Source organism: Lacinutrix algicola (assembly GCF_001418085.1).
GTDB classification, from domain to species: Bacteria; Bacteroidota; Bacteroidia; order Flavobacteriales; family Flavobacteriaceae; genus Lacinutrix; species Lacinutrix algicola.
On sequence record NZ_LIQH01000033.1, the window covers coordinates 1 to 53,927 of the forward strand.

The window sequence follows — 53,927 nt, forward strand, 5'->3', positions numbered from 1 at the left end:
CTTTTTTTATTCTGTTTAATTTCAATAACTTAATTGTTATCAGCAACAGAAGCTTTTACTTTCCATTCGCTAACACTTGCAATAGCATTATTGTTATAATCTACTTCTTTTAAAGTGGCATCTTTCCAGATTAACCACTTGCCGACTTTTTTACCATTATCATAATTTGCAGAAACTTGTTTCTTGCCTTGTGCGCTATAACTAAGCCACTCTCCTTGTAATTTACCATCTGCAGTATAAGCGCCTGTTTGGCTTACAACTCCATTGTCATGATAATAAACAACTTCAATTAAGTTTGTGTCTTTGTTAAGTTTTAAATCTCGCTTATCTTGAGCGAAAGCTACCGCAGCAATTAAAAAGGCAATTGAAAATAAAATTGATTTCTTCATAATTATGGGTTTTAATATTATATCCCAAAGATAAGTAACACATAACATTAAAACAACAATTACGTAACATTAATTTAACATTGAGTTATTAAACTCTTGATAAACAGTCTTTTATTATTTAAATTTAACATTAAAAAGCTTAATAATTACTTAATATTAGCTTTACACTAACTTTAACTAAGGTTAGCATCTTTGCTATGTCTTAAGACAAATCAATTAGTTTTTCATATAATCTATTTAGTTTTTGTCGACTACATTATTATGATTTCTAATGAGGCTGTCTTGGCCAAGGCAGCCTTTTTTTACTTATATTTATACTGAAAGTTAATCATTTAGAAACATTTAGTTAACATTAGAATCGGTTATTTGCATCGACAAAAAACTAAAGATTATAATGAAAATTAAATTTATCCTTACGGCACTATTGGTGTGCGCGTTATTCTCATTGAATGCACAAGAAATTAGCGACACAAAATTTGGTAAAGGTTTAATAAATTTTACAGCTAAAGACAGTTCTTTTAGCATAAAGTTTGCACCACGCTTTCAGTTTCGATCAACATCTTCTTGGGATTATGATGGAAACCAATACGAAAGCCCAGACCATAATTTTATTATACGTCGTGCACGTTTAAAATTTAATGGTTTTGCATATTCTACTAAATTAAAATATAAAATAGAACTAGGCTTATCTAACAGAGATATTTCTGGAGCAAACGATTTTAACAGAAATACACCACGTATTATTCTTGATGCAGTTATTATGTGGAACTTTGCCGAAAACTTTGAACTTTGGGCAGGTCAAACAAAATTACCAGGTAATATAGATCGTGTAGTTTCTTCATCAAACCTGCAATTAATAGATCGTTCTTTATTAAATAGTAGTTTTAATCTTGACCGTGATGTTGGTGTTCAATTACGTCATAAATTAAACTTAGGTAGTCGTTTTTTAATGCGTGAAAAAATTGCTATTTCTCAAGGAGAAGGACGTAATGTTAGTGAAGGTAATATTGGAGGTTTACAATACACTGGTCGTTTAGAGTTTTTACCTTTTGGTGAATTTCAGTCTAAAGGAGATTATATTCAAGCAGCTATAAAAAGAGAAGAAACGCCTAAATTAATGATAGGTGCAACCTATAACTATAATCAAGATGCGGTTAGAGAACGTAGTGGATTAGGTGATTATATGTTTAGAAGCGACGACTCTTTATACGAAACAGATATTACAACAGTATTTGTAGACGCCATGTTTAAATACCAAGGCTTCTCCTTTATGGGAGAATATGCTTCACGAAGTGCTGAAAATGCTATTGCTATAGACTTAGATGGTACACCAACTGGAGATATTGTTTTAACAGGAAATGCAGTAAATTTACAAGCTGGATATATGTTTAAAAGTAATTACGAGATTGCTGCGCGTTTTACTACTTTAGATTTTGATACTGTAACAGGAACCGATCCTCAAGAACAATACACATTAGGTGCATCAAGATATATTGTTGGTCATAAATTAAAAGTACAAAGTGATTTAAGTTACACAACTTTAAATGGAACCGAAGATAACATCACTTTTAGAATTGGATTCGATATTCACTTTTAAACACGAATTAATAACATTGAGGTAACATTGCACTCGATAACACTAAAGATATTTGCAAACTTATTTTAATTAAAAATTATGGATAATATTTATTTATTTATGTTGATTGCCATTACGGTTTTAGCTGTAGCTGATATTGTAGTTGGTGTTAGTAATGACGCTATTAATTTCTTAAACTCAGCAATTGGCTCTAAAGCCATTTCTATGCGAACTATTATGATAGTCGCTAGTTTAGGTATTTTTATTGGAGCAGTATTTTCTAGCGGAATGATGGAAGTCGCTCGTAAAGGTATTTTTGTACCTAGTATGTTTAGTTTCGAAGAGATTATGTACATTTTTATGGCTGTAATGATTACAGACATTTTATTATTAGATTTCTTTAACACTTTAGGTTTACCAACCTCTACAACAGTATCTATTGTATTTAATTTATTAGGAGCTGCAGTAGTAATGTCTCTAATAAAAATTAACGCTCCAGAGAGCACACAGACTTTAGCAGATATTGGTAGTTATATTAACACTAAAAAAGCCGTCGAGATTATTCGCGGTATTGTAATGTCTGTTTTTATAGCCTTTACTGTTGGTGCATTGGTACAATGGGTCTCTCGATTAGTATTTACTTTTCAATATGAGAAAAAAATAAAAAACTTTGGAGCCTTTTTTGGTGCTTTCTGTTTAACAGCTATTACTTACTTTATCTTTTTAAAGGGATTAAAAGGGTCTCCATATTATAATGAGTTAAAAGGTTTTATTGAAGGTAAAGAAATCTTTATTATCCTTGGTAGTTTTTTACTATGGACAGGTGTTTCGTTTGCATTTCAAGCTGCAACAAAAAAATCAATCTTATTAGTAGTAATTGCAGTAGGTACTTTTGGTTTAGCATTAGCATTCTCTGGTAACGATTTAGTAAATTTTATTGGTGTACCAATGGCAGCTTTTCATTCTTACGAAGCATGGATTGCTGGAGGTATGGATAGCACAATGTCTATGTCTATATTAAGTAAAAAAATGCCTGCAGAGCCTTTTCTATTATTTATAGCTGGTGCAATAATGGTATTAACATTATGGTTTTCTAAAAAAGCAAAAACAGTTGCTGAAACAGAATTAAGCCTATCTCGCCAAGGTGATACACACGAAAAGTTTGAGCCAAACATGTTATCTAGAGGTGTTGTAAAAGGAACCTCTTGGTTATCTAACGCTATAAGCTCTGTTGTACCTAAGTCTCTTCAAGAAAGCATGGATAAAAGTTTTCAAAAACCTGAAGCGGCTTTAACTAAAGATCAAAGTATTGATGCTCCGGCTTTCGATATGATTAGAGCTTCGGTAAACCTAATGGTTGCTGGTGTATTAATTGCTATCGCAACCTCTATGAAATTACCTTTATCTACAACTTACGTAACATTTATGGTTGCAATGGGAACCTCTTTTGCAGATCGTGCTTGGGGAAGAGAAAGTGCTGTTTATAGAGTTGCTGGTGTCTTAAATGTTATTGGAGGCTGGTTTGGTACTGCTTTTGGTGCTTTTGTAGCAGCTGGTATTGTAGTATTCTTAATAAACTGGAATCCACAAGTAATGACTCCTATTTTATTATTAATAACAGGATTCTTATTAGTTAGAAACTACTTGTCTCACAAAAAATCTTCAAACAAAACAATTGATGAAGATAGCTTAAAGGAAACAGGAAGTAGTTCTGTACAAGGTGTAATACATGAAAGTGCTAGTAATATTGCTAGTGTTGTAAAGCGTGGAAACACTATTTATAGTAATGCGATTAGAGGTCTTGCAAAGCAGGATACTTCATTACTTAAAAAGAATAAAAAACAAGTGACTAAATTATCAGATGAGGTTGATAGTTTAAGAGATAACATCTTCTACTTTATTAAAAATTTAGACGAAACTAGTTTAAGAGCTAGTAGTTTTTATATTAATATTTTAGGGTACTTACAAGACATGACACAGTCTTTAGAATACATCTCTAAAGCAAGTCATAAACATATTAATAACAATCACAAAAATCTTAAATTTAGTCAAATTAAAGAATTAAAAGAAGTTAATGATGCATTAGAAATTTTATTTAATGATACTAAAAACGCTTTCGACTCTAGGTCTTTTGAGCAAATTGGAGATATTATTGGACGTAAAGAAGATTTATTAGATTTAGTAACTTCAAAAATTGTAAAGCAAGTTGCTCGTACAAGAACTGAAGAGTCTAGCCCAAAAAACACAACGTTATACTTTAGTTTATTATTAGAAACTAAAGATTTATTATCTGCAACAATGAACCTATTAGAAGAGTATTATGGTTCTCATGATAGTTCTGTAGAAATAGCAACTATTCCAGATTCAGAAGAATAGAACACACGCTTTAAACGTTAAAAAAGCCATCATTATATAATGATGGCTTTTTTGTTTTAAAAATTATATAAATTTAATTAGAATATAGCCGAATAAAGATCCCATTATAATAATCCAAATAGGACTTACTTTCGTTTTAAAAACTAAAATTGCAGCAATTAAAGCTATCACTATTCCTCTCCAATCTAACAATGTTTCTTTAGTCATCACAATTAATACAGATAACATAACAGCAACTGCCGCAACATTTACCGCATCTAAAAAATAACGTAGCATTTTAGAGTTTCTCATTTTTGGTATAAAAGGATTGAGAATTAAAACAAACAAAAAAGAAGGTAAAAACATTCCTGCTGTTGCTGCTAAAGCACCTGTAAATCCAGAAAGTTGGTAACCAATAAAAGTAGATGTAGATAATACTGGTCCAGGTGTAAATTGCCCTACAGCAATAGCATCTATTAACTCTGTTCTAGTTAACCAACCTCTTGTAACCAACTCTGCATCTAAATAAGCAAAGAGAACATAGCCACTTCCGTATAAAATTGCTCCTACTTTTAAAAACACTAAGAACACTTTTAAAGTAGATAGTTTTGTTAAAGCAAAACCTAGACTAGAAGAGAAAAGCATTGGCGAAAAACTATTTAAGGTTGAAATCCTTTTCTCTTTAATATAAAAATAAAGCGTTCCTAAAATTCCTGCGCTTAAAAGTGCTACAATTTCATTTACACCAAATAGTGTAACAATTAATACTAACACTCCTAAAACAGTTAATTCTGTTGTTTTAACAGCTTTCTTACCTAGCTTTAACACAGCAGAAGCTATAATTGCTAATACAGCAGGTTTAATACCAAATATAAATGGTGCGACTTCTGGTAACTCACCATACTTAACATATAAGTAAGCCAATAAAGCTGTTATAACTATTGCTGGAAAAATAAAAGATATACCAGCTACAAAAAGTCCTTTCTTTCCTGCACGTTCGTAACCACAATGCATAGTCATTTCTGTAGAGTTTGGTCCTGGAATTAAATTAGTGGTCCCAATAAGATCTAAAAAAGAATCACGAGTTAACCATTTTCGTTTTTCTACAACCTCATCTTCCATCATTGCAATATGAGCTGCTGGTCCGCCAAATGCAAAACAACCTAATTTAAAAAATACTAAAGCGACCTCTTTAAGCTTATTATTCATCGTTTCTTTTATAGCTTTAAAAATAGGAATAAATTAATCTAACACTAAACTAAAGAGTCTCCTATTTGTTAAAGTTTTTTTAAAATTAGTTTTAACGAAGTCTACAAATACAAATTCCACGTAACTATACTAAATTCTAAAACTTAATTATGACTATTAAAAAAACAGCAATCTCAGTATTCGCATTTATTATTTTAGCAAGTTGTGTTTCAAAAAAGAAATACGTTGCATTAGAACAAGAAAAAGGAGAGGTAGTTAGTGAACTAACTAAGACTAAAGTTGAGAAAGAAGAACTAGAAGCAAAATTCGCTAAAATTGAAGCTCGTGTAAGTGATTATAATGCTAAAATTAATTCTCTAGTAGCAGATAACGAAGGTTTACAAATAGAAAACGACAGTAAACTAGATATTTCACCAGATGGTACGGTTGCTTCAAAATTAACTAAGCAGCAAATGCGTAACACATTAACCAAAGTAGATTCTTACAAATTAAGTCAGGCTAAAACTTTAAAAGATTCTATGAATCTTGCTGTAGAATACAGTTTAAATCGTGTAATTGATACAAGCTCTTTAAATGAAGATGAAGATATATCTGTAAATATTAACGAAACCGTAGTAATGATTTCTATTAGTGACAAAATGCTTTTTAACACAGGAAGCTATAGATTAAGCAATAAAGCTAATGGTATTTTACAAAAATTAGCAGATGTTATTAATTCGGAACCAAGTATAGATGTTATGGTAGAAGGACATACAGATGCAAGATCTATTAGTACTGCTAAAGTTTCCGATAACTGGGATTTAAGTGTTTTAAGAGCAACATCTGTTGTAAGAAAATTACAAAATAGCTTTGGTGTAGCACCAGAAAAATTAATAGCTTCTGGACGTAGTAGTTACCAACCTTTAACAGATAATGATTCTAGAGAAGGACGTTCTAAAAACAGACGTACAAGAATAATTTTACTACCTAATATCGATAAGTTTTTTGCTTTAATGGCATCTAACTAATAAGGTGTTTTAATAACGATTAGGCATTATTAAACAAAACATTAAAAAAGCACTATAATATCTAAGTAAGCACTTGTGGCTTTTTTGTGTTTCTTAAAATCATCTCAAGTTTTGATTTGATATTAAAAAACGTAGTATCATTAGACTATTTTAAAGAAGAAACGGTATTAGAACAATTAACCTGTGTTTTAACAAAGAAGTCGTTTATTAAACGTCTACACTCGTTTAGTTTATCTTGATTTATACTGTAATAAAGGTTTTTACCTTTTACTGTTTGTTTTAGTAAACCTGTTTTTCTTATTTCTGCTAAATGTTGAGAAATAGTAGGTTGTGCCAACCCAATAGCTTTTACTAAATTATTACAATTAGAATCTTCATTCTGACTTATATATTGAATAATAGATACTCTAGCAGGATGACCAATCATTTTAGTGAAATTAGCAATCTGGTTTTGTTGCTCATCGAAAATATGTTTTTTTGTAAAGCCCATTGTATATATTTAATTGTGATATTGCAATATCACGTTTATTGATGAAATAAAAAAAGCCAAAGGTGTAATAACACTATTGGCTTTTAGCTTTTATTTAAAACCAAGGTTTTCTTCCTACTTGGTATGTGTTGTAAAATTCTTCATCTGATTTTGTTAAATACATAATTCCTTCAATTAAAGCTACAATTGCAACTATAGTTGTAGGTATACCACAAAGAAACCATCCAAGAATACCAACAGCAGCCATTATTATACCTTCTTTTTGATACCCAAGTATAAATTTATGAACACCTAACCATCCAAATAATATTGCTAAGACACCCGCAAGTATTTTTTTATTGTCACCAGATGCACTATTAAATGCTTCTTTTGCACTATCACTAAACTCTTTGGCTGCATCTTTAGCATCATCGGCAAGTTCATCCATAGATTCTTTTGCTTCGCCAGCTAACTCACTAGCTTTGTCTGCTGCTTTTTTAGCTCCTTCTTTAGCGTCTCCTAACATATCGTCAAGGCCATCTTTTAAATTTTTTTCGTCGGACATTATTTTAATTTTTGTAGTTGATTTATTCTCTAAAAGTACTAAAAAAAGTACCGTTTACAAAAAAGCTTTATCTATTGGTTCCCAAAGCTCAATTTTATTACCATCGTTATCGAGTATCCAACCAAATTTACCATAGTCGTATTCTTCTACTTTACCTACAATGGTAACACCTTCTTCTTTTAAAGTCGCTAATAGTTCGTGTAAATTTTCTACACGATAATTAAACATAAACTCTTTTTTAGAAGGCTCGAAGTATTTTGTGTCGTCTTTAAAAGGAGACCATTGTGTAGAACAATCATTTCCTTCTTTATCTTTTGTCCAGAAAGTACAACCGTAATCGTCTGTATTAAAACCTAAATGCTTATTGTACCAATCTTTAGCTGCTTTTGGGTCTTTACTTTTAAAAAATAAGCCTCCAATACCTGTAACTCTTTTTTTCATTTTATCCTGTATTTATTTCAGGATCTCATGAATTGAATTCCTGAATACTATTAAACTAATAATTATTTCTTAATTGCACTCTCGTAAATTTCAATCCATTCTTCTACACTTATTTTGCCTAGAAGCTCTTCAATTAAATTGTAAGGAATATCGTCTATTTTTTTAAACCTAACACAACTTTTACCCATATCTAGTTTGTACTTGCAATGTTTAGGATACTCTGCTACAAACCAATTATAAAGTTCCTTTTTAGCATACATTCCTGAATGGTATAATGCTATAAAATTTTTCTGTGATGCTAAATTAATAAAAGGCAAAGGCGGAAATGGTTTACAATGGTAGCCGTTTGGGTAAATAGATTTTGGCACATAATAAGCTAGCATTCCATAACTTATTCCAGCTTCTAAACCTTTTGGCATGTGCTTTATTATAAGATTATTTAACTTAGTAATTGCTGCTTTCCTGTCTTCTGGAAGTTGCCCAATATAATCTTCGGGAGTGGTTGCTTGAGAGGTCATATTAAGTATTAATATTTGAAGCTTAAAGTTAATAAAAATTTGCCTTTACCTTATCTACTATAGTTTGCGCTAATTTCTCTTTACTTTCAATAGTCCAACCAGCTACGTGTGGTGATAACAATACGTTTTCTGATTGAATTAAATATTGAAATGCCTCTGGCATATTACCATCGCTAAATAAGTTTTCGAAAGATGCTTTTTCATATTCTAAAACATCTAAACCTGCTCCTAAAATCTTTCCTTTTTTTAATGCTGACACTAAAGCTGAAGTGTCAACACTTTTTCCTCTTGCAGTATTTATTAACCAAAAGTCTTTTTTAAAGGCATTGATAAATGCTTGATTAACCATACCAACAGTTAAATCTGTTTCTGGTGTGTGCAAGCTTAAAACATCTGCTTTTTGTTGCAATTCTTCTAAAGAGACTTGCTTTACATTATTGTCTCCTACATCCGGTTTTAGGTCGTAACAAAGCACTTTTACATCGAATCCTCTAAGTTTCTTAGCGAATGCTTTGCCCATGTTTCCGTAGCCTATAAGTCCTACTGTTTTCCCGTCTAGTTCAAGTCCTCGATTGTCTTCTCGCAACCACTGGCCTTCTCTAACTTCTCGATCTGCTTTATTTAGTTTATTAAATAAAGATAACAGCATTGCTAGGCTATGTTCGCCAACAGCGTTTCTATTACCTTCTGGAGCTGCAATTAACGTGATGCCTTTTTCTTGAGCATAATCACAGTCTATATTTTCTAATCCTGCACCTACCCGACCTATAAATTTTAAGTTTTTTGCTGAATCGATAAAATCGCGATTGATACTAAAACGACTTCGGATTATGAAACCATCGTATTCGTGAATTATTTTTTGAATGTCTTCTTTTGAATCTGAATAGTTTTCGTGATTGGTGAAACCTAAATCGTTTAATTGATCTATTAAAAGCGGATGATTTGTGTCTAAATGAAGTATTTTCATATTGAAAGTAATGCCTATTCGTTTTGTTTTTTTTGACTGAACTACTTTAAATTAAGCAGTTTTTAAAGTTACGAAGATTTGCGTTAGTGGTAGAAACGGCATCCTTTTTTTTGTTGCATATATGCAAAAAAAAGATATAGTGGATAACACGACCTTTTGCAATACTACAAAGTTTTATAAACCTTGTAGTATTGCAAAAGGTAACGCCCAAAAAATATTAAAAGCCTAAAATAAATTTAGCTATTAAAAAATAAGTTAAAATACCAAAGACATCGTTACTGGTTGTAATAAATGGTCCCGTAGCAACTGCTGGATCTATGCCTCTTTTGTCTAAAAATATTGGTACAAATGTGCCAATTAACGCAGCCATAACAATTACGGCAACTAAAGCAATAGCAATGGTTATTGAAACGTTATATGGTGTACCGAATGCGAAATGAGTGATTAACAAACCAATTATTGCAATGGCAACGCCGTTTACTAAACCTAATAAAAACTCTTTAAAAAGGCGTTTTAAAATATTGCCGTCTAGACTGTTATTTGCAAGTGCTTGCACAACAATTGCCGACGATTGTACACCTACATTTCCTGCGGTTGCTTGAATTAATGGAACGAAACTTAATAGCACTATAAAACCTCCCATACTATCGTTAAAAGATTCTATAATACTTGCTGCACCTAAACCACCAAACATACCAATTAACAACCAAGGTAATCTTGCTATTGTTAGTTTTTTAATACTATCGTCTGCTTCTACATCTCGAGATATACCGGCTGCCATTTGGTAATCTTTTTCGGCTTCTTCTTTTATTACATCTACAATATCGTCTATGGTAATACGGCCGACAAGTACTTTATTTTCATCGACTACAGGAATGGCTTCCAAATCGTATTTTTGCATTATTCTAGCTACCTCTTCTGCATCTTCATTAACATCTACAAAATCTACTTTAGGAATATAAACTGTAGAAATGTGTGCCCGTGGTGAAGCCATTAGCAAATCTTTTAGAGACAAGCGTCCTATTAACTTTTCGTCTCCGTCCACTACATAAATAGAGTGTACTCTTGTTACGTTTTCGGCTTGCGCTCGCATTTCTCTTACACACTCTGTAATGGTCCAGTTTTCGTTGACTCTTACAAGTTCTTTCGCCATTAAACCACCTGCTGTATCTTCATCGTAGGTAAGTAATTCTCGAATTTCGGCTTTGTGCTCTTCATCTTCAATGTATGCAATAACTTCCTCTTGACGCTGTTCGGAAAGTTCGGCAATCATATCTGCCGCATCATCTGTATCTAGCTCCTCAATTTCTTCGGCAATCTCCTTTGTAGATAGTGTAGCTAAGATTTTCTCTCGATCATCTTCATCCATTTCCATAAGGATTTCGGATGTAATGTCACTATCTAAAAGTCTAATAATATATGATGCCTGATCTGTACTTAGATCTTCAAGAATCTCTGCTATATCTGCGTAATGGTATTCAGTTAATAAATCTAAAATACCGTTATCATCTTTAGAATCTACTAATTGCTCTACGCCTTCAATAAGCTCATCGTTTATTGAGAATTTGATGTTTTCGTCTTGTTCTTCCACTAAAGATATGTTTTATATTTTCCAATTAAAACTGACAGGTTACTGAGCGTTTTTTGGTTAATATTTAGTGTTAATCGATTTCTTTTTCGTCGTTTTCTATTAAACTTGTTAAATCAATAAAAGCTTGAACATCTAGCTGTTCTGGACGTTTGTCAAATATAACGTTTGCTTTTAGACTATCGCTTAATTCTAATGTTTTTAAACTGTTACGTAAGGTCTTTCTTCTATGCATAAATGCTTGTTTTACTACTCTAAAAAGTAATTTCTCATCGCAAGACAGCGTGAAATTTTCTTTACGTGTTAATTTTAACACTCCAGATTCTACTTTTGGAGGCGGATTAAATACTGTTGGAGGAACGGTAAATAAATACTCGGCATGGTAAAAAGCTTGAGTTAATACAGATAGAATACCATAGGCTTTACTACCTTCTTTAGAGCAAATACGCTGAGCCACTTCTTTTTGGAACATTCCAGAAAACTCTGGTATTTGATGCCTTAATTCTAATGTTTTAAAAACAATTTGTGTTGATATATTATAAGGAAAATTACCACATATAGCAAAAGGTTCGTCTCCAAAGGTTTCGGACAAATCGTACTTTAAAAAATCTTTTTCAATAATTCTTGGTGCAAGAGTTAGATAATTGTTTTTAAGATATTCTACACTTTCTGTATCTATTTCGATGGCATAAAGCGTTATAGGTTTTTTAAGTAAAAACTTGGTTAGAACTCCCATTCCAGGACCAATTTCTAAAACTTTATCGTATCCTTTTAATGATAATGCATCACCAATTTGCTCTGCAATTGTTTCATCTTCTAAAAAATGCTGACCTAAAAACTTCTTAGCTTTTACTTGGTGTGGATTGTGAAATTTTTTTGCCATATTTTTTTGTTTTACCACGAATACACGAATTTAATTAATGTGATTTCGCTTATTAAAATGGTGTGTAATTTAATTACAAGAATTTGAAACTATATTTAAATAAAATTATTATTTAACGTCTACAGTATATTCATCTACAACTTCTAGTTCTGTTCTAAAAGCGAGCATTTTATCTGCAAATAGTTTTGCACCTTCTGCACGTAATCGGTCTGCATCTTCTTTATAATATAAATCTAATGTTTCGCGAGAATGTGCCCTATATTGTATAGAATAGGTTTGTCCTCCCATTTCTTCTTCGATTAAAACTTTAGTTAGCTTTGCTTCTTTAAACTTACCAGTTGCTAATACTTGTGGAATATGTTCTTTAATCCATTTTAACCATTGGTCGTGAGCGCTGTCGTCTATGTTTACTGTAACGTTGTAAATTACCATTTTATATTGTTTTTGCAAATAACAGAAGTTCTTGGTCATCATCAAAAGGTTTTACTTTTTTTTCGAAGTAAAAATCTAGTTTTTCTAACAGTTTTATAGAGTTCTTGTTTATTTCGAGTGTTATTGCTACTAATTTTTCTATTTTAAATTTCTCTTTTGCTAATTTAATTATGGCTAGCGAAGATTCAAACCCGAAACCAAAACCTTCATATTCTGGTAACACTGCGAAACCAAGATCTATATTATCTAATGTCTCTCTTTTTATTAAACCACAAGTTCCAATAGGTTTTAGACTGTCTTTTAAACGTAAAACATAAAAGCCAAAACCGTTATTTTTATAACTGTTTAAATGCCCGTTTGCAATACTTTCTTCAGCTTGCTTTACAATTGTAATATTTCTATCTCCTATGTATTTTAACCAATGCGGTGTATTAACTAATTCCATAAAGAAAGCAGCATCCTTAATTGTAAACTCCGAGATAATTAGTCTGTTTGTTTTAGCAACTATCATAGTTTAATGTTATTAGTTAATTTATAGAAGTTAAATGATAATGTATTGCTACTATTTAATTACATTATCAATTAATAGCATCACCACGTAAAGCGCGATATTTTTTTCTTGATTCTACAAAATAAATACTATCGGCATGCTCGAAAATAACACTTTCGTATAACGCTTTTGCTTTTTCTGGTTGGTTTAATTTATTTGCATAAATTTCGGCTAAAGCATAAATAGCATCATCTACTAATATACCGTCTTTAAAATCTAAAATTATACGCTCATAATTTTCTTTAGCTTTATCAAACCGAGCTTTTTCTTCTAGCAACTGTGCTTGTTTTAAAAGTGTTTGAGCTACAATAGCTTCGGTTTTATAATCTTTTAATATGGTACTTAAAAGAGAAATGGATTCTTCTTTTTTATTCTGAAACGCTAACAAATCTGCTTTAGCATACCTTTTTAATGCAGTTTGTAAAGAGTCTTCAGTTTTATTATCTCCTATTAGTAATTTTAAATCTAAAGCATCGTTTGCTGTAAGCTGAGATGTAGAAGCCTTTAATATTTTAAGCTGAGATTCTGCCCATTTAAAATCGCCTTTATAATAACTCGTTTTTGCAACTTTAAAACGTGCTTCTTGAGAAATAGTACTATTTTTAAGACTACGTTGTATTTGGGTATAGTAAATTAATGCTTCATTAAATTTTTCTTCTAAAACAAGAATATCTCCTAACTCCATTTTAATTGGTGCTGAACTGTAATTATCTATACCAGATTCTAAACTGTCTTTTAAAAACGAAATGGCTTCTGTTGTTTTATTAAGATAAAAGGCTAAGAAATGAGCATAAGCAATTTGAATATTTAGAGTACGCCCTTGTTTTCCATAGGTCTCTAATAGTTTTATATAGCTTTGATTAATAGATTTATAATCATCTTTAGTCGCTTGTTCTGTTTCTATTTTAAGAAGATTATAATGTCCATTAATTTTAATGTCTATATCCTGAGTATTATCTACAATAAATTGAAAGATCTCTTTAGCAAGCTCTGGTTGCTTTTGTGTGTATGCAATATTTGCTAATTCCTCTACACGATATAGAGATTCCATTTCTCTTTTATAGATGGCCTTTTCTTGCGTAAAAGCTTTTTTATAATCTTTTTGCTGAATAAATAACCAACTCAACATATCGTTCCATTTTAAATCTGGATCGGTTTGTATTTTTTTAAGTATAATTTTTCTTAAAATAGTATTGTTTTCATTTTCTTTATTCTCACTTATAAAACTGCTAAATTCTCTTTTTATAATGTTTATGTAAACATCATTAATTTCAGAAAAATTAATATAACTGTTAAACATTTTTTCAATATCACCTTGCTCTCCATAAATACGAGCTAATTGCATATTAAAATTCAACTCTGGTTTTGCAACCATGGCTCTTTCGTAAGTTTGTATTGCTTGTTCTAATAACGAATAAGATTCGAACGCTCGACCAATCATACCTGCATAATTAGGCCTTGCATCTAATTCTTTTAAAGCCTTGTCATAAGAAACATTAGCATTTATTGTGTCGTTTTGCAGCTTGTAATTATAGCCTAATTGCACAAGTGCTGGAGGGAAATTTACCATAGCTAGATAATTCAAAATCAAAGATTCTGCTTCCTTATATTGCTCTAATTCTTGGTGTGTTTTTACTAACTGATCTAAATAAATTTTCTTTCTTTTGTTTTTAGAGTATAATTTTTGGTAAGAAATTAAAGCCTTTTCAAACTCTCCTTTTTTAAAATATTCATTTGCAACAATATCGTCTTGCGAAAACGCATTGAAGCAAAATAAAAAACAAAAAATATAAAGTAAACGCATAAAAAGTATTTGTGTAAATATAGCAAATGTTATGCCTTAAGCGAATATAGTAAATTACAAAAAAGCATAAAAAAAATGCCTGAACTTAATCAGGCATTAGCCAATCTAAATAAATGTGCTATTAATCATTATATTTAAAATGATTCAATTACTCGACTGGAGAATTTTCTATCTAAAAATTAATTATTTGTTCGCCATTACTATACTAATTGCTTTCTCTGTTTTCAATTTGTCGAAATCCGACGAAAAGACTTTCACAGCTAAAACAATTAACGCAGCAAGTAGGAATAAGCGTTTAATGTTTTTCATTTCCAAGGTTGTTACTATTTGGGAATTTAAATATGTAACAAATATCCCTAAAAAAGAAATAAATCAACGATTTTTCGTTAAACAGCGCTTTTTGTTAACACTTTATCGATGATAAAGTGTTTTTTAGAATGATTTTGTAATAAGATTCAGATATTAGTCGATAATAGAAAAACCTGTATATGGTATTAAAGCTTCAGGAATTTCAATTCCTTTTTCTGTTTGGTAGTTTTCTAAAATTCCAGCCAAAACTCTTGGTAAAGCTAAAGAGCTTCCATTAAGCGTATGTGCTAATTCATTTTTACCCTCACTATTCTTAAAACGAAGTTTTAAACGGTTAGCTTGGTAAGTTTCAAAATTCGAAACACTAGAGATTTCTAACCAACGGTCTTGTGCTGTAGAAAATAATTCAAAATCGTAAGTCATAGCAGCAGGAAAACCAGTATCTCCACCACATAATCTTAAAATTCTAAAAGGCAACTTAAGCTCACGTAAAATATCTTTTACATGCTCAATCATACCATCAAAAGCCTTATAAGAATTGTCTGGATGTTCAACTCTAATAATTTCAACTTTATCAAATTGATGCAATCTATTTAAACCACGAACATGCGCTCCATAACTACCAGCTTCACGTCTAAAACATGGCGTGTAACCTGTAATACCAATAGGTAACTCGCTCTCATTTAATAAAACATCTCTAAAAACATTTGTTCCTGGAACTTCGGCAGTAGGAATTAAATATAAATTATCTCTAGAGTCATGATACATCTGTCCTTCTTTATCTGGTAACTGTCCAGTACCATAACAAGACGCTTCATTTACCAAATGTGGTAATTGGTATTCTGTGTAACCGGCATCAGTATTTTTATCTAAAAAATAAGCAATAAGCGCACGTTGTAACCTTGCACCTTTTCCTTTATATACTGGAAAACCAGCTCCGGCAATTTTATTACCTAATTCAAAATCTATAATGTCGTATTTCTTTGCTAACTCCCAATGTGGCTGCGCTCCATCGTACAATTCAGGAATACTTCCTTCGTTAAAAATCTCTTCATTATCTTCTTCAGATTTTCCTGCAGGAACAGAGCTGTGAGGTACATTTGGCAATTGATACAATAAACTTTGTAGTTTATCTGCGGCGGCACTTAAATCGTCAGACAATGTTTTAGAATCTTCTTTTAAGGCACTTACCTTTTCTTTTAACTGGTTTGCCTCAGCAGCTTTACCGGTTTTATACAAGTTTCCTATTTCCTTAGATAAAACGTTAGATTCAGCCAAAGTGTTATCTAGTTTTGTTTGTAAACTACGACGAGAATCGTCTAACGTAATCACCTCTTCAACTATATCCTTAGCATCAAAATTTCTTTTTGCTAAACCTGTAATTACAGTTTCTTTGTTGTCTCTAATAAATGGTACTTGTAACATATTTTTTGTTTTTGGCGTTACCTAAAGGTCGGGCTGTACACTATATCTTTTTTACGAAAAATAAAAAAGGATGCCGTTTCCATCCCTAACGCGAAATTATAACTCTTGTTTTAAAGTGGTAAAAATAGTAAGATTTTGTTAGCCAAAAAACAAGTATTGCTAATTGTTTTTTAATTTTGAAGGTAATATCCAATCGTTATGTGTAAAGTAGTTCCATTCTACATTTGCAACATCTGTTTTTGGATCTATAAGTTGTCTATAGGGCCTACTATTTACACTTACTTTAGCGTTAACAAAAACTTGTATATCCTCACCTTTATTTTTGTATTCCTTTTTTAAATATTGTGCAAATTGCCAAATACCATCTGGCTTAGAACTTACCAAACGAATTTGCTTTTTGGTAAGGTAATCACTCAATTTAATTGGAGTTTCTATTTTTGTTTTAATATTAACCACCTTAAAACTTGTGTTTCCAGATTTAGAACGCAACATCATGCGCCAAGCCATTCTGTGCCCTTCTTCGGTCCATAGAACATTATCTTCTATAAAATGATGACGAATTGGCAATAGTATTTGAATAATAAAATAGAGACTCCCAAAAGCAACTAAAACAGGCTTGTAGCTTGGTACAATAATTTCTGCTTTAGCATAATATTCTTTTCTCTTTAAAAAAAGATTTTTAATCGTTTCTGGATTAAAAAAGAATAACGAAAAAGCTAAAGACAAATACGGAAAGACACCAACCTGAAAAACAATAGAGTTAAACAAATGAAAGAAAATTGAAGCGAAAAAAGCATACTTTCTAGTTTGTTTAAATAGTAATAACGGAATTATTAATCCATCAAATAAAATACCTCCATAACCAACAAGGTATGGCATAAAATTATTTTGTAAAAAACCACCAATAATAGGATAGTTAACCTTGCCTTGCATTAATATTTTTGGCATGGTTAAATCTAACCAATCAGGATACATTTTAGCTTTAGAAGCATAAGTATAAAGTATCAATAATTGAATTACAAAAATCCATTTACACCAAGCAGGCATAGAAATACTTTTAATTTTAGGATTTAATTTTACATCTAGAGATGCATATTTATTTGCAGGCAAAAGAACCATAAATGCACTAAGCAAAACCAATAAATAATAATGATTATTATAGGATGTTTTTTGCATAAAATACACAGAACTCCACATTATAAAAAACAAAAAGGTACTCACTCTATATTTATATCCAAGCATTATAAGCAAGCCAAAACTACCCATAACAACATAATAAACATACATCCAGTCACCTGGTAATGGCTGCAACCACTCGAAACCTAAAAAAGTAAATGTAAACTTCGGTTCTACAAGTGTTCTTGTAATCCAGCCTGTAAAAATTGCTCCAACAGATTCTAAAAAACACAACAACCCAAAAATAATTCTAAAAACTATTAAGGCACTATTATCAATCTGTTTAAAAAGAAATTTATTGAGCATAATCAATTATAAATTGCAATGCGTTCGTTTTATCTTTTAATAATTGTTTTTTAAGTACATCAACCGATTCGAATTTCTTTTCATCACGAAGTCTTTCTAGTAATTCGATAGTTAATGTTTTACCGTATATTTTTTCATCAAAATTGAAAAAGTTGACTTCTATTGTTTGTGTTTTTCCGTTAACAGTTGGATTTGTACCAATATTCATCATACCAAAAACTGTGTTTTTATCTATTATAGATTTCACAATGTAAACGCCTTGCTTTGGTATTAATTTATAATTTTCACTACTATTAATATTTGCAGTTGGAAAACCTATTGTCCTCCCTAAACCTTTACCTTCTTCAACAATTCCAGAAATAATAAAAGGATATCCTAAATAACTATTAGCTGTTTTTATATCTCCATCTAATAATGCTGTTCTAATCTTTGTAGAACTTACAGCAACATCGTTTATATCTTGAGCAGTTATTTCTTCAACGTCAAAATTATACTGCTTACCAAAAGCCTTTAAGTCGTCTATGTTAGCTGTTCTGTTTCTACCAAAATGATGATCGTAGCCAATTATTACATGTTTTACTTTTAATTGCTTCACCAAAATAGACTCGACAAATTCCTTAGCTGTTAATCGAGAAAAATCTTTTGTAAATTTTTTAACCACTAAATTTTCAAGACCAAATTGTTTAAGAATCTGCTCTTTTTCACTTAAAGTATTTAATAGTTTAATGTCCGCATCTTTTTGCAAAACCATTCTTGGATGAGGAAAAAAGGTGAGAATAGTTGGTAATAAGTCTTTACCCTTACCAACTTCTATAAGCCGTTGAATAATTTTTTGATGCCCAATATGCACACCATCAAAGGTGCCAATGGTTACTACTGTATTTCTATTATCGATTAGATCTGGTTTCAACGCTTAACAATTTAATTACAAAAATAGAAAAAGCGGATTGAAATTACTTTCAATCCGCTTTTAAATATATATTGAGTAAAAATTACTCTTTAATAAACTTGATAGTTTTAGTTGCGTTTGCTGTGTTTAATTTTAAAAAGTAAACTCCTTTTGCGATTGCACTAACATTCACAGTCTCTAAGTTAGTAGTAGCCGTTAAAACTCTTTGACCTGTAACACTGTATACTTCAACACTTTCTAAAGCTACATCTATTCCTTTAATATTTAAAAGATTGTTTGTAGGATTAGGATAAACTGAAATTCCAGATAAACGAAACTCTTCAACGCTTAATGCATCTAAAATATTTAAAGAGTAATCTTCTACTTGTCCAAAGAAACCACTCTCACAAGGATCGTAACTATTATCTACATTATTTGTATTTTTCATACCTACTCTCATAGTAGTTCCTCCTAACACTGCGTCTGCAGGTACGTTTATAGATAGAGGAGATCCAGTACTTGGTTGGTTAACCATATTATTAATTGTACCTAAATCATACTCTTCTCCAGCATCATTAAAACTACAGTTTTGGTTCCAATCAATCCAAACTCTTACTACGTAAAAGAAAGCTCCATTAGTATCTAAATTAACTGTAATATCATGGTCAGTACCTCTTTCAATATCAGTGCTTATTGCAGTAAAATCTTCGTAAGGTATACTAGTAGAAGCTGCGTTTATATTATTAATAGTATTAAAAACAACACCTGTAATTCTATCTGCATCTGTTGTTTCTGGAACCGAAGCACATGGTCCTGCTGAAGCACTTAAAGTAAAGCAATTAGAATCTGAATCATTACAATTACGAGCATCTCCTGCTGCCGATACAGATACATTAAGATCATGATCACCTGTAGAAGATGTCATACTTGGTAACTGTATAATTTCAGATTCTCCATAAGCAAGAATTCCAGACCAAATATAATCTGTAGACGTTCCGTTATCTATGTCGTAACTAATTGTTGCTGTAGTTAAACCTGCAGTTCCCCAGTTAGTAATAATAACAGCTGGATTTAAATCTGTACCACAAGCAACATTCGTACTTTCAACAGCTATTTCAACATCTACAGCAACAGATGCTGGAGGAGTTCCTGCATTAGAAGAAGTTAATGAACTTCTAGCACCACCAATAACCGCTTGAATTCTATCTTTCTGCCCTTGAGTATATGTATCCATACATGAATCATCTGTATAATCCATATAGTTTTCAATCATATCTACACCTGCATCTAAAGGACAGCTATTTGTACCTGCTGGACATCCGTAATTTGGAGCAGCAGTTGCAGGAGTATCAGCAACACTATCTCCTCCGTTACAACCACCTTGGAAGGTATGAAACAATCCTAAGTAGTGTCCAACTTCATGAGTCATAGTACGACCTTTATCATAAGGTGCATTTAAAGGGAACGTTCCGTAATCCGAACTACCAAAAGTTGTATAGTTAGAAACTACACCATCAGTACTAGCAGATCCTCCTGGAAATTGAGCATAACCTAATAAACCTCCATTATTAAAACCTACCGACCACATATTCATATATTGAGAAGAATCCCAAATTGTACCTGGCTTTAAAACTTGCATTTGAGCTGTTAAATTGCTATTTATTTGATCAGTATTAGCACCTACACCTGTAAGTCCATCTTGACAAATATTAACTCTATCTATTCCATTTGTTGGACAACCGTCTGGTGTACGCTGTGCTAATACAAATTGAACCTCTGTATCAACTCCACCCATTGAACTTTGACCAGGTGTTCCAGCCATCATTCTAAAATCTTCATTCAATACAGTAATTTGAGATACTGCTTGATCGTATGAGATGTTTGGCCCTGTACCTATAGGCTCTCCATTATGGAATACGTGTATAACCACTGGTATAGTTACAACAACCATGCTATTTGAGCTAGTTCTTTTAGCCTTAGATTTAGCAATTTCTGTAGCTATTAAAGACTCAAAAGCATCACTACCCATCATATTTGGGTTAGCCTCTAGTAATTGCGCATTGTATTCATCAGATCCACATCTGTCAATCTGAGTATCATTCTTACTTTGTGCCAACGTAATAGTAGGTAAGCATAGTAATGCAAGAAGTAATAATTTGATAGTAGTTTTTTTCATATCAAAAATGGTATAAATAAATTAAAATTAAATTTTTTTTTTAAAAATAGTGAAATTTTATTAGCCAAAAAACAAGCAGTTGTTAAATGTTTCTATTTTGAAGGTATTATCTTATACTTGTGTAAAAAAAGCTCCTATTGCATCTTATCCTCATCAAATTTCAGCTCATTTATACAAAATGATTAAGATTACAAAAAAAAGCGGATTGAAATTACTTTCATCGCTTTTAATATTTTTAGTTAAAACTACTCTTTAATAAACTTAATAGTTTTAGTTGCAGTCTCAGCGTTTAACTTTAAAAAATAAATGCCCTTTGCAATAGTACTAACATTTATTATTTCTAAGCTAGTTCTTGTACCATATACTTTTTTACCCGTAACACTATAAATCTCAATACTCTCTAATCTATCTTCTAATTCCTTTATGTTTAAAACATCTTTTGTAGGGTTTGGAAATATTGAAACTCCTGATAAAGCAAATTCATTAACGCTTAATGAATTTGTAGAAATATTAGTATTTTCTATTGATGCAAAATCACCTCCTGCAAATATAACATCACCTGTTGATGTTGTTAAACCATAAGAACCAATACCATAAGTACAACATATACCATCTCCATAAGCATCTTCGATTGTAAATGTGTAACATTCGTTAGGATCTACATCAAATATTTCTGTATAACTAGTATTATTTGCATAAGAATTTCCTGAATACAGAACAGTTCCTGCTCCATTTTTAAATTCCCATGAAGTTTCATCACCGTAATCATCGGTTAATAAATTTAAAATTATTTGAGGAGTTGCAGGGTAAGATGTTGCTGCAGAAAAACTTTTACTATCAGTATCATTACAACTACGTGCATCTGCTGAGCTATTTACATCTACAATATTAGCATTGAATACTTGTGTCCCTCCAGCTGTTGTAATAACTGGTAATGCGATTTCATCATATTCACCATAAGCCAAAGAACCTGTCCAATTATAATTCAATACCGTTCCACCATCTACATTATAAGAAATGTTAGCAGTAGTTAGATTGCTTGTCCCCCAGTTTGTTATTTTAATGTTAGCATTCAATTCTGGATTACAATCTCCAACAGATAAACACTCTACAGTCACTTCAGCATCATTTGCTTCAACAGCAGGAGCAGTTGCTCCATTAGATGTTGCTAAACCGCTTCTAGGACCAGCAAGAACAGCTTGAACCCTAGCTTTTTGTCCTGCAGTAAATGTATTCATACAAGTATCGTCTGTATAGTCCATGTAATTTTCAATCATGTCTGTAGTAGAACAAGATTGGTGTCCTGTTGGACAACCATAGTTTGGTGCATCTACAGCAGGTGTATCAGCTACTTCATCACCAACTCCTGCACAACCTCCTTGAAAAGTATGATATAAACCTAAGTAATGACCTACTTCATGGGTCATTGTTCTTCCTTTATCGTAAGGAGCAGAAGTATTAAATGTACCATCGTTGTAATCCGAACTTCCAAAATAAGTATGCCCTGCACTTACTCCATCTGTACTTGCTGCACCACCAGGAAATTGAGCAAATCCTAAAATTCCATTTAAATCACCAACATATTTAGAAGACCACATGTTCATATATAAATCACGATCCCAAATTGTTTGAGTTTTCCAATAATCTACATCACTACTATTTGTTCCATCTTGACATATATTAACACGGTTAATACCATTTGTAATACAACCATCAGGCGTTTGTTTCGCCATAACAAAGTTAACCTCTACATCTACTCCTCCAGCTGTACTTTGTCCAGGTGTACCAGCGAGCATTCTAAAATCTTCGTTCATAACTGTAACTTGAGAAAGAACTTGCGCGTCACTAATGTTTGCACCAGTACCTAATGGCTCTCCATTGTGAAGCACATGAATAACAAGAGGGATAGTTACTACTACCATATTGTTTCTATTGCTATTATTACTTGTTACTCTAGCAATTTCAGTATCTATTTTATTTTTGAAATATTCACTACCCATCATATTTGGGTTAGTTTCTAGCAATCTAGCATTATAGTCATCAGATCCACATCTAATAATTTGCCCATCATTACTTTTACTTTGAGCCAGCACTAAAGCAGGCAAACAAAATAATGTTAGAAGAAATAATTTGAAAGTAATTTTTTTCATAACGACACTGTGTGTTAAATTTTAGTTAATTTTCTTTAAAAATAGTGAAAATTCAAACTATAATACAAAATATCGTTAATTTATTTTCCATTAAAACTATTCATAGTATTGTTTATTCCTGCAAGACCAAAAGATTTTATTAGCTCTATGCTTTTGTCTAATCGTTCTTCTAATTGAGAATTTTCATCATCAGTCCATTCACCTAGTACGTAATCTACCTGCCTTCCTTTACTAAAAGCATCACTTATACCAAACCTAAAACGATTGTACTTTGTAGTATTTAATTTCTCTTGAGTATCTTTTAAACCGTTGTGACCGCCATCGCTTCCTTTCATCTTTACTCTTATACTACCAAACGGAAGATTTAAATCATCAGTAATAACCAGCAAATTCTCTAATGGTATTTTCTCTTTTGTTAACCAATATAAAATAGCTTTACCACTTAAATTCATATAAGTGTTTGGTTTTAAGAAAATAAAAGTTCTTCCTTTTATTTTATAGGTTGCGATATCTCCAAGTTTTTGAGTTTCGAAGGTTAATTCTTCTTTTTTAGCGAAGTAATCTAAAATTTTAAATCCAATATTATGACGTGTGTTTGCATATTCTCCACCTATATTTCCTAGGCCAACAATTAAAAATTTCTTCATAGGGTTTGTTTCTTCAACAATGCTTGTTTTCTTATTTCTTTTAAAATATTTAATAATACACTCAAACATATTTAAAATTATTTTAGTAAAAATAAAAAAGCATCCTGAATATTTCAGGATGCTTTAATAATTTCTTTAAAAGAATGAATCTTTATTCAGCTGCAGCTTCTTCAGTTGCTTCTCCTTCTTCTTCATCATCTTCATCTACAGTAATAGCAGCTCTAGAACGTCTTACTAAACATACTACAGTGTTATCTGGGTGCATGAATGTATACTTTTCTGATGCTAATTTACCAATATATAGTTTATCACCAATTTTAAGATCTTCAATGTTAGTATCGATAAAATCTGGTAAGTTTCCTGGTAAAGCTTTAACTCTTAAACTACGTTTGTTTTTACGTAAAACACCACCATTTCTAACTCCTCTTGGGTTTCCAACATAATTTACTGGAATATCCATAGTAATTTCCTTATCCTCAAATACTTGATAGAAATCTACGTGTAAAATTCTATCTGTAACTGGATGAAATTGGATGTCTTGTAAAATAGCATTAAAAGTTTCTCCACCTTCTAATTCGATTACAACTGTATGCGCATTAGGTGTGTACACCAATTTAGAGAATGCTAATTCAGCTGCTGAAAAATGTACTGATTTGTCTCCTCCGTATAATACGCAAGGAACCTGACCAGCATTACGTAAGGCTTTAGTTGCTTTGCCGCCCACGCTTTCTCTTTGAGATCCGTTGATTGTAATTGACTTCATTTTATTATTTATATTTAATTATTAATATACTTATTCAAATAACCGATTAAGGTTACATTAAAAATTTTGAACTAATCGATTTGTTAAAGTGTACATTATGCATTACTTCAGCAAATAAATCTGCACAACTTATAACTTTAATCTTTTTACTTTTTTGTTTTAGCGGAATTGAATCTGTTACAATTAGCTCCTCTAGCTTAGAATTTTCTAATCTTTCGTAAGCATTACCAGATAATATTGGATGTGTACATATAGCTCTTACACTTAATGCACCACGCTCCATCATTAAATCGGCAGCTTTAGTTAGTGTTCCAGCAGTATCAACCATATCGTCTACTAAAACTACATTTTTACCAGTTACATCACCAATTAATTCCATATGAGAAATCACATTAGCTTTGGCACGTTGCTTATAACATATTACTACATCACTTTCTAGTGCTTTAGAATATGCATATGCTCTTTTACTTCCACCCATATCTGGAGAAGCAATAGTTAAATTATCTAAATTTAATTCTTTTAGATAAGGTAAAAATACAGTCGATGCAAATAAATGATCTACTGGTTTTTCAAAGAACCCTTGAATTTGATCTGCATGCAAATCCATGGTAATAATTCTAGTAGCACCTGCTACTTCAAGCATTTTAGCAACTAATTTCGCTGCAATTGGCACTCTTGGTTTGTCTTTTCTATCTTGTCTTGCCCATCCAAAGTATGGTAAAACTGCTGTTATATGTCTAGCAGAAGCACGCTTTGCGGCATCAAGCATTAATAACATTTCCATTAAATTTTCAGAACTTGGATTTGTAGATCCAATTATAAAAATTCTTGAACCACGAATAGACTCTTCGTAAGATGGTTGAAATTCGCCATCACTATAAGTAGACGTAATCACGTTACCTAATTGGGCACCATATGCCGCTGCTATTTTCTCGGCTAAAGTTTTACTTTGCGTTATTGAAAAAATTTTTGCGTCTGGCTTAGTATTTGGCATCGTAAAAATGGTTTAAAGTAGTGGAAAACACTACGTTATTTTTAATGAGGTGCAAATTTATAACTTTTTTTTATCTATGAAGCATAATCCTTACTATTTTTAGGACAATTAATAAAAAAAGATATATTTTTGCATGCACAATTTGCTCAAATGGCGGAATTGGTAGACGCGTTGGATTCAAAATCCAATTTCTTCGGAAGTGTGGGTTCGATTCCCACTTTGAGTACAACAAAAAGCATCAATTTAAAAGTTGATGCTTTTCTCTTTTTATTATATATTTACGTCTCCCTAAATATAATTTACAATGCTTCAAGAATTATGGTTTAATATACAGTACGGAATTAATCACGTACTAGACATTAATGCTTACGATCACGTATTATTTTTAATCGTTTTAACCGTGCCTTATTTATTTAAAGATTGGAAACGCATTTTTATGTTAGTCACAATATTTACTGTTGGCCACACCTTATCTCTTATCTTGTCTACTTACGGAGCAGTTAAAATTTCGGGCAACCTTGTAGAATTCTTAATTCCTATTACTATATTAATTGTTGCTCTTTTTAACGTCTTCACTTCTGGTAAAGGAGCCCAGAAAGAAAAAATTGGTATACTTTTTATTTCAACGCTGTTTTTTGGACTTGTACATGGATTAGGATTTGCAAGAGAGTTTCAGTTATTAGTTGGTGGAGAAGATAACAAACTCTTAACACTTCTTGAATTTGCTTTAGGTATAGAAATAGCTCAGGTAATAATTGTATTTATTATTCTATTTTTAGGATATATAATGCAAACAGTCTTCAGGTTTAATAAACGCGACTGGATAATGGTTGTCTCGGCAATTGTTGTTGGTTTAGTAATCCCGATGTTACTAAATAGCCCTTATATAAGATAGAATACAATAAAGTTTTCATAAATCTTCATTAATTGAATTGTAATTAAAACACTAACACGCTATCTTCGTTGTTATTAGTGAAACATGCACTATGGATTCTCAATATTTAAGATTTACTCAAATAGTTTTTGAGTGCTTAAATACAAAAAGATAAGAAAGACCTAAAGTCAATATGTCAAAAATCAAACAGTATAAATACGATAAAGCCTATTTAAGAATTGCTAAAGAGTGGGGAAAACTATCTCATTGCGAACGCAAGCAAGTTGGAGCTGTAATTGTAAAAGAACGCATGATTATTAGCGATGGTTTTAACGGAACTCCAACAGGATTTGAAAACTATTGTGAAGATGACGAAGGCTACACAAAATGGTATGTTTTACACGCAGAAGCTAATGCCATTTTAAAAGTAGCATCTTCTACACAATCTTGTAAAGGAGCTACACTATATATAACACTATCACCTTGTAAAGAATGTAGCAAATTAATACACCAAGCTGGCATAGTTCGTGTAGTTTATAAAGATGGATACAAAGACGATTCTGGTCTTCGTTTCTTAGAAAAAGCAGGTATTGAAATTGTTCAAATTAAAGATCTTACTGCTTAAAAAGTTTAATACAAATGAAATTGAAAACAAAATACCTCCCTCTACTTTTAGGCGCGGCTATTGCGGTTGGTGTTTTTATAGGCGGCTCTCTAGATTTTAATGATAAATCTGACAGTCTTTTTACATCAAACAGCAAAAAAGACAAACTTAACAGACTTATAGATTACATTGACCACGATTATGTTGAAGATGTAAATACCGATAGCATTGTAGATGTTACTGTTAATGGTATTTTAGAAAATCTAGATCCACATTCTGTATACATCCCAAAAGAAGACATGCAAAGTGTTACCGAAAATATGAAAGGTGATTTTGTAGGTATTGGAATTAGTTTTTACACACACCACGACACTATTACAGTAATTAAAACTATAGAAAGCGGACCGAGTGAACGTGCAGGATTAAAAGGTGGAGACAGAATAATTACAGCAGATGGCGATTCTATATTTGGACGAGACATAACAAATGGAGACTTAGCTAAAAAGCTTAAAGGCAAAAAAAATACAGATGTCACTTTAAAAGTTATTAGAAAAGGAGAAGAAAATCCATTAGAATTTAAAATAACCAGAGACAATATTCCAATTGTAAGTGTTGATGCTGCCTACATGTTATCCGAAAATTTAGGTTACATAAAAATCAATCGTTTTGCAGAATCTACCTATAAAGAATTTAAAAAAGCATTAACAAGACTTAAAAAGGAAGGCGCAACAGAAATGGTTTTAGACCTTAGAGGAAATCCTGGTGGCTTTTTAGGTATTGCAGAAAGTATTGTTGATGAATTTCTTGAAGACGACAAACTCATTCTTTTCACAAAAAACAAAAGAGGCAAAATTGAAAAAAACTTCGCAACTGGAAAAGGCTCTTTTGAAGATGGTCATGTTTATGTTTTAATAGACGAAAACTCGGCATCAGCAAGTGAAATTGTAGCAGGAGCATTACAAGACAATGACAAAGGAACCATTGTTGGCCGTCGTTCTTACGGAAAGGGACTTGTACAACGCGAAATGCAACTGGGAGACGGAAGCGCAGTAAGACTTACGGTTTCTCGTTATTACACTCCTACAGGCCGCTCTATTCAACGCGCTTACGAAAAAGGAAATAGAGATTATTTTGACGATTATTATTCTAGAATAAATAGTGGCGAATTGCTAGACCCTGAAAAGATTGAAATTGCAGATTCTTTAAAATTCACGACGCCTAAAGGAAAAGTAGTTTACGGCGGCGGCGGTATAATACCAGATGTTTTTGTACCATTAGACGAAGGCATGCAAAATGAGACTATAACATTTTTAGACCGCAGAGGATTTATAAGAAGTTTTGTTTTCGAGCAATTAGAAAAAGACCGAACTATTTATAAAGACATCTCTAAAGAAGACTTTTTAATTAATTTTGAAGTTACAGATCAAGTGGTTGAAGATTTTCAAGATTATTTAAATGAAAAACGAAATACTAATATTGTTTTTATTGTTTACAAGACCGAAATGAAACAGTATATTAAAGCGGCTTTTGCAGATCAGCTTTTTGGAAATGGCACATACGAAGAAGTCATTAACCAAAAAGATATTATGATAAACGAAGTTATAAACTTGAGTTTAAATAAAGATTAGTATTCTTGCATTATAAGTATGCAAGAATACTTAGTGCTTATCGTGAACTTTAGTCTGCTTACCGTTATTCCAAAGTGTTAGAATATCTGTAGCAACATGTGCACCACTACCAGAAGCTATTGCAAATTGACTGCGCCAACCTGCCAATGTACCAGCCACATATAAATTATCATCAACTAAATGATTTATATTTTCTAGCCAAATTCTATCCTTTTCTATTGCTGCTCTTGGATGTGGTTTTATATAATCTTCTAAACCATCAATATTAAGTAAATTAGTATAGCCTACTGCAACAACAACACGCTTAGTATTGTATACTTTTTTATTAGTAGTAACTAAAAAGCCTTCTGCTATTTTAGAAATTCCATTTACTTTTTCATTTTCAATTTGAAGCACTTCAGGATACAGCTCTGTTAATTGCTGAACACCATCTGATAAAATATCCTTGCCTAATGTACCAGGTTTTAATCCTAACACATTATTAAACAAAGCATTTTGTAAATGAGAGCTTTTTTGATGTGTAATAATAGCTACTTTTCTACCTTCAGCAAATGGTTTTTTCAAACCAGAACCCAAAACAAGAGCACAAGACAAACCTGCTGCACCACCACCAATAATAAGAGTATCTAGCATTAGCCCTTGCTTTTTGCTTCAATTTTTTTAGAAACTCTTAAAACCTGAAGCAACAATATTGCACAAAGTGAAGCTACAATAGTAATGACAGCAATCATGCTTTCATCTTTAAAAAACCCTTGAAAATCTAGCTTTGTAGCATTGTAAATTATTAATCCTACTGCAATAATATTAAGTATAAGTGTAAATATTTTCATAATACAAATCTAAGCAAAAAGAATCTTAACGTTATGAGCAAATAGCTTAATTGAAATAGCTAATAATATAACTCCAAATACTTTTCTAATAATACTTATTCCGTTTTGTCCTATAAAACGCTCTATTCTACTAGATGTTTTTAAAACAATATAAATTAAAAGAACATTCAATAATACTGCAATAATAATATTACTTATTTCGTATTCTGCTCTAAGCGATAATAACGTTGTTAAACTTCCTGGACCTGCAATTAAGGGAAAAGCCAATGGAAATACAGAAGCCGTCATTGGGTTAGTATCTTCTTCCTTATATAAGGTAATACCTAAAATCATTTCTAATGCAATAAAAAATAATATAAGAGATCCTGCAACAGCAAAAGAGCTTACGTCTATACCAATTAAGTTTAATATGCTTTTTCCTAGAAATAAAAATGCAATTAATATTACTCCAGCAATAATTGAAGCCTTTTCACTTTGTATATGGCCTGCTTTTTTACGTAAGTCTATAATAATAGGAATGTTACCAATAACATCTATCACGGCAAACAGCACCATAAATACTGTAAATATTTCTTTAAAATCCAAACTCATAACTAAATTTCTTAAATTTTCGGCAAAAGTACTCCTTAATAAAAGATTTCCAAGATTAAATTAATATTAAATTATAGTTGAAATTTAATATCTTAAAATTGAAGAATTTCGTCTTATCTTTGTATTCCATTCGAGTTTAAATTAAGTATGTTTCAAATAGGAAAAACAATAGTATCAGAGTCTATTATAGAAAACGATTTTGTTTGTAATTTATCAGCATGTAAAGGTGCTTGTTGTATTGATGGCGACGCTGGTGCGCCTTTAACAGAAGAGGAAGCGGGAATTCTTGAGGATATCTATCCAAAAGTAAAACCATTTTTAAGACAAGAAGGAATTGATGCCATCGAAGCACAAGGCACTTCTATAGTAGCCGATTTTGGCGAACTAGAAACTCCCTTAATTAACGGAGCAGATTGTGCTTACGTTATCTTCGATGATAAAAAAACAGCATTATGCGCTATCGAAGAAGCCTATAATCAAGGAGAAATAACATGGAAAAAACCCATTTCCTGCCATTTATACCCTATTAGAATAAAAGAATACACAGAGTTTTCTGCTGTTAATTATGATAAATGGGAAATCTGTGACGATGCTTGTAGTCTAGGTAAAGAACTTCAAGTACCTGTTTACAAATTTGTAAAAGAAGCATTGGTTAGAAAATTTGGTGCAGACTGGTACACCGAATTAGAGAAAGTTGCAGAAACAATGAAATAGTTAATATATTCTTTTTTCACTCTAAGCCTTTTCTTTTATAATTTACTCACTTAGTATTTTTATTCAAAATTAAACTGATTACAGAATAACATTTAATGTTCTTTTACAGCATTTAACTATTCGTTTTAAAACAAATACTTTGCTGTAATAGTAATTAAATTAATGCTAAAATCTGCTTAGTGAATTTTAAAATATAATCAACAAAAAAACATACTTTTTTTTGAAAAAATTTAACTGATTGCTCCAACATTTTTTTGCTTAAAAAGCTTATTTTTATTGGCTTTTATTTTTTCAAATTCCCTTATTTTATTGCTTGTAGCACGATTTTCGTGTTTTTAAATTTCTATTAATCAGTGAATTATGTAAGTGTTCCGTAATTCACTGAAAGACAAGGCAGACACTACGTTGTTAAAAACTTGTTGACAACGTTTAGAAGAAATTCTTTCATTTTTAAGTACAATTGTCAATCTTTGTATAACGCAAAATAAAGTAGATTTTCTATTGTTTTATGTTTGTTAAAAAAGGAGAAATAGAAAATCAATTTTTTTCAAAAAACACGCTCTTTTTATTACCTAAGATAAAAAGAAAAATATAACACAATTTTACAGTTTTACTAAATATTTTTTGAATGAAGTACATTCAATAAACAACCCGCTATTTGATTGAAAATTATGGAAATTACACAAATTATAAAAAGAGATTACGAAACAACTCCTTTTGTTTTAAATAAAATCTCTAACGCTATAGAAAAAGCAATGCTTTCTGTAGGCAATGGAACGAAAGAAGATGCTCATGAGATTTCTTCTAACGTTTTAAAAACATTAATAGGTAGAAAAGAAGAAGATAGCAAATACCTTCCAACTGTAGAACAGGTTCAAGATCTTGTTGAAGATAAGCTAATGGAGAGCGCGTTTCACGATGTAGCTAAAGCTTATATTTTATACAGAGATGAGCAAACAAGAAACAGAAAAACAAATATTTTTGAAAAGCGCATAAACCTAAAGCCTTACGAATATCCAGCACTTAACGAATATGTAGATGCTATTAGACATTCGTACTGGATTCATTCTGAATTTAACTTCACCAGTGATATTCAAGATTTTAAAACAAAACTTACAATAGTAGAGCAAAATGCTATTAAAAATACAATGCTTGCCATTTCTCAAATAGAAGTTGCTGTAAAAAGTTTTTGGGGGGACTTGTATAACAAAATGCCGAAACCAGAAATAGGATCTGTAGGTGCAACTTTTGCTGAAAGTGAAGTAAGACATCATGATGCTTATTCGCATTTATTAGAAATTTTAGGTTTAAACAACGAGTTTAAAAACCTAAAAAAGAAACCGGTAATAATGCGTCGTGTTCAGTATTTAGAAACAGCATTAAAAAACGCGAAAAGCGAAGACAATAAAGAATTTTCAGAATCTATCTTATTATTCTCTCTGTTTATAGAGCATGTGTCTTTATTTTCTCAGTTTTTAATAATTATGGCTTTCAACAAACATAAAAACATGCTTAAAGGTGTGTCTAATGTTGTTGAGGCAACGTCTAAAGAAGAACAGATTCATGGTGATTTTGGAATCGATATTCTTAAAATAATAAAAACAGAAAATCCAACATGGTTTGATGCAGAACATGCAGCTCAAGTACAAGAACTATGTAAAGAAGCGTTCGAGTCTGAAAGTAATATTGTAGACTGGATTTTCGAAGCTGGAGAATTAGATTTCTTACCAAAAGATGTTATCAACGAGTTTCTTAAAAATCGTTTTAATAACTCTTTAGAAAGTATTGGAATTGGAAAAGTGTTTGAAGTAGACGAAACACTTATCGCAAAAACCGAATGGTTTGATGATGAAATTATTGGGACTAAACATGGAGATTTCTTTGTTAAGCGATCAATAAACTATAGTAAAAGAACAAAAAGTATAACTAGCGACGACCTATTTTAATATGAGCAACGAAACGAAACAAAATACAGAGGCAAATTTAGGCCAAGATGCAAAAGCATCAAATTATGATGAATTAATTAACGCTAGAAAAGAAACTATTAAAGAAGCTACTAAGCAACCAGAGATTAAATGGTTGACAGAAAATAGCCGTAAATTTTTAGCTTCAGGATATTTAACAGGTGATACTACACCAGAAGAACGTATTAGAGAAATTGCAGAAAATGCAGAGTCTATTTTAAAAATAGATGGTTTCGCAGATAAGTTTTATGGTTATATGGCTGAAGGTTATTATTCATTAGCTTCTCCGGTATGGTCTAACTTTGGAAAAAGAAGAGGTTTACCAATTAGCTGTTTTGGTTCGCATATAGACGATGATATGGGAGATATTCTATATACACAGTCTGAAGTAGGAATGATGTCTAAATTAGGAGGTGGTACTTCTGGTTACTTTGGTAAATTAAGACATAGAGGCGCTCCTGTAAAAAATAATGGAGAATCTTCTGGAGCTGTACATATCATGCAACTGTTTGAAAAAATGGTGGATGTGGTAAGTCAAGGTTCTGTAAGAAGAGGTCGTTTTTCGCCATACTTGCCAATAGAACATGCAGATATTCATGAGTTTTTAGAAATAGGAACAGAGGGAAACCCAATACAAGAGTTAACGCACGGTGTAACTGTTGGGAATGACTGGATGCAAGAAATGATTGATGGCGATCAAGAAAAAAGAGCCATTTGGGCAAAAGTATTACAACGTAGAGGAGAGATAGGCTATCCTTATATCTTCTTTAGAGATAATGCTAACAATACAGCACCAGATGTGTATCAAGATAAGAATCATGAAATTTACGCAAGTAATCTATGTTCGGAAATCATGTTACCAACAAACGAAAGATGGTCGTTTGTATGTGTATTATCTTCAATAAACGTATTACATTACGATAAGTGGAAAGATACAGACGCAGTAGAAACTATGGTACAGTTTTTAGATGCTGTTTTAGAAGAGTTTATTACTAAGTTAGAAGATTATAGAGATTCTGATAGTAGAGACGATAGGCAAACGTTCATGTTCATGGAAAAAGCTTATAATTTCTCTAAGGAAAATAGAGCTTTAGGTTTAGGTGCTTTAGGATGGCACTCTTTATTACAATCTAAAATGTTACCTTTTGATAGTCAAGAAGCATTTAATTTAAATAGTGAAATATTTAAAACCATTCAAGAGAAATCTATCAAAGCATCTGAAGGATTAGCCGAGTTATTAGGTGAACCTGAAGTATTAAAAGGTTACGGAAGACGTAATACTACATTAAATGCTGTAGCGCCAACAACATCTTCTGCTTTTATTTTAGGACAAGTATCTCAAGGTATCGAGCCAATTTGGTCTAACTGTTATGTAAAGGATATTGCTAAAATAAAAACAACTATTAAAAACCCATTTTTAGTAGAGCTTTTAAAAGAAAAAGGATTAAACACTGTAGATACTTGGAAGAGTATACGTGATTATGATGGTTCTGTACAGCATTTAGAAGGATTAACAGATCAGGAGAAAGAGGTATTTAAAACCTATTCTGAAATAGATCAAATGACATTAATCTATCAAGCAGCAAATAGACAAAACCATATCGATCAAGGACAATCTTTAAACATAATGGTGCATCCAGATATGCCAGTTAAAGAGATTAACAATATATATGTTACTGCGTGGAAATTAGGAGTTAAATCTCTGTATTACCAACACAGTATGAATGCAGCTCAGAAATTCAAGCAAAAGAAAGAGTGTGCTAGTTGTGAAGGATAATTTAGTACTGTTTAAATAAAAGTTTAAGAAAAACCATCTTGAAATATAGATGGTTTTTTAAGGCTCAATTTTGAACTGTTAAAACCAGCATAAAGTATTGTTAAACAAAGGTTTCCATGTTTTTTTTAGTTAAAAACTTGTTGACAACGTTTGTCAAACAAATTAGCCTTCAAAGAAAAATTAAGAGTATTTTTATATAAATGATTGTAAAACAAATAAGGAGTTAGAAAAAAAAAAAAAATGGAATATTTCTGTATAAAGAAATATCCCACTTGGTTTTTTGTTTACAAATATAGGTGTCGGATCCAATTTTGTAGTACAACATAGAAATGAGGTTAACTCACCTCTCTTTTCGTTCTTCAAACCTACGAAATTAGAATCTTTCAGCCAAGTTAAATATTTCAACTGATAGCAAAATTGTTGATAAACCGCATTATATAAGACTTTATGTGTCTAATAATTTATCAACTAATCTGCTATAGTATGTTAACAACTAGAATTTCACTTAATTAAAGTGGTGTTCAAATTAAAAATTTAATAAACATGAAGAATAATTACGTAATATCAATAAATCAATTAGCAGCTTTTTCTAAAGCTACAGAATCTGGAAAAAAAAGAATCATTAAACAGCAGAAGCAACCAAATAAGTTTTTGGTTTCATGGTATCAATTGTCTAAAGCAAGAATAAAAAAATCAATTGCTAATAATTGTGATTTAGAGCCAGTTTTTAAGGGCATTGAAGAACTCAAACTTAGGAGACCTGAAAAGCCTAGACAGATTTCTGATAAGCAGGTTTCTTTAGAAGCATTGAGACGCTTTGTCAATATAAAGCTTCCTAAATTACTTAAAGATATACCACATGATTTAATAAAAAAAGTTCCTTCTAAATCCATAAAAATTAGTGGAGTAGAAATTATTATTTCACCAGATGTGATTTATAAACTTAAAATAAATGGTAAAGTTTATATAGGAGCTGTAAAGATTCACATATCTAAAAATAATATTTTTGATAACCAACAGTCTAGATGTATTTCAGGTTTAATATATAAGTACCTAAAAGAAGTTGTTGCATTAGAAGGAGAAGAAGTTTTAGAAGAGCTTTGTTTATCAATAGATGTCTTTGGTGACAAAGCAATTTCTACACCATATAATCTCCCTAAAGTCTTAAATGACATTGAGTTAATTTGTAAGAAGTAAAATCAATTTGGAACGCTGCCTAAATAACTGAACACCTCAATTTGAGGTGTTCAATTTAAAAGTTTAAATCTGGAAAAAAGAAACTTCTGTCCAGAACCTAATATTTTATTAGTTGAGTTTGAGATTTCAAATATATAAAATGATTAGGCAAAAAGAGGATTCATATTGTTTAATTAAATACCAATTATTATGGCGAAGGCTACAATAACTAAGCACAGAAGTGCAAAAACAGGTAGATATGTGACTGAAAGATTTGCGAAAAATCATAAGTCAACTACTGTGAAAGAAACTAGAAAAAAATAGTTTTAAAATTGAAAAAGCATCCATAATTAGGATGCTTTTTTATATACAAAATTCAAAACAACAAGACTACAAACCATAATCCAATGGTAAAACATCTCCAATTCTTTGATTTGCCATAAATCCACCAAACAATACTTTTTCTATTGGCGAGTGATTGCCATATGCATCTATAAAAAAGCGTTTTACTTCACTTTTAATGGCAGACTGCCTGCCTTTGCATAGAATATTAAGCTTTATAGGAATAACAACCTCAGTAACCTCTAAACTATCATTTTTATAAACACTAATGTGTAATGAAGGATCTACTTGATAGCTGCCTTTAAATATTTTAAATTTTTCTTCTTTAAGTCTATCATTTGCAACAGCTCTCATAAAATGCAATGCAGAGCCCATGTATGCTTTTTTTCTGTTTTTTAATGCGCGCTTATGCTTTTTTGAGTCTACATTTTCAAAAAAAGTTGTTCCAGAATAAGCTACAGAAGCTACTGTTTTAAACGCTTTTTCTAAATCTAAATTAGACTCTACATCTATATTATAATCAATATAGAAGTCTTTTAAATCGTATTTAACAACATAATCTAAAGCTTCATTTTTTACAATTATTGGTGCTTTAGCAGAAGCAATTAATTGTTTAGTATCTCTTTCAAAATTTAAAACAAGAGCATCTTCATTTAAAATAGTACACTTATTTGCAAATTCAGATCTTCCTAAAAACTCTCTTCTAAATTGTTTAAGCTTAAACTCTCTAGACCACTCGTCTTTACTATCTAAAAGAACCTCTTCTAAAGTATTAACATCTTCTTTTAGCTTAAACACCTTCTTAGTCTCAAAGTTTTCTATTGAAGTAATTTTTGTTTCATATCCTACAAAAGACACTACCAATGGTGCATTAATAGGCTGTTTTAATTCGATAAAAAATTCACCATCAAAGTTTGTAGTCGTACCTATAGAAGTATTATCGAAATAAACAGAAGCTCCAATTATTGGGTCATTAGTTTTTTCGCTTAAAACGACACCACTTAATTCTTGTGCAAATGAAGATAAGAAAGATAGAAATAATATTAAAAAGGAAATGTTTTTCATAGATATAAAGTTGTTAATCCTCTACTACAGTCCCTGGAAATTTACTTTCCAACTCTGCTTGAAACTCTTCCATTACTGGTCGCACGGTACTCTCTGGTAAATCGGATATTTTAATATACATTAAACCATCTACCGCGTTATTAAATAATGGATCGACATTAAAACCTATAAGTCTACAGTTTTGCTTAATATACTTTTTAAGAAGCACAGGCAGTCTTAAAGCTCCTGGTTCTATTTCGTCTATTATCTTATCGAATTTATTTAAATCTGCTTCTGTAGCATCAAAAACAAAATCTTTATCGGCATCATTAAGTTTTACCTTAAATTCCTTTTTAGGATGAACGTATTGAGCCACATAAGGATCGTAATAATGAGATTTCATAAACTCAATCATTAACGATTTAGAGAAATTTGAAAACTGATTACTAATACTAACACCACCAATAAGGTATTTATGTTCTGGATAGCGTAATGTAGTATGTACAATACCTTTCCAAAGTAAAAATAAAGGCATTGGTTTTTGTTGGTATTCTTTTATAATAAAAGCACGTCCTAACTCTAAAGACTCGCTCATCATTTTATACAACTCTGGCTCAAAACGGAATAAATCTTGAAGATAAAAACCATCGATACCATATTTTTCGAAAATTTTAGCTCCTAATCCCATTCTATAAGCTCCAGCTAATACTTTAGCTTCGCTATCCCATAAAAACATGTGGTGATAGTATGTGTCAAAATCGTCTAAATCTATAGCCTCATTTGTACCTTCTCCAACTGCTCTAAATGTAATTTCTCTAAGTCTTCCTATTTCTCTAAGTATGTTAGGAATATCTTGAGCTGGCGCTAAATACACCTCATAATTTTTGCTTACAAGTAATCGCTTATCCTTTTTAAGCAAGTTCTCAACCTCCTTAATCATTGTAGCAGAATCTACAGGAGTTACAATCTTTTTAGGTGTTTTAGGCACTTTTAAACTAGACGAAATACTACTTATTCTTTTCTCTTTTTGTTCGAAAGCATTAGATAACATATAGGTTTTACGTCTAATAAAATCTGTAAATTCTCCTAAAGTTTTATGTTCGTCTTGAGCTTTAACCGTAATTGGTTTTCCCACTCTTACTTTTATTGTTCGGTGTTTTTGCGTTAGCAACTCCGAAGGCAGTTTTGCTGTTCTAAAGATGTCACTAATTTTAGATAACTTATAAAATAGCTTACTGTTTTGAGCGTGAAAATAAATAGGAACAATAGGAACATTGGCTTTTTGAGCTAATTTCATGGCTGCTTCTTCCCATGGCTTATCTACCATTAATTTACCGTCTTTATAAGTAGAAACTTCTCCGGCAGGAAATATACCTAATGGATGACCTTCTCTTAAATGCATGATTGCATTTTTAAAACCAGCAATGCTTGACTTTACATCCTTACGATCTTCAAAAGGATTAACAGGCATTATATATGGCTTCATTGGCTCAATACGATGTAATAAAAAATTAGCTATTATTTTAAAATCGTCTCTTTGTTCAAGCATTAATTTTAATAACAATATACCGTCTATTCCTCCTAACGGATGATTAGAAACTGTAATGTATGCACCATCTTTTGGAAGTCTTTTTAAATCTTCTTCGGGAATTTCAAATTTAATTTGAAACTCACCTAAAATAGCATCTAAAAACTTTATACCGCTTAAATGTTTGTTACGACTATAGATTCTATTAAGTGTAGATATTTTTAAAACTTTCATCAATAGCCAGCCCGTAAACGTTCCAAATACTCCGTATTTTTCTAGGTTTATAGCTTTTGAAACTTCTTTTGCAGAGACTAAAGACATAGTTGTTTTTTCTGTTTTTTATAGCTTACAAATGTAAGCAATAGATTATTGAGTTACAATTTGTACTGTTTCTTGAAACAACTGCTTCAAAAACACGGTTTTATCTTGTTCTAAACTTTTTATTGCTGTTTCGTTGTAATGTCTAATGGTAAATAATGAAACATTTTCATGACATTCTACCTTAAATTTAGCTTTTAAATGTAACAGCAGTTTTTCTAAATTATTGAAGGTGTTTTCAAAACACACCGAAAAACTAATTGCCGAATTCTGTATCACATCAACCTTCATTTTATAAAGCGCTAACAAATTAAAAATCTCGCTTATATTTTCTTCAACCACATAAGAGAAATCTAAAGTAGATAAGGATAATAAAACTTGATTTTGTTTTAAAATAAAACATGGCACTTTAGGCTCGATACCTTGAGATTTATTAACAGTTGTTCCTGCATTTTCAGGATTAATAAAAGATTTTACATGTAAAGGAATTTCCTTACGCTGCAAAGGTTGTAATGTTTTTGGATGAATTACAGATGCACCATAAAAAGCAAGTTCTATAGCCTCTGTATAAGAGATAGTATTTAATAATTGTGTATTATTAAAATAACGCGGATCTCCATTTAAAACACCTGGAACATCTTTCCATATTGTAACACTTTGCGCATTTAAACAATATGCAAAAATAGCCGCTGTATAATCACTACCTTCTCTACCTAATGTGGTTGTAAAATTATTACTATCGCTTGCTATAAAACCTTGTGTAATGTACAAAGTAGACTCTTTAACTTTGCTAATAATACTGTTTTGGGTGATTTCCCAATTTACATTTGCTCGACGATAATAATCATCGGTTTTAATACATTGCCTAACATCTAGCCAAGTATTATTTATGTGCAAACTATTTAAATAATGACTAATAATAGTTGTAGAAACTAACTCACCATAACCAATAACTTGATCGTATATAAAATTATAATTCGGAGACTTATTACTTTTAAAAAACTGTAATAACTCATTAAAAAGTGCTTGGACAGTAATAAAAACTTGATCTTGTTGGTTGTTAAACAAATCCATCATAATAGTACGATGGTAGTTTTTCACAGTATCTAATTCTGCTATAAAAGTGTTTTTTTCGTTTAAATACTTGTCTATTACAACTTCTAAGGCATTTGTAGTTTTACCCATTGCAGAGACTACAATAAGCGTGTTTTCATGACCTACTTTTTCAAGTACTTTTACTACATTTTTTACACCATTAGCATCTTTTACAGAAGCTCCACCAAACTTAAATACTTGCACTATATATTGTTTAAATAATTTTTAATTCCATTTTCATTTAAATGTACAACATCCCAATCTCGCATAACATTTGCTCCTTTTTTTTCGTAAAACGTAATTGCAGGTTCGTTCCAATCTATAACCTCCCAACTTATGCGCTTAACACCCATTGCATTGCCATGTTTAACAACTTCGTTTAAAAGTTCGGTTCCTAAACCACTACCTCTCATGCTTTTTCTTACAATTAAATCTTCAAGGTGCAAAACCTCGCCTTTCCAGGTAGAATAACGCTTATAAACCAGTGCTGCACCAACTATTTCGTTCTCATTTTCTGCAACAAAGCAAGTAAATTTTGGCTGTTTACCATAACCATCTTCTTCAAGATTATCTACTGTAACTTCAACAGCATCAGGTTCTTTTTCAAAAATAGCGAGTTCTACGATTAGGTCGTGAACACTTTTCATATCATTTTTAGTTGCTAGACGTATTGAACTCTTCATATTTAAAACAATTTGGAAACCAAATATAGTTTAAAGTTAAATAAGGTAAGATATTAAGTTTTACGAAAACGCAATAGTTTGCTAAAAAAAACGATATTTGCAAAAGCGAAAGTCTAAAAATATGTCTAGAAAAAACCAAACGTTAGGAGAATTTATTATCGAAAACCAATCGTCTTTTAAATACACTTCTGGTGAATTATCAAGATTAATAAACTCTATTCGTCTAGCTGCGAAAGTGGTAAACCACGAGGTAAACAAAGCCGGTTTAGTAGATATTATTGGAGCTGCTGGAGACACTAACATTCAAGGTGAAGACCAACAAAAATTAGACGTATACGCTAACGAGAAGTTTATTCAAACCTTAACAAATAGAAATATTGTTTGTGGTATTGCTAGTGAGGAAGAAGATGATTTTATCTCAATAAACAGTCAAGACGAAAATAACCAAAACAAATATGTAGTATTAATAGATCCTTTAGATGGCTCTAGTAATATTGATGTTAATGTTTCTGTAGGTACTATTTTCTCAATTTACAGACGTGTAACACCTGTTGGAACTCCTGTAACTATTGAAGATTTTCTTCAAAAAGGAAATCAGCAAGTAGCAGCTGGTTACGTTGTTTACGGGACTTCTACTATGCTAGTTTATACAACTGGAGATGGTGTAAATGGTTTTACATTAAATCCTGCTTTAGGAACGCTTTATTTATCGCATCCAAACATGCAATTCCCTGAAGATGGTAACATCTACTCTATAAACGAAGGTAATTACAACCATTTTCCACAAGGCGTTAAAGATTATTTAAAATATTGCCAAAAAGAAGAAGATAATAGACCATACACGTCTAGATATATTGGTTCTTTAGTTTCAGATTTTCATAGAAACATGATAAAAGGTGGTATTTACATTTATCCAAAAAGTTCTAAGAATGCTGCCGGTAAACTACGTTTACTTTACGAATGTAACCCTATGGCTTACATTGCAGAACAAGCTAATGGTAAAGCAAGTGATGGCTTTACAAGGATTTTAGACATAGAACCAACAGAGCTGCACCAACGTGTTCCTTTTTTCTGCGGAAGTAAAAATATGGTAGAAAAAGCAGAGAACTTTATGCAAAATGCTCAAGAAGCATAGTATTCTAATAAATTTTGCTATTTTTACCGCAGTTTATTAAACGAAATGGTAATGGCAAAGAACGATAATAACACAAATAACAACGCAAACGATTCTACTTCTAAAATTGATGCGATAAAGCAGCTTATTTTTGGTGAAAACATCCAAGAATATAATCATGAATTTGAAGCTGTAAAACAAGACATCCTTAAAAAGAAAAAAGAATTAGAAAGCTTACTTGATGATGTTAAGGCGGAGTTACTTCAAAATATTGATAACTTAAGTACAGATATTAATATAAGAATTACCGAATTAGAAAACACCTTAGAAGACAAGGCAGATGTTCTTGAAGAGAAAAAATTAGATCGTAAACTTTTTGGCGATTTACTAATTAAACTTGGCGAGAAAATAAGTAACTAATTTGATTCTCACGCCATGAATCAAGACGAAAAACTTTCTATTTTAAAAGACATCTTACTAACAGATGAGCGTGAGTATGCAAAAAAAGTAGAAGAAAAGCTTAAAGTTGTTGAAGACATTGTAAATAAACAGAAGCAACTATCTGAGCGCGTAGATCCAATAATAGACCAAAAACTCGACGATTTTGTTTCACAAATACCCAAAACTTTAGGACCTGTAATTACAGAAGCATTAAAGACTGAAATTAAAAACTCTCAAGATGCTGTTGTAGAAGCTTTATTTCCAATTATTGGAAAAATGATAAAAAAGTATGTACAACAAGAAATGCAAATTCTATCTGAACAGATAAATGCTAAAATGAATAGTGCATTTTCTTTTGAAGGTTTAAAACGTAAATTTAAATCTAAAAGAACTGGCGTAAGCGAAACAGATTTAATGCTACAAGAACTCGCACAACCAGTAATAGAGCAAATTATGGTTATAGAGAAAGGTTCTGGCATAATTATTTCAGAATACTCTAAAACACAAGCCATAGACGAAGACATGGTCTCTGGTATGCTTACTGCAATTAAAAGTTTTGCAGAAGATGCCTTTGAAAAAGAAAACCAAGAGTTAAATTACATAGAATACGACAGTTTTCATATACACCTTCAAAATTTCTCAGAATATTACATTGCAGTAATTATTGCTGGCCCTTATAATATTGTTTTTAAAAGTAAACTTGAAGACAAGCTATTAGATTTTGCGCAAAACTACATAAACAAAGAAGACATAAAAGATAGCGATTTGTTTTCTAAAAAATTGAAATCGTTTTTCGAGTAACTATTTCTATATATAAGTAATTATACTATATCCTTTTCTTATTTTTGCCTAGCTATAACTATAGCATTTTTTTAATTAAAAAATTAAAGTTATATTTCTAAATGAAAATTTCTAAAAAAATAGTTTTATTAGGTCATTTTGGTGTTGGCAAATCTTCACTTATTAGACGTTTTGTAGAAAACACATTTTCTGAAGATTATAAAGTAACTATTGGTGTTCACATTTTTAAGAAAAATGTAACTATTCCAGAAAAAGGAACAGATGTTTCTTTAGTTATTTGGGATTTAGAAGGAAATGACGACATAAGCAATACTAGACTATCTTACCTTTTAGGTACTCATGCTTTTATTTATGTTTATGATGTAACAAGACCAGCAACATACGAGAAGTTAGAAAGCGAACTAAATTTTCTTAAAGAGAAACAAAAAAACACACCTATTACTGTTGTTGGTAACAAAGAAGATTTGGTTACCAAAGCATATATAAAGCAGAACAGCGATAATTTTGGTCGTTTAACAGATTTCTATGTCAGTGCAAAGACAGGAGGTAAGGTTGATTTTCTTTTTTCTAATTTAGCTGAGTCACTTATTAAATAGGCTAAAAACAGCTTTACAATGCTAGAAGTTTACAAGAAAAAATATATTAAACCAGTTCTACAATATTCAATATTAGATTTCGAAGGAAAAATAGTAGAATCTGATAATGCACTATTTTTAAATTTTAAGAATCAGTACGTAGGAGACATTCATCCTTTTTTTGAAACTTTAACGTCTCTTTTAATTGCAGAGGACAATGAAACTGTTTTTTCTTGTGTTCATTTAAATATTGAAGACAAAGTAATTACCGCAGATATTATTTTACAAACATTTGCTGATGCTAAAAACCCGTTATTAATCATTCACGATTTAACGTCACACTATAGCAATTATCAAACTACAGCGCAAGTAAGAAACGAGTCTGTTATCAACTCTCAAATTTTAGAGTTAAAAAATACATATTTAAAAGAAAAAGAAGTTTTTAAAAATAATTTCATTGCAAACTTTAGTCATGAGTTGCGAGATCCACTAACTGGTATTTTAACGTTTACAGATATATTAAGCAAAACCAATCTAGACTTAAAACAGAAGGATTATATTCAAATATTAAACTCTTCATCAAATTTTTTAAAAAAAATGATTGATGATATTCTAGACATTTCTAAAATTGAATCTGGAAACCTAGAGCTCTCTATTGAGCCTTTTTATCTATTAGAGTTATTAAATGAAATTAAGTTTAATTACAAACTTAAAGCTGAACAAAAAGGATTAGAGTTTAATTATAATTTTGATAGTAAATTACCAGAGATTATAGGTGGTGATGCTAAAAGGTTACAACAAGTTTTAACAAACTTATTAGATAACGCATTAAAATTCACAGATACTGGTAGCATAAGTTTTAATGTATCTTTAAACCAACTTAGAGCTCAAAAAGCAAGTATTCACTTTGAAATAGTTGATACTGGAATAGGTATAAAAGATGAAAACCTTGAAACCATTTTTTCTAGTTTTTCTCAAGTAAGTAACGACCACTCTTATAAAGGCACAGGACTAGGACTTGCTATTGTAAAGCATTTAGTAGAATTAACTAATAGTAAAATAAGTGTTTCCTCTAACTATGGAAAAGGCTCTATTTTTTCTACAAACATTAATTTTGTAGCAAACTCAACTTTAGTTATTAATAAGCCAAAAAACAAAAAAGAAGCAAAATTTGACGTTTCAAGAAAATACAACATATTACTAGTTGAAGACTCTGAAATCACACAACTTTCTGTTTTAAAAATTTTAGCATCACAAGGTCATTTTTTCTTAGATATTGTTACTAAACCCGATGATGCACTTGCAAGAATATCTAACATAGATAGTGAAGTTGATTTGGTTTTAATGGATATTAAGTTAAAAGAATTTCGTGGAGATGAAATTGCAAAACAAATTAGAAAACTTCCAGAACGTCACCAGAAAAAAGTACCAATTGTAGCGATGACGGCTAAAATTTTTAAAGAAGACTTAAAGCGTTATAAAAAAGCAGGGATAAACGATGTTTTAAAAAAGCCTTTTAACGAAAGACAGCTATTAGAAATAATTGCAAACAACCTAAAATAAGCAAAAGAACTTCGCTTATTTGTGTTTTAAAATATTATATCTTTATCTTTAATAAAATTATTGCTAATAATTATTCATGCTCGAGAATTACACTATTCCTTACAACGAAACTACAAACCAAATATTACTTATTAGTGATGAAGGAGTTATTATAGATGCTGAATCTATACTTTTTAAAAATTGTATTGGTAAATCTATAGATAGTTTACATCCTTTTTTTTACAGCATAGTAGGCCTACTAACTCAAAAGAACAAAACCTACAATTTTGAATGTGTGAATTTAGAATTAGATGGCACTAACTATACTATTGATGCTACTTTATACATTAACAACGAAAAAGAACCTTCTGTTTTTGTATTTCAAGAGCTAACAAAACAATATATTTTACTACAAAAAGCAGCTCAAAAAAGAAATGTTGCCGAAATAAAATCACAACTCTTAAGTTTTAACAATAGTATTTTACAAGAAAAAGAAGCCTTTAAAAATAAATTTATTGCAAATTTTAGTAGCGAAATAAAAACACCAGTTAATACTATAAACGGTTTTGTTTCACTTCTAGAAAATACCAATCTAGAACAAAGTCAGCGTTATAATCTTGATGTTATTAAAAACACTAACGACAAGTTAAAAACAATGATTAGCGATATTATAGATATTTCTAAAATTGAAGCAGACTATTTTCCTATACGCCCAATACGTTATAACCTTCACGAAGAATTAAACCTAATTACTACAATATTTACTCAAAAATGTAAAGAGAAAGGCTTAACATTAAAATATAATATTGATCCAGAATGTCCTAAATATGTTATTGCAGACAAGTATAGATTAGCACAAATTGTAAACAATATTATTGGTAATGCAATTAAATTTACGCCCACAGGAAGCATCGAACTAACAACCGAATGTGTAAAAAAAACCGATGATTCTGCTACCTTGTTATTTAAAGTAAAAGACACTGGAGTTGGTATTGAACAAAAGGAAATTGATTCTATTTTTAATAGTTTTCATCAAATCACAAATAGCTTAGTTAATAATGGTGTTGGATTAGGACTTACCATAACAAAAAAGCTTATTCATGCTTTAAAAGGTACAATAACATTGGAAAGTGAAATTGGTGTAGGCTCTACCTTTTCCATTGCTTTAGATTTTAAAATAGCAAAAAACCAAAAGGATGACGCAACAATAACTAAAACCTCGAAAACAACTTCTGAAAATGATTTTAAAATTTTACTTGCAGATCCCTTACGCGATAATCAGGAAAAACTTTTAACTATTATTAGCAAACTAAAAAATTGTGATGTTGTTGTTATAGAAGATGGAGACCAAGTTATAGAAGAGCTTTACAAGACTACTTTCGATCTTGTAATACTAAATCTTAAACTACCAACTACAGACGGCTTAGATACTACACGTTACATAAGACATTCAGAATATAAAGACATTAATAAAATTCCTATTGTTGTAATTAGTGAAAATCCTTCTAAAGAAGAAGAAGCCTATTGTAAGCAAAGAAGAGTAAACAGTTATATTGGGAAACCTTTTGTTAAAGCCGAAATACTAAGAAAACTAAAATATATTATACAAAAAAAGCAAGCTTAACAGCTTGCTTTTTTAATTATGTAAAAGAAGGAATTATCTATTCATTCCTTTTATTTCTTCTGTGAACGTATCTAAATCTACACCATTACTTACTAAAGTTAATGCTTTATCTATTACGTACTTTACGTTCTCTGGGTTAAAACCTAAACCAACAGCAATTTTACGTAATAAAACCTCTTCGTGATCTCCTTTAATATGATCTACGTAAACCATACGAGATAAATCGAACAAACGCTCTAAACGGCTATCGTAAGATGTTGGAGGATTAATTGGATGCGATTGGTAATCCTTTAATATAGTTTTATAATCGTTTTCACCAATGTCTAAATTACGAGCTAAACGATCTAAGAATGTTTTCTCTTCATCGCTAATAATTCCGTCGTCCATTGCCACTCTTACAATAGATGCAAAATGGTCTTCGTTACGCTTCTTAAATCCGCTATCAAATAAATCTGAAAATGACATATATTTTATTTTTTTTAGAGCGTCAAAGATAGTTAAACTTCAAATCTTTTGAAATGAAATCTTTCTTTTTTTAGACATTCATTTTACACCTTTTAACTCGAAAAAAAACACCATACTTTAACAAGTAGTTTAGAGCTAAAAAACGTTACGAAACAAAACGTTTATCGATAATTATAATTTCATAATTACAAATTCAAAAATCTATCTCTTATATTTGTTGTCCAATACTTTTATACGTGAGCAAATCTCTAATCTCGCAAACTTATGCACAGTCTTTGCAAATGCAAAAACTGAACTCTGCTATTGCCAAAACTCAAGAAAAAACAAATAAAACGCACATAAAAGGCCTTATTGGCTCTGCGCTATCATTTGTTATAAACGAAAGCTTTAAAATAGCCGAAAAACCTTTTCTTTTAATTTTTAACGACAAGGAAGAAGCTGCTTTTTATCTTAACGATTTAGAACAACTTATAAATGGTAAAGATGTTTTATTCTATCCTGGAAGTTACAGGAGACCCTATCAAATTGAAGAAACAGACAATGCAAATATACTTTTACGTGCCGAGGTTTTAAACCGAATTAACTCACGTAAAAAACCTGCTATAATTGTTACTTATCCAGATGCACTTTTCGAGAAAGTAGTTACTAGAAAAGAACTAGACCGTAATACTTTAAAAATTAATGTAGGAGATGATCTTAATATCGATTTTGTAAACGAAGTACTTTTTGAATACAAATTTAAACGAGTAGATTTCGTTACAGAACCTGGAGAATTTTCTGTTAGAGGTGGTATTGTAGATGTATTCTCGTTTTCACACGACGAACCTTACAGAATAGAATTTTTTGGAGACGAAGTTGATAGTATTAGAACCTTCGATGTAGAAACACAACTGTCTAATCAACAGATTAAAAAAATTGGCATTATTCCTAATGTCGAAAAAAAGTTTTTAAACGAAACTCGTGAAAGTTTCCTAAAATATATAGCCTCTAAAACAGTTGTTTTTACCAAAAACGTGGAAGTTCTTTTTTCAAGAATAGACGAATTTTACACAAAGGCTGAAGATGCTTTTAAAAACTTATCAACTGAAGTACAACATTCTGAACCAGAAGAACTTTTTTGTAATTCTTCATTATTAAAACGTCAGTTATTAGATTTTAATGTCGTAGAATTTGGTACAGATTCTTGGTTAAAACCTCAAGAAGAAATAGTATTTAATACTACACCACAACCTGCGTTTAATAAGCAGTTCGATTTACTCATCGATAACTTAAACAAAAGCCACAATAATGGTTTTACAAATTATATTGCTTGTGTTAGCGAACAACAAGCAAAGCGTTTTCACGACATCTTTAACGATGTAGAGCAAGATGTAAAATACCAAACTATTACATTATCGCTTTTTCAAGGTTTTGTAGACCACGAAAACAAAATGGTGGTTTACACAGATCATCAAATTTTTGAACGTTACCATAAGTTTCATCTTAAAAATGGTTACGCTAAAAAACAGGCCATAACCTTAAAAGAGATTACTAATCTTGATATTGGAGATTATGTAACACATATAGATCATGGTATTGGAAAATTTGGTGGCTTAAAAAAAATAGATGTCGAAGGTAAATTGCAAGAGGCTATAAAATTGGTTTATGGCGAACGCGATATTTTATATTTAAGCATCCATTCTTTACATAAAATCACCAAATTTAATGGTAAAGATGGTAAACCGCCAAAGGTTTACAAACTAGGTAGCAAAGCATGGAAAGTACTTAAAGAAAAAACAAAATCTAGAGTTAAGCATGTTGCCTTTAATTTAATAAAACTATACGCTAAACGTAAGCTTGAAAAAGGCTACCAATACAAACAGGATAGTTATTTACAACACGAACTAGAAGCGTCTTTTATTTACGAAGACACACCAGACCAAATAACTGCAACTGCAGATATTAAAGCAGATATGGAAAGCGAGCGACCAATGGATCGTTTAATTTGTGGAGATGTAGGTTTTGGAAAAACAGAAGTTGCCATACGTGCCGCTTTTAAAGCCGTAGACAATGGTAAACAAGTAGCCGTTTTAGTACCAACAACTATATTGGCATTCCAACACCATAAAACCTTTACAGAACGTTTAAAGGAGTTTCCTGTAACTGTAGATTATGTTAATCGTTTTCGTACTGCAAAACAAAAACGCGAGACTTTAGATAAGTTAGAAAAAGGCCACGTAGATATTATTATTGGTACGCACCAGCTAGTCAATAAAAAGGTGAAATTTAAAGATTTAGGCCTATTAATTGTAGATGAAGAACAAAAATTTGGTGTTGCAGTAAAGGAGAAATTAAAAACCTTAAAAGACAATGTAGATGTATTAACTTTAACTGCCACTCCTATTCCAAGGACGCTTCAGTTTAGTTTAATGGCTGCACGAGATTTATCGGTAATTACCACTGCTCCACCTAACCGTTACCCTATAGAAAGCAATGTTATTCGCTTTAGCGAAGATACTATTAGAGATGCTGTGAGTTATGAGATACAACGTGGCGGACAAATATTCTTTATCCACAATCGTATAGAAAACATTAAAGAAGTTGCCGGCATGATTCAACGCTTAGTACCAGATGCAAAAGTTGGTATTGGTCATGGACAAATGGATGGTAAAAAACTTGAAGAACTTATGCTTGCCTTTATGGACGGTGCTTTCGATGTTTTAGTAAGTACAACCATTATAGAAAGCGGTTTAGATGTACCAAATGCAAATACCATATTTATTAATAATGCTAATAATTTTGGATTAAGCGATTTACACCAGATGCGAGGTCGTGTAGGACGAAGCAATAAGAAAGCCTTCTGTTATTTTATTACACCTGAGTATTCTGCAATGACAGACGATGCCAGAAAACGTATTCAAGCTCTAGAGCAATTTACCGCTTTAGGAAGTGGTTTTAATATTGCAATGAAGGATTTAGAAATTAGAGGTGCAGGAGATTTATTAGGTGGTGAGCAAAGTGGTTTTATTAATGAAATTGGCTTCGACACCTACCAGAAAATACTTAATGAAGCTATTGAAGAGCTTAAAGAAAATGAATTTAAGGATTTATATGATGAAGACCCTGAAGATAAAGAATATGTAAAAGATATGACTATTGATAGTGATTTAGAGTTACTATTCCCAGATGATTATATTAATAATATAGCCGAAAGACTAAGCCTTTACACACAACTTAATAATTTTAAAACTGAAGAAGAATTAGCCAAATTTGAAACTGAATTAATAGATAGATTTGGAGAACTACCAACGCAAGTAGTCGATTTACTAGACAGTGTAAGATTAAAATGGATTGCTATTAAATTAGGAATTGAAAAGGTAATTATGAAAAATGGTAAACTTACAGGTTACTTTATTAACGATCAACAAAGTCGCTTTTACCAAAGTACAAACTTTAATAAATTATTAAAATACGTACAACAAAACCCTAGAGCTGGAAAAATGAAAGAAAAACAAACCAGAAAAGGATTGCGTTTATTACTTACCTTTGAAAATATTAAAACGGTAGAACAAGCGTTAGCAGTGCTTAAACCAATATTAAACTAAAAAATTATCTTTGGCAAAGTTTTTGCCTTACATGATATAAAACCATTAAAATGACTAGAAAAATACTTTTATTACTTGCTATATTACCTTCGGTATTATTCGCACAACATACCATTAAAGGTACTTTTACTCCTGCCGAAGATTTTAAATTTGCATTCCTATATCGTGTTACTGCAGAAACATCTTTATTTGTTGCAAATGCAGATGTGGCAGAAGATGGTACGTTTGAAATAGCGCTAGACAAAGCTACTATCCCAGGAACTTATCGTTTGGTTTATTCGCAACCTCAAGATCAATTTAATTTCGATTTTATTGTAAACAACAAAGAAGATATTGTTTTAAAATTTGATTTACAAGAAGGTTTATCTTTCGATAAGTCTATAGAAAACAAACTATACAACTCTTACAATAGAAGTATGGCTTTGGTAAATAAAAGCATACGTAATTATTATGGTGCTGGAAAAGAAGACAAAGCAGGTTATTCTAAGATTTTTAGCATTCTAAAAAATACTCAAGAAGAGTTTGAAAAAGCTTCAGAAGGTATGATTGCTAATAACTTTATAAAAGCGTGTAGTCCATACATTCCAAACGAATTAGAAGATGTTTCTACATTTTCTAAAAACATAAAATCTAATTATTTTTCAAATATCGACTTTGGAAATAAAATGCTTCAAGACTCTAACTTCTTAATTAAAACGACAATAGACTATGTTATTGGTTTTATAAACAGAAAAAAACCTGATGTTTCTTATATAGAAAACGTAAATACTGTAGTAAAAGCCATTGGAGACAATCCGAAAATTAAAGGTATTCTTTTAGAAATATTATGGAATCAGTTTTCTGTAGAAAATAACGAAGTAGTAGCTAACTACATTGGTTCTAAATATTTATTAGATATCGCTCGCGCTAATAACGATAACGAGTTAGCAAACAGTATTATCTATTTTAAAAATGCATCTATAGGAAATATAGGCCCAGATTTTAATATTGAAATAAAAGATGAAAACGATAAAATAGAAGTTTCAAAACTTAGTAAACTAGAAGGTTCTAACAACTATCTATTATTCTTTTGGAGTACAACTTGCTCTCATTGTTTAGACGAAATACCGGTACTAAAAGAGTACATACAATCTAAAACAAAAGAAGACATAAAAGTTGTTGCCATAGCTTTAGACAACGATCTATACCGTTGGAAAGATATGACTTACGAATATCCAGATTTTTTACACGTTTTTGGAGAAGGTAAATGGGAAAACCCAATTGGAGACCAATACAATGTAACAGGAACACCTAGTTATTTTGTACTAGATAAAGACAAAAAAATTATCGCTAAGCCAGATGACATTAACGCTTTCAAGAAATACTTTAATGGTTTAATTGAAGCTGAGAAAGAGTAATCTCTACTACTAAAATATAAAAATACGAAGCAAGTGCTTCGCATTTTTTATGCTATATATTTTAATTACAGTACTATTGCTTTAACCAAGAGTCTCTGTTTTTTAAAAGATTTCTGTTTTTATCTTCCGAAATACTGATTGTATATTTTGGGTTCGAAACTAAAGTTAACGCTGTTGTTTTTGTTCCCTTATTTCTAATAAACTTAATAGTTATTGTTTTCTTTTCTGAAGCATCAATTATTGCTTGAACCGTATTTGTTTCATCTACTTTAAGACCATTTACACTTACTAGTTCATCTCCTTTCTCTAATCCTGAAAGATAAGCTGGTGAGCCAATTTTTGCATTTCTAGACACTACATTCTTATTTAACGAGATACCTGAGAAATTACTTTTAGAGTCTTGTTCTATTTTTAATCCTACCGTTTTAAATAATGCTTTATAATCTGGCATCTCACTCTTATAAATATAATTATTGAAGAAATCGTTTCCAAAATCTTCACCAGCATAGGTGTTTAGTAAGTCGTTAAGATTTTTAATAGTATATGGTGTTTCAGTTTTTCCGTACGTACTCCATACCATCTTCATATAACCATCTAAATTCAAACCTTTTTCGCGTAAAGACAAATCTAAAGCCAAACCTAAAACACTTCCGTAAGAATAATAAGAGATGAATGTATTGTCTCTATTTACAGGGTCTATTGACGATGCTGCATCTACAAATGGCGCTTGGTAGCTCATTTCAATAGGATTAAAAAACTGTCTTGCAGGAGAATTCCATACGTAATTAAAAGTACCGTTTAATCCATTCACATAGTCTTCTGGAGTAATAACTCCTGCCCTACACAAAATAAGATTAGTATAATAACTTGTAAAACCTTCTGCAAACCAAAGTTCCCCACTCATGTTTGCTTCTTCAAAATTAAAAGGCTCTAAAGATTGTGGACGAATACGTTCTACATTCCATGCATGGAAAAACTCATGAGAAACTGTACCTATATTTCCTTTCATTCCGCCTTCGGCTAAACCTTCTTTATCTGTTAAAATAGTAGAGTTCCTATGGTATTACCGTTAAAACCAATTTTTATATTCTTTTTCAAGATTATATTTATAAGTCCGCTCATGCCTTCCGGATTGTATTTAGCAGACGGATTGGTAATTAATTCAATACGTTTTTATAGAAGTAGACGGTATTTGTTTTAGTAATTGTGCCGCAGGAATATTAGACAGTTTACCATCTACCATAACACGTACATTAGCATTTCCTCTTAAACTAATAGCGCCAGATTGAGAATCTACACTTACGCTTGGTAAGTTGTTCATTATATCGCTCGCAGTAGGCCCGGAAGTGGTTAAGTCTTTACCAACCGTAATTACTTTTCTATCTACATTTTTGTTGTATTGTTGAGACTTCGCCAGTAAGCTCCACTTCGTCTAAGCTAGTAGCCGCTTCGTAAATTTTGATTTCGCCAAAATCTATTTTACTAATTTTTTTGTCTATTGTTATTTCTCTACTTACCGTTTTGTATCCTAAATACTCGATACTTACATTAGTGGTGCCTTCTGGAATATTTTCCATGTAAAAAGTACCATCGTCTTTAGTAATGCTGCCAGTAATAATTTTTCCGCT

At 31.2% G+C, this 53,927-nt stretch carries 46 protein-coding genes, 1 tRNA gene and 2 pseudogenes; 19 read left to right on the top strand and 30 right to left on the bottom strand.

What is annotated here, in order from left to right:
- Positions 1-29: 29 nt before the first annotated feature.
- A complete protein-coding gene (locus ASC41_RS07405) occupies positions 30-389 on the bottom strand; it encodes a toxin-antitoxin system YwqK family antitoxin (RefSeq protein WP_055436006.1) in 360 nt (119 codons plus the stop codon).
- A 394-nt stretch (positions 390-783) separates the two neighbouring features.
- Between ASC41_RS07405 and ASC41_RS07410 the strand changes: the two genes are divergently transcribed.
- Both ASC41_RS07410 and ASC41_RS07415 read left to right on the top strand, forming a co-directional pair.
- Positions 784-1,986, top strand: a complete 1,203-nt coding sequence (locus ASC41_RS07410) for a porin (RefSeq protein ID WP_055436007.1) — start codon at positions 784-786, stop codon at positions 1,984-1,986.
- A gap of 78 nt (positions 1,987-2,064) precedes the next feature.
- On the top strand, positions 2,065-4,341 hold the full coding sequence (locus tag ASC41_RS07415; RefSeq protein ID WP_055436008.1) for an inorganic phosphate transporter: 2,277 nt from the start codon (positions 2,065-2,067) through the stop codon (positions 4,339-4,341).
- Positions 4,342-4,404: 63 nt separating this feature from the next.
- Here ASC41_RS07415 and chrA read toward each other — a convergent pair whose 3' ends face one another.
- Positions 4,405-5,529 carry a chromate efflux transporter gene (gene chrA / locus ASC41_RS07420; RefSeq protein ID WP_055436009.1) on the bottom strand — a complete coding sequence of 375 codons (1,125 nt, stop codon included), beginning with the start codon at positions 5,527-5,529 and terminating at the stop codon, positions 4,405-4,407.
- A 155-nt stretch (positions 5,530-5,684) separates the two neighbouring features.
- Between chrA and ASC41_RS07425 the strand changes: the two genes are divergently transcribed.
- Positions 5,685-6,536, top strand: coding sequence for an OmpA/MotB family protein (locus ASC41_RS07425; RefSeq protein WP_055436049.1), 852 nt, complete (start codon positions 5,685-5,687; stop codon positions 6,534-6,536).
- Between the two features lie 145 nt (positions 6,537-6,681).
- On the opposite strand, the gene ASC41_RS07430 is transcribed toward ASC41_RS07425, so the two are convergent.
- The 18 genes from ASC41_RS07430 to ASC41_RS07515 all read right to left on the bottom strand — a co-directional run bounded on the left by ASC41_RS07430 (position 6,682) and on the right by ASC41_RS07515 (position 25,588).
- Positions 6,682-7,026, bottom strand: a complete 345-nt coding sequence (locus ASC41_RS07430; RefSeq protein ID WP_055436010.1) for an ArsR/SmtB family transcription factor — start codon at positions 7,024-7,026, stop codon at positions 6,682-6,684.
- Positions 7,027-7,120: 94 nt separating this feature from the next.
- Positions 7,121-7,570 carry a TM2 domain-containing protein gene (locus ASC41_RS07435; RefSeq protein WP_055436011.1) on the bottom strand — a complete coding sequence of 150 codons (450 nt, stop codon included), beginning with the start codon at positions 7,568-7,570 and terminating at the stop codon, positions 7,121-7,123.
- Positions 7,571-7,624: 54 nt separating this feature from the next.
- Positions 7,625-8,011: a VOC family protein gene (locus ASC41_RS07440; protein ID WP_055436012.1), complete on the bottom strand. Its 387-nt coding sequence runs from the start codon at positions 8,009-8,011 to the stop codon at positions 7,625-7,627.
- Between the two features lie 62 nt (positions 8,012-8,073).
- Positions 8,074-8,529: a DUF1801 domain-containing protein gene (locus tag ASC41_RS07445; RefSeq protein ID WP_055436013.1), complete on the bottom strand. Its 456-nt coding sequence runs from the start codon at positions 8,527-8,529 to the stop codon at positions 8,074-8,076.
- A 28-nt stretch (positions 8,530-8,557) separates the two neighbouring features.
- Positions 8,558-9,496 (bottom strand): 2-hydroxyacid dehydrogenase, encoded by a 939-nt coding sequence (locus ASC41_RS07450; RefSeq protein ID WP_055436014.1) that lies wholly within the window; start codon positions 9,494-9,496, stop codon positions 8,558-8,560.
- A 217-nt stretch (positions 9,497-9,713) separates the two neighbouring features.
- Complete coding sequence (gene mgtE / locus ASC41_RS07455; protein ID WP_083477163.1) at positions 9,714-11,087, bottom strand: magnesium transporter; 1,374 nt, start codon at positions 11,085-11,087, stop codon at positions 9,714-9,716.
- Between the two features lie 70 nt (positions 11,088-11,157).
- Complete coding sequence (gene rsmA, locus ASC41_RS07460) at positions 11,158-11,967, bottom strand: 16S rRNA (adenine(1518)-N(6)/adenine(1519)-N(6))-dimethyltransferase RsmA (RefSeq protein WP_055436015.1); 810 nt, start codon at positions 11,965-11,967, stop codon at positions 11,158-11,160.
- Positions 11,968-12,075: 108 nt separating this feature from the next.
- Positions 12,076-12,399, bottom strand: a complete 324-nt coding sequence (locus ASC41_RS07465; RefSeq protein ID WP_055436016.1) for a DUF4286 family protein — start codon at positions 12,397-12,399, stop codon at positions 12,076-12,078.
- A gap of 1 nt (position 12,400) precedes the next feature.
- Positions 12,401-12,910 carry a GNAT family N-acetyltransferase gene (locus ASC41_RS07470; RefSeq protein WP_055436017.1) on the bottom strand — a complete coding sequence of 170 codons (510 nt, stop codon included), beginning with the start codon at positions 12,908-12,910 and terminating at the stop codon, positions 12,401-12,403.
- Between the two features lie 67 nt (positions 12,911-12,977).
- A complete protein-coding gene (locus ASC41_RS07475; protein ID WP_055436018.1) occupies positions 12,978-14,753 on the bottom strand; it encodes a tetratricopeptide repeat protein in 1,776 nt (591 codons plus the stop codon).
- A 462-nt stretch (positions 14,754-15,215) separates the two neighbouring features.
- Entirely contained in the window at positions 15,216-16,487 is a 1,272-nt protein-coding gene (gene serS / locus ASC41_RS07480) for a serine--tRNA ligase (RefSeq protein WP_055436019.1), read from the bottom strand.
- Between the two features lie 159 nt (positions 16,488-16,646).
- Positions 16,647-17,969 carry an HTTM domain-containing protein gene (locus tag ASC41_RS07485; protein WP_055436020.1) on the bottom strand — a complete coding sequence of 441 codons (1,323 nt, stop codon included), beginning with the start codon at positions 17,967-17,969 and terminating at the stop codon, positions 16,647-16,649.
- A complete protein-coding gene (locus ASC41_RS07490; protein ID WP_055436021.1) occupies positions 17,959-18,879 on the bottom strand; it encodes a bifunctional riboflavin kinase/FAD synthetase in 921 nt (306 codons plus the stop codon). Before ASC41_RS07490 ends, ASC41_RS07485 begins: the two co-directional genes overlap by 11 nt.
- A gap of 82 nt (positions 18,880-18,961) precedes the next feature.
- Positions 18,962-21,034, bottom strand: coding sequence for a M43 family zinc metalloprotease (locus ASC41_RS17120; RefSeq protein WP_055436022.1), 2,073 nt, complete (start codon positions 21,032-21,034; stop codon positions 18,962-18,964).
- A 245-nt stretch (positions 21,035-21,279) separates the two neighbouring features.
- Complete coding sequence (locus ASC41_RS07500; protein ID WP_055436023.1) at positions 21,280-23,184, bottom strand: M43 family zinc metalloprotease; 1,905 nt, start codon at positions 23,182-23,184, stop codon at positions 21,280-21,282.
- Between the two features lie 80 nt (positions 23,185-23,264).
- A complete protein-coding gene (gene pth / locus ASC41_RS07505; RefSeq protein ID WP_152971438.1) occupies positions 23,265-23,831 on the bottom strand; it encodes an aminoacyl-tRNA hydrolase in 567 nt (188 codons plus the stop codon).
- A 151-nt stretch (positions 23,832-23,982) separates the two neighbouring features.
- Entirely contained in the window at positions 23,983-24,594 is a 612-nt protein-coding gene (locus ASC41_RS07510) for a 50S ribosomal protein L25/general stress protein Ctc (RefSeq protein ID WP_055436025.1), read from the bottom strand.
- 52 nt (positions 24,595-24,646) lie between these two features.
- The gene (locus ASC41_RS07515; protein WP_055436026.1) at positions 24,647-25,588 is read right to left on the bottom strand and encodes a ribose-phosphate pyrophosphokinase; all 942 of its coding nucleotides are present in this window, start codon (positions 25,586-25,588) and stop codon (positions 24,647-24,649) included.
- Positions 25,589-25,732: 144 nt separating this feature from the next.
- On the opposite strand from ASC41_RS07515, the gene ASC41_RS07520 reads away from it, so the two are divergent.
- The 4 genes from ASC41_RS07520 (at position 25,733) to ASC41_RS07535 (ending at position 28,694) form a co-directional block, all read left to right on the top strand.
- Positions 25,733-25,814, top strand: a tRNA-Leu gene (locus ASC41_RS07520).
- A gap of 78 nt (positions 25,815-25,892) precedes the next feature.
- Positions 25,893-26,483 (top strand): HupE/UreJ family protein, encoded by a 591-nt coding sequence (locus ASC41_RS07525; protein ID WP_055436027.1) that lies wholly within the window; start codon positions 25,893-25,895, stop codon positions 26,481-26,483.
- A gap of 172 nt (positions 26,484-26,655) precedes the next feature.
- Positions 26,656-27,087: a deoxycytidylate deaminase gene (locus ASC41_RS07530; protein WP_055436028.1), complete on the top strand. Its 432-nt coding sequence runs from the start codon at positions 26,656-26,658 to the stop codon at positions 27,085-27,087.
- 14 nt (positions 27,088-27,101) lie between these two features.
- Complete coding sequence (locus ASC41_RS07535) at positions 27,102-28,694, top strand: S41 family peptidase (protein WP_055436029.1); 1,593 nt, start codon at positions 27,102-27,104, stop codon at positions 28,692-28,694.
- A gap of 30 nt (positions 28,695-28,724) precedes the next feature.
- Here ASC41_RS07535 and ASC41_RS07540 read toward each other — a convergent pair whose 3' ends face one another.
- Genes ASC41_RS07540 through ASC41_RS07550 form a run of 3 tightly spaced genes read right to left on the bottom strand, consistent with a single transcriptional unit; the run spans position 28,725 to position 30,115 of the window.
- Positions 28,725-29,327 carry an FAD-dependent oxidoreductase gene (locus ASC41_RS07540; protein WP_055436030.1) on the bottom strand — a complete coding sequence of 201 codons (603 nt, stop codon included), beginning with the start codon at positions 29,325-29,327 and terminating at the stop codon, positions 28,725-28,727.
- Positions 29,327-29,524, bottom strand: coding sequence for a hypothetical protein (locus tag ASC41_RS07545; RefSeq protein ID WP_055436031.1), 198 nt, complete (start codon positions 29,522-29,524; stop codon positions 29,327-29,329). The genes ASC41_RS07540 and ASC41_RS07545 overlap by 1 nt, the downstream gene beginning before the upstream one ends.
- Before the next feature lie 9 nt (positions 29,525-29,533).
- Positions 29,534-30,115, bottom strand: coding sequence for a MarC family protein (locus ASC41_RS07550; protein WP_055436032.1), 582 nt, complete (start codon positions 30,113-30,115; stop codon positions 29,534-29,536).
- Positions 30,116-30,262: 147 nt separating this feature from the next.
- Between ASC41_RS07550 and ASC41_RS07555 the strand changes: the two genes are divergently transcribed.
- From ASC41_RS07555 to ASC41_RS07570, 4 genes are all read left to right on the top strand, one after another.
- Complete coding sequence (locus tag ASC41_RS07555) at positions 30,263-30,829, top strand: DUF3109 family protein (protein WP_055436033.1); 567 nt, start codon at positions 30,263-30,265, stop codon at positions 30,827-30,829.
- 671 nt (positions 30,830-31,500) lie between these two features.
- The gene (locus ASC41_RS07560) at positions 31,501-32,775 is read left to right on the top strand and encodes a ribonucleotide-diphosphate reductase subunit beta (RefSeq protein ID WP_055436051.1); all 1,275 of its coding nucleotides are present in this window, start codon (positions 31,501-31,503) and stop codon (positions 32,773-32,775) included.
- Position 32,776: 1 nt separating this feature from the next.
- Entirely contained in the window at positions 32,777-34,570 is a 1,794-nt protein-coding gene (locus ASC41_RS07565) for a ribonucleoside-diphosphate reductase subunit alpha (protein WP_055436034.1), read from the top strand.
- Positions 34,571-35,113: 543 nt separating this feature from the next.
- On the top strand, positions 35,114-35,767 hold the full coding sequence (locus ASC41_RS07570; protein ID WP_055436035.1) for a hypothetical protein: 654 nt from the start codon (positions 35,114-35,116) through the stop codon (positions 35,765-35,767).
- A 369-nt stretch (positions 35,768-36,136) separates the two neighbouring features.
- Here ASC41_RS07570 and ASC41_RS07575 read toward each other — a convergent pair whose 3' ends face one another.
- The 4 genes from ASC41_RS07575 to ASC41_RS07590 are packed head-to-tail and all read right to left on the bottom strand — an operon-like array spanning position 36,137 to position 40,756.
- Entirely contained in the window at positions 36,137-37,153 is a 1,017-nt protein-coding gene (locus tag ASC41_RS07575; RefSeq protein WP_055436036.1) for a carboxypeptidase-like regulatory domain-containing protein, read from the bottom strand.
- A 13-nt stretch (positions 37,154-37,166) separates the two neighbouring features.
- A complete protein-coding gene (locus ASC41_RS07580; protein ID WP_055436037.1) occupies positions 37,167-38,981 on the bottom strand; it encodes a GNAT family N-acyltransferase in 1,815 nt (604 codons plus the stop codon).
- A 45-nt stretch (positions 38,982-39,026) separates the two neighbouring features.
- A complete protein-coding gene (locus tag ASC41_RS07585) occupies positions 39,027-40,277 on the bottom strand; it encodes an aspartate kinase (protein ID WP_055436038.1) in 1,251 nt (416 codons plus the stop codon).
- Positions 40,277-40,756 (bottom strand): GNAT family N-acetyltransferase, encoded by a 480-nt coding sequence (locus ASC41_RS07590; protein WP_055436039.1) that lies wholly within the window; start codon positions 40,754-40,756, stop codon positions 40,277-40,279. Before ASC41_RS07590 ends, ASC41_RS07585 begins: the two co-directional genes overlap by 1 nt.
- A gap of 121 nt (positions 40,757-40,877) precedes the next feature.
- Here ASC41_RS07590 and fbp point away from each other — a divergent pair, with 121 nt between their 5' ends.
- The 6 genes from fbp (at position 40,878) to ASC41_RS07620 (ending at position 46,853) form a co-directional block, all read left to right on the top strand.
- Positions 40,878-41,891, top strand: a complete 1,014-nt coding sequence (gene fbp, locus ASC41_RS07595) for a class 1 fructose-bisphosphatase (RefSeq protein ID WP_055436040.1) — start codon at positions 40,878-40,880, stop codon at positions 41,889-41,891.
- A gap of 51 nt (positions 41,892-41,942) precedes the next feature.
- Complete coding sequence (locus ASC41_RS07600) at positions 41,943-42,290, top strand: hypothetical protein (RefSeq protein WP_055436052.1); 348 nt, start codon at positions 41,943-41,945, stop codon at positions 42,288-42,290.
- Positions 42,291-42,305: 15 nt separating this feature from the next.
- Entirely contained in the window at positions 42,306-43,112 is an 807-nt protein-coding gene (locus ASC41_RS07605; RefSeq protein ID WP_055436041.1) for a roadblock/LC7 domain-containing protein, read from the top strand.
- Positions 43,113-43,213: 101 nt separating this feature from the next.
- Positions 43,214-43,708, top strand: a complete 495-nt coding sequence (locus ASC41_RS07610) for a Rab family GTPase (protein ID WP_055436042.1) — start codon at positions 43,214-43,216, stop codon at positions 43,706-43,708.
- Between the two features lie 18 nt (positions 43,709-43,726).
- Positions 43,727-45,250, top strand: a complete 1,524-nt coding sequence (locus ASC41_RS07615; protein ID WP_055436043.1) for an ATP-binding protein — start codon at positions 43,727-43,729, stop codon at positions 45,248-45,250.
- A 76-nt stretch (positions 45,251-45,326) separates the two neighbouring features.
- Entirely contained in the window at positions 45,327-46,853 is a 1,527-nt protein-coding gene (locus ASC41_RS07620) for an ATP-binding response regulator (RefSeq protein WP_055436044.1), read from the top strand.
- A 33-nt stretch (positions 46,854-46,886) separates the two neighbouring features.
- On the opposite strand, the gene ASC41_RS07625 is transcribed toward ASC41_RS07620, so the two are convergent.
- Positions 46,887-47,318: a TerB family tellurite resistance protein gene (locus ASC41_RS07625; RefSeq protein ID WP_055436045.1), complete on the bottom strand. Its 432-nt coding sequence runs from the start codon at positions 47,316-47,318 to the stop codon at positions 46,887-46,889.
- Between the two features lie 236 nt (positions 47,319-47,554).
- On the opposite strand from ASC41_RS07625, the gene mfd reads away from it, so the two are divergent.
- Together mfd and ASC41_RS07635 are read left to right on the top strand one after the other, a co-directional pair.
- The gene (mfd, locus tag ASC41_RS07630; protein ID WP_055436046.1) at positions 47,555-50,902 is read left to right on the top strand and encodes a transcription-repair coupling factor; all 3,348 of its coding nucleotides are present in this window, start codon (positions 47,555-47,557) and stop codon (positions 50,900-50,902) included.
- 50 nt (positions 50,903-50,952) lie between these two features.
- Entirely contained in the window at positions 50,953-52,299 is a 1,347-nt protein-coding gene (locus ASC41_RS07635; protein ID WP_055436047.1) for a TlpA family protein disulfide reductase, read from the top strand.
- 73 nt (positions 52,300-52,372) lie between these two features.
- Here the strand turns inward: ASC41_RS07635 and ASC41_RS07640 are convergent.
- Together ASC41_RS07640 and ASC41_RS16605 are read right to left on the bottom strand one after the other, a co-directional pair.
- A pseudogene (locus ASC41_RS07640) lies at positions 52,373-53,359 on the bottom strand (M61 family metallopeptidase); the annotation flags it as partial.
- 2 nt (positions 53,360-53,361) lie between these two features.
- Positions 53,362-53,927: pseudogene (locus tag ASC41_RS16605) on the bottom strand (carboxypeptidase-like regulatory domain-containing protein); the annotation flags it as partial.

Coding starts and splice junctions, on each gene's coding strand:
- rsmA (WP_055436015.1), bottom strand. CDS start 11,967: ATGGCAAAAAAATTTCACAATCCACACCAAGTAAAAGCTAAGAAGTTT.
- ASC41_RS07605 (WP_055436041.1), top strand. CDS start 42,306: ATGAATCAAGACGAAAAACTTTCTATTTTAAAAGACATCTTACTAACA.
- pth (WP_152971438.1), bottom strand. CDS start 23,831: ATGAAGAAATTTTTAATTGTTGGCCTAGGAAATATAGGTGGAGAATAT.
- ASC41_RS07575 (WP_055436036.1), bottom strand. CDS start 37,153: ATGAAAAACATTTCCTTTTTAATATTATTTCTATCTTTCTTATCTTCA.
- ASC41_RS07450 (WP_055436014.1), bottom strand. CDS start 9,496: ATGAAAATACTTCATTTAGACACAAATCATCCGCTTTTAATAGATCAA.
- ASC41_RS07635 (WP_055436047.1), top strand. CDS start 50,953: ATGACTAGAAAAATACTTTTATTACTTGCTATATTACCTTCGGTATTA.
- ASC41_RS07515 (WP_055436026.1), bottom strand. CDS start 25,588: ATGCCAAATACTAAGCCAGACGCAAAAATTTTTTCAATAACGCAAAGT.
- ASC41_RS07445 (WP_055436013.1), bottom strand. CDS start 8,529: ATGACCTCTCAAGCAACCACTCCCGAAGATTATATTGGGCAACTTCCA.
- ASC41_RS07510 (WP_055436025.1), bottom strand. CDS start 24,594: ATGAAGTCAATTACAATCAACGGATCTCAAAGAGAAAGCGTGGGCGGC.
- ASC41_RS07560 (WP_055436051.1), top strand. CDS start 31,501: ATGGAAATTACACAAATTATAAAAAGAGATTACGAAACAACTCCTTTT.
- serS (WP_055436019.1), bottom strand. CDS start 16,487: ATGTTACAAGTACCATTTATTAGAGACAACAAAGAAACTGTAATTACA.
- ASC41_RS07610 (WP_055436042.1), top strand. CDS start 43,214: ATGAAAATTTCTAAAAAAATAGTTTTATTAGGTCATTTTGGTGTTGGC.
- ASC41_RS07550 (WP_055436032.1), bottom strand. CDS start 30,115: ATGAGTTTGGATTTTAAAGAAATATTTACAGTATTTATGGTGCTGTTT.
- ASC41_RS07415 (WP_055436008.1), top strand. CDS start 2,065: ATGGATAATATTTATTTATTTATGTTGATTGCCATTACGGTTTTAGCT.
- ASC41_RS07500 (WP_055436023.1), bottom strand. CDS start 23,184: ATGAAAAAAATTACTTTCAAATTATTTCTTCTAACATTATTTTGTTTG.
- ASC41_RS07405 (WP_055436006.1), bottom strand. CDS start 389: ATGAAGAAATCAATTTTATTTTCAATTGCCTTTTTAATTGCTGCGGTA.
- ASC41_RS07580 (WP_055436037.1), bottom strand. CDS start 38,981: ATGTCTTTAGTCTCTGCAAAAGAAGTTTCAAAAGCTATAAACCTAGAA.
- ASC41_RS07485 (WP_055436020.1), bottom strand. CDS start 17,969: ATGCTCAATAAATTTCTTTTTAAACAGATTGATAATAGTGCCTTAATA.
- ASC41_RS07475 (WP_055436018.1), bottom strand. CDS start 14,753: ATGCGTTTACTTTATATTTTTTGTTTTTTATTTTGCTTCAATGCGTTT.
- ASC41_RS07435 (WP_055436011.1), bottom strand. CDS start 7,570: ATGTCCGACGAAAAAAATTTAAAAGATGGCCTTGACGATATGTTAGGA.
- ASC41_RS07430 (WP_055436010.1), bottom strand. CDS start 7,026: ATGGGCTTTACAAAAAAACATATTTTCGATGAGCAACAAAACCAGATT.
- ASC41_RS07545 (WP_055436031.1), bottom strand. CDS start 29,524: ATGAAAATATTTACACTTATACTTAATATTATTGCAGTAGGATTAATA.
- ASC41_RS07555 (WP_055436033.1), top strand. CDS start 30,263: ATGTTTCAAATAGGAAAAACAATAGTATCAGAGTCTATTATAGAAAAC.
- ASC41_RS07570 (WP_055436035.1), top strand. CDS start 35,114: ATGAAGAATAATTACGTAATATCAATAAATCAATTAGCAGCTTTTTCT.
- ASC41_RS07525 (WP_055436027.1), top strand. CDS start 25,893: ATGCTTCAAGAATTATGGTTTAATATACAGTACGGAATTAATCACGTA.
- ASC41_RS07465 (WP_055436016.1), bottom strand. CDS start 12,399: ATGGTAATTTACAACGTTACAGTAAACATAGACGACAGCGCTCACGAC.
- chrA (WP_055436009.1), bottom strand. CDS start 5,529: ATGAATAATAAGCTTAAAGAGGTCGCTTTAGTATTTTTTAAATTAGGT.
- ASC41_RS07540 (WP_055436030.1), bottom strand. CDS start 29,327: ATGCTAGATACTCTTATTATTGGTGGTGGTGCAGCAGGTTTGTCTTGT.
- ASC41_RS07440 (WP_055436012.1), bottom strand. CDS start 8,011: ATGAAAAAAAGAGTTACAGGTATTGGAGGCTTATTTTTTAAAAGTAAA.
- ASC41_RS07410 (WP_055436007.1), top strand. CDS start 784: ATGAAAATTAAATTTATCCTTACGGCACTATTGGTGTGCGCGTTATTC.
- ASC41_RS07565 (WP_055436034.1), top strand. CDS start 32,777: ATGAGCAACGAAACGAAACAAAATACAGAGGCAAATTTAGGCCAAGAT.
- ASC41_RS07470 (WP_055436017.1), bottom strand. CDS start 12,910: ATGATAGTTGCTAAAACAAACAGACTAATTATCTCGGAGTTTACAATT.
- ASC41_RS07600 (WP_055436052.1), top strand. CDS start 41,943: ATGGCAAAGAACGATAATAACACAAATAACAACGCAAACGATTCTACT.
- ASC41_RS07530 (WP_055436028.1), top strand. CDS start 26,656: ATGTCAAAAATCAAACAGTATAAATACGATAAAGCCTATTTAAGAATT.
- ASC41_RS07535 (WP_055436029.1), top strand. CDS start 27,102: ATGAAATTGAAAACAAAATACCTCCCTCTACTTTTAGGCGCGGCTATT.
- ASC41_RS07620 (WP_055436044.1), top strand. CDS start 45,327: ATGCTCGAGAATTACACTATTCCTTACAACGAAACTACAAACCAAATA.
- fbp (WP_055436040.1), top strand. CDS start 40,878: ATGTCTAGAAAAAACCAAACGTTAGGAGAATTTATTATCGAAAACCAA.
- ASC41_RS07590 (WP_055436039.1), bottom strand. CDS start 40,756: ATGAAGAGTTCAATACGTCTAGCAACTAAAAATGATATGAAAAGTGTT.
- ASC41_RS17120 (WP_055436022.1), bottom strand. CDS start 21,034: ATGAAAAAAACTACTATCAAATTATTACTTCTTGCATTACTATGCTTA.
- ASC41_RS07625 (WP_055436045.1), bottom strand. CDS start 47,318: ATGTCATTTTCAGATTTATTTGATAGCGGATTTAAGAAGCGTAACGAA.
- ASC41_RS07615 (WP_055436043.1), top strand. CDS start 43,727: ATGCTAGAAGTTTACAAGAAAAAATATATTAAACCAGTTCTACAATAT.